We start from the raw sequence: 43,868 nt of genomic DNA, 5'->3' as shown, positions 1-43,868 counted from the left end.
GATGTGTATAAGAGACAGGGAATGAGCTAACTCATTGTTTTTAATAACACATTAAATTATCCCATTATCTAGCCAGACAGTTTTAGGGATAACAAGGCGAATTTATGCACCAATAGCTGGCTATTGGAAGTGAATTCAACGCAGTTAGCGCTAAAACTGGCTGCTAGAAAGGCATTAATTATCCGAAGCCCAGGTTATTTAATTGTGATTACGGTCTATGAACGTTAGCGGTGACAGATATTATTGTGTGCATGGTATCTCATGTTTTAATACCAAATAGCCTTAATACCCACTCGATGTGAGAGGAAAATCTGACGCTAGCTGCGTTAAAAACTTCTTTTTAGAACAACTAGGTGCCTTGCTGTTAGCTGGGTGCGGAGCAAGCGATAAGACTTTCTAACCTCAAAAATAGCTCACCTTATTAAAAAGGCTTTGATGTCAGGTGAGTAGATAACAGATATTCGCCTTCTAGGCATCATGATTAAGCAGTGGTATGAGAGTGACGTTAAACTAAAAAAGCCCCCGCAGCTTTAAACTTGCGGGGGCTCATTATTACGACTAAATCTTGCGGGCTTTAGACTACAGTCTAAATGTGAAACCAGCGAAGATATAGCGACCCAAAGAATCATAGAAACCAGGGTAAGTGTTACCATTTGCTGGGCCTGCAGGACCATTTGGTACTAGTGGAGCAGTATTATCAAAGATATTATTTACACCACCGCGGAATTGCAGGTTATCAGAAGCATTCCATGTTACCGCAATATCAACGTAGTCACGCGCAGTCATTGGAACTGGTCCATCGATTACTTGACCGTCGTCATTTCGTGCGAATTCCTTCACTTCACTTACATAACGATAGGTTGCTGTAACGTTTGCATCCCAAGGTGTTACCCAAGTTGTTGAGAAGTTTGACTTAAAGTCAGGAACTGGGTATTCACATACCGCTCTATCCCAACGACCAGCACAATCGTCAATATCACCACCTGGTAAGTTTTGCGTTGCAAACTTATCTAGCCATGTACCGATTAGCTTGAAGCGTAAAAGACCCATATCATCAGGTAGGTTATAACGGTAAGATGCATCAAAATCGATACCGCTTGTATCTACACTACCAATGTTTCTATCGATTGCAGTGATAGAATCTTGGCCTAGCCACAATGAACCAGTTGGACCACGGTTAATCAGTCCACAGAACTCGTCGTTACCGTTAATCGCACACTGATTGAAGATTGTCGCTTCAGGAATTGCTTGAATTGCGTCTTCAACAGTAATGTCGAAGTAGTCAATCGCAATGTCTAAACCTTCAATGGCTTCAGGAGATAATAGAATACCAAACGAGATAGTATCTGACTTCTCAGGCTCTAGGTCTGGGTTACCACCAGTGATACTGTTGTATTGACCTGCTGGGTTGATCAGTGCGTTTGAACCATATTTAGATGGATCAAGACCTGTTCTAGCACACTGTTCAACAGTTAGAGTTGGGTTGTCACCACCACATGGATCTTCCCAGTTAAACAAACCTTGTCCAGCAGATCTAAATAGGTCACGCACGTTACCTGCACGTACTGCACGTTGGAAGCTTGTTCTCAAACCAAGTTGGTCATTAACGCGGATATCAAACGCACCTTTATAAGTGTTGGTTGTCTTATCTGTTGAATAATCAGAATAGCGGTACGCTAACTCTAATGTTATATAATCAGCAAAAGCTGAGTCTTCAACTAAAGGCACGTTGAATTCAGTAAAGAATTCATTAACGTCAAACTCACCACTTACACCAAGAACTGGACCACCTTGGCCTGCACCGTCACCTGACTGGAAGCCTTGATCTGGATTGAAGTCTAGCGACTCTTTTCTGTGCTCAAGACCAAATACCACGCCCACACCAGTGGAAGTACCAGGTACTACAACACCGTACTCAGTAAGGTCACCAGTAACATAACCACTAATTTGTTTTGTTCTCGTGTCACCACGAGCAAATAGAGGCATAGTTAGGTAGTCGATTTGCTCTTGAGTGATTTTCGACGGATCGAAAATATTCCAAGGAATACAAGTTGGATCGCTACCATCTACAACTGACTTACATACCACGTTGCCGTCATCATCTGTTGTTGCTTGTAATGAACGAATGATTCTGGTGGTAGACATGTCGTTTTGGTAAGTCTGAGCATATGATACGTTACCAAAGTTCATATACGCATCATAAGTCCAGTTGTCATCGATTTCACCGCGAACACCTAGGACAAAACGAGTTGAGGTATGGCGAATGTCGTCTTGACGAGGGCCACCTTCAACATTACGTTTGCCGATGAAAGCACCTTCTACAACACCATCAACTGCAACACCACCAGGTCCACAAAGCGTATTTCTTTGTGAAGCTGAAAGTAGCGGGTTATCACAGCTAATATCAACTTGGTTGAAGAAAGAACCTGAAGGTGCGATCTGAGCTACTGTGCGGTTGTCCATGTAGTTAAACTCAGCATAAAACGTATGGCTGTCGTTAAAGTCATAGTGACCTAGCAAGCCAAATGTCTTACGTTTGTCTGGACGTTGGAAATAGTTAAGTGGGCCATAGTTATAAACAGTTCCAGCTGTAGGAACGAAATCGGTACCAGCTACTTTGTAGTCATAGGTATCGAAATCGGTAATACGGCCATCAGGAATTGTTCCTGAACCACCACAGACACGTTTACCTGTGGCATCGATATTCATAGCACAGGCACTGTAGTCACGGTTATCCTGTGTCACTTCTTCGATATCACGCCAAGTCGCGTAACCTGTGATGTTAGCACGGCCGTCTGCAGAGTTTGCACCAAAAGTCAGAGAGATATCATGGGTGTCACCATCCCATTGACTTCCGTCAGGTACCGGGAAGCCTCTATCTTTTAGTGCTCGTTGCATGTCTTTGTGGTCGTTATCATGTTGATAAACACTACCTTGATACTCAACTTGGAAGCCTTCAAAGTCGTCTTTCATGATAAAGTTTACAACACCAGCAACAGCGTCAGAGCCGTATGTTGCTGACGAACCACCGGTAAGAACATCTACACGTTCTACCAAGGCAGCTGGGATTTGGTTAAGGTCAGCACCGATACCACCAGCAACAGGAGAACCAGAAGGCAAGCGACGTCCATTAACGAGTACCAATGTACGTTCTGTGCCTAAGTTACGAAGGTTTACTGTTGCGGTACCTGTAGCTCCATTTGCTTGGCCTGAAGTTTGGTCAGCAAAGATTGCAGGCATATCGTTGAGTAGATCTTCTACCCTAGTAATACCTGCAACTTTAATGTCTTCGGCCGTAACACTTGTTACAGGGCTCGCACCGGTCATGGCTGCTCGCTTGATACGAGTACCAGTAACCTCAATTCGTTCTACGCTATTAGTAGCGTTGGCATCTGTTTCTTCAGCGTGGGCGATACCTGATACGCCTGCAGTCAGCGTTGAACAAGCCAGTAGAGATAGCCTGATCGTTGCTGATAGGTTAGAAAGTTTCATCTTATTTCCTTATTTATTTATTTATTAGCAGAGTAGGAAAATGTTCCTGCAACATAGAACTTACAACGCATCTACTGAAAGTTCAATGGTTCGTTTGTAAAACTGTCAAATGTAATGGAGATATGAGCTTTTTTATAACAAAATTATACGGATGAAAGTTGAAACAAAACATTTCTAGATAAAAGTAAAACAAAGGGATGAGTAATTTGTTGCTAAAAAAAGGACACCGCGATAGTGTCCTTGATGATTAATACCTTTGGCGTTGCTTACTCTTCAGTGATAAATGCTTCACCGGATTGAATCCACTCTGCTGCCGGTAATCCTTTCAGGTGGTAATCAAAGTATTCTTTCATACGAATTGAATAATCTAGCTGATTTGGCAGCTTTTTCAGATGGTGTGGTTCACCTTCGTATTGTAAGAAAATGGCGTCTTTATCATGTCTTCTTAAGGCTAAATAATATTGAATACCTTCTTGCCAAGGCACTGCTCCGTCGTTATCACCAAACATGATCAAAATCGGCGTGTTTACTTTATCTGCGTAAAACACTGGAGAGTTTTCTATATATAATTCAGGTGCTTCTGTTAGCGGTTTACCGATGCGGCTTTGGCCTGTTTCGTATTGGAACTGTCTTGCAAGACCTGATTCTAAACGGATCCCACTGAACGCAGAGGTCATATTGGATACTGGCGCGCCAGACACAACCGCTTTAAACATATCTGTCTGTGTGATCATAAATGCACTTTGGTAACCAGCCCAAGAGTGGCCTTGTAAGCCAATTTTATCCGGATCCGCAACACCTGTATCAATCAGCGCTTGTGCTGCATTGATCATGGTTTGTGTTGAAGAGCGCCCTGGGTGGCCGATTTCAAAACGAATATCAGGCAAGAATATCGCATAACCGTTTGAGGTATACATTGGCAGGTTTGGTCTGTGATTTAACTCCATTTTCGGGAAGTCATACATGCGCTGGCTCATATAGCGGTAAAAGTAAATCACCACTGGCACTTTATCACCGGCTTTATAATCAGCAGGTTTGATTAACACGCCTTGAAGATCTTCGCCATCGTAGCCTTTGTACTTCACAAGTTCAGGTTTTTGGCCCCAAGCAAATGTCTGCTGCTGCGGATTTAAATCTGTGAGTTTTGTCGGGTTATTAAAGCTGCTATCTGAGACCCAATAATCAGGAAATTCTTGATAAGACTGTCTTGTGAAAATATAAGTGTCCGCCTCTTTGGCTTTTCTCACTACACCATATTTAGCTTCGCCAGACAAAACAGTTTGCAACTTGTTATCTTGTAGGGAAAGCGTTGCAATATGCGTTTGTTTATTTTCGAGGTTGTGCGCACTTAACAGTAAGGTATCGTCCGGGTTAAAACCTAGTTTGTCCTTATCTTTATACTCAATACGGTATTGCGTTTGGGTCTTATAGCCGTCAGTTAGTCGAGTTGCTTTTGCCGTTTTGGTATCAAATGCCCAAATATCATATTTACTGTAGGCGTAGAGCGTCGAACCATCGAGCTGCCAACCAGCAAATCCAAACCCTTCGTTTGGTTCTGGTTTATCATGTTTATCATCAGCAAACAGTGCGTTTTTAACCGCTTTGCTTACCGGGGTAAGCTGTTGAGTGGATAACGATTTCAACCAGACTTGTTCACCGTCGAAATAGGCCGCATGTTTACCATCAGGTGCGACGGTAGGGCGATTTGAACTTTCTTTAACAATGAGTTGTTTATCACCACTGCTGATATCAACGCTGTAGTAGTCGCGATAAAAGCCCTTGGACATAATTTGCTTTAGGTAGGGAGTATCGTCGCTGCCCAGCACAAAATTTGCGTTTGTGTGCAGTGAAATAGCAGGCACCTGAAGGTTTTCAAGCTGTACTACACGCTCGCCATTAATATGATAAACCGCTTGATAATGTTGATCTCGACGGCTTTCATTCCATGTTTTTATTTCTCGAGTTTTGATTTCAGGATCGGCATTATGCCAAACCTTTAAGCCTTTTTGCTGGCGAATGGTATCGTAATCAAAAAGTGAGCTTTCATCTGTGTATTTAAGCACTTTGGCTTTTTCTTCAAGCTGTGGACGATTTTCAAAAAACAGTCGTGAGCCATCTTCAGACCATTTGATTGATGCTGTCTTGCCTGAAAACCAATCGCTTGGGTTGTGGATGTCGGTTATTTTATTGCTTGTTGGAGACCATAATTTGAGTTGGTAGTCGCGGCGGCGCTTGTCATCGTTGACATAATTACCTAAATAAAAAGCGACATGTTGAGAATTGGGTTGCCAAGCAATGTCTCCTAAAGTTACACCGGGCTCATCAATAAGACTTGTGATTTGATTGCTTGCTAAGTCAATAACGGCCACACGGTTTTTACTGCCATCTTCACTGCGCTGATTGACCAGTATCGCGTTACTATTTGGTGCTACTTTATATGCTGCGATGTCGTCATAGCGAGTACTTTCATTGTTAGAAAGATTCAGCACTACAAGCGTTAAGGTTTCGTCGCCTTTATCTGCACTGATTTTGAGTTCATCAGTTTGTTCATCTGTATTCGCTTTTGCGTCTGATTTGTTGTCGCCTTTTTTTGCATCCTCACGGTACACCAGCCATAGGCCATCATCTGAAAGTTGATAATCTTTAACCGAGCTAAAGGTTTGCTGGGCCTTAGTTGTGGTATTCACCAACACTAAATTGTTTTTTAGTGTTTTTTTCTTCTTTTTATCTGCCGTTTCTTTTTCAAGTAGGGTAGGGCGTTGGGTAAAGCCAACCCATTGACCGCCTTTATTGATAACTGGATTCGTGCCACGGGGAACCGATGCAATCAGTGCTTTATTATTGAGAGAATACACTTGGCCTTCGCTGTCACCACGGTAAGGCTTTGCACTTAGGCCGAGGAATGTGCCTTGTTCGGAGATCACCGTACCCTGAGGGTAACGAAAATCAAAAACATCTTTAAATTCAAGACTGGGTTTAGCTGCTAAGCTGCTTACACTAAAAAGTGCTGCGCTTAAGAGAGAGAGTTTTAGAGTCATATTTAGAGCATTTTAGTATGTATTTATGATGTTTTTATCACTTTTAACGGTGAAACTAAAATGCTCTGCGGTGTGCGGATGTATTTAAGCGGCTAGCCGCAGGTGCTTAAAGCCAGATTTTCTCAAGCTCAACCCACTGTTTATCGAATTGCGCGGTTGGTTTTGCTTTAAAGTCACTTCTGACAAACTGGTTCATCTTACCCTCAACAAAAGCTAAGAATAGGTTAGCCAGAACACTTTCTTCACTCGTGAACGCCTTACCTTCTCTCAATTTACGCTCTCTTAATACTTGTTTGAATTGTGTCTCAAGCTTTTCAAATAAGCTTTGTACTCGTTCACGTAAGCGTTCTTGCTCACCTTGTAGTGCATCACCCGTTAAAATACGCGTGATCCCAGGGTTTTTCTCTGCAAACGCTAGGAGTAGAGTAAGAATGTTGTAGATCCGGTTACGAGTTTCTTTTTCGTTTTCTAGGATTAAATTAATGCGTGACAGCAACGTATCTTCGATGAACTCAATAAGCCCCTCAAACATTCTCGCTTTACTTGGGAAGTGGCGATAAAGCGCAGCTTCTGAAACCCCGACCTCAGCAGCGAGTTTAGCTGTGGTGATACGCTGTCCCGGGCTGGTTTCCAGCATTTGTGCGAGTGATTGAAGAATTTGCTCTTTGCGATTACTACGTTTTGTCGCTGGCATGAAATTTCCCTTATTTTTCTAATTGTTATATTGTTTTTGCCGGGTTTATTAAGCACAGAGAGTGATGCGCAGAAGTGCAAACCCCGACTCGTTTACACGTTATCGGGGTATCATGTTAATGTTTTATTCAGTTTCTTTCCAGTCTTTTACATGAAGGTTATTTTATCTTTTCGGCAATAGCTTGCATGACAGTGAGTGCTAACTCTTTTTTGCTAGAATGAGGGAGTTCAAGTCGGTCTTTTTTCCAATATAGGGTCAATGTGTTGTTATCAGAATTAAAACCACCTGTGCTATCCGACACATCATTCGCACAGATCATATCCAACCCTTTATTTACCAATTTTCCTTGCGCATATTCGGCGACATTCTGCGTTTCAGCGGCAAAGCCAACGGTATAAGGACGAGACTGTTTTAGTGCTGCGACAGTGGCGATAATATCGGGGTTTTTGACCAGTGTAAGTGTGATTTCATCGCCTTGCTTTTTAATCTTTTGCTCGGCAACAGTGGCTGCACGGTAATCAGCGACCGCAGCGCAGCCGATAAAAATATCCGATTGTACGGCATACTCGAGTGCAGCTTGTTGCATCTGCTCAGCACTTTCTACATCAATTCGAGTAATTCCAGTGGGGGTATTCAGTGAAACTGGGCCTGCGATCAGATTTACGCTTGCACCCAAAGCCTTTGCCGCCTCAGCAAGGCTAAAGCCCATTTTTCCTGAACTGTGGTTAGTAATAAAACGCACCGGATCTAATGCTTCGCGCGTCGGTCCTGCGGTGATAGTTACCGTTTTTCCTGCTAATACTTGCTCAGTAGGGCGAAGTGCAGCTAAACATAGTTGCACCAACTCATGGGGTTCAAGCATGCGTCCTGCGCCTACATCTCCGCAGGCTTGCTCGCCTTTACCAGGTCCCCAAATTTGGATATGGCGTGAAGCTAATGTATTGAGGTTTGCTTGAGTCGATAGGTGCGCATACATCTGTTGATTCATTGCCGGCGCTACGGCGACAGGCGCGGGCGTTGCGAGCAGTAATGTGGTCAGTAAATCATCTGCAATACCCGCCGCCATTTTGGCGAGGATATTCGAGGTCGCTGGAGCAACCAGCACTAGGTCTGCCCATTTTGCAAATTCGATATGGCCCATTGATGCTTCTGCTTGTGGGTCAAGCAAAGAGTCAGAAACGATTTCACCAGAGACCGCCTGCATTGTCAGTGGCGTGATAAAGTGCTTAGCAGATTCAGTCATCACCACTTTGACATCTATTTGCTGTTCTTTTAGGCGGCGAACAAGTTCTGCGCATTTGTAAGCAGCGATACCACCGCTGATCCCAAGTAAGAGGCGTTTATTTCTTTGCATGTTTGTTTTATACGATCACAGTATCAATAAACTAAAGATATCACAGTCGGTGATAATTTTTGAATTCTCACTTTTTGGTAGCTACACTTTGGATGCCATGGAGGCAAACACATAAAAGGAAAAATTATGCAAATATCAGCCTTACCCAAATCCGCACGGCCGAGAGAAAAGTTAATTGAGCAAGGCCCTGAGGCGTTATCCAATGCCGAATTATTGGCTATCTTTTTACGCACTGGGATTAAAGGGTTCAATGCCATAGAGCTTGCAGAATCCTTGTTGCAAGAACAACAAACTTTACAGCGTTTATTCAATGCCTCGTTAGAAGAGTTTTCAGCGTTAAAAGGCTTAGGCGTTGCCAAATATACTCAGTTACAGGCCGTTTTGGAGCTAAGCCGGCGTTATCTAAAAGAAGAGTGCTTAAGAGAAACGGTATTTCAAAACCCGACAGCGGTACGTGACTATTTGAGTGCTCAACTACGGGGGCTTGGGCATGAAGTGTTTATGGTGCTATATCTAGACAACCAAAATCGTCTGATAAAAGATGAAGTGTTGTTTCACGGCACAATTAACGCAGCTTCGGTTTATCCAAGAGAAGTAGTAAAGGCGGCACTCAAATACCATAGTGCAGCTGTGATTTTTGCCCATAACCATCCATCGGGCGTGGCAGAGCCCAGCGAAGCGGATAAACTCATTACGAAAAAATTGCAGCAAGGCTTGGCACTAGTTGATATTAATGTACTTGACCATTTAATCGTTGCCGGAAGTCATTGTATTTCGTTTGCCGAACGAGGACTGATTTAAGCTGAGTTGCTGTTTTATCAGGTGGGTTTTGCTTTCTCAAGCTGTCCTTTCGAACTGAGCAAAGTGGAATGGAGCTTGAACACTCAACTTTTACTCGAAGTGTGAGGTAGCTGGTGGAGTGTTGCTGCCTAAATATACGCATAAGCACGAAAATTAGACAGTCAAAATCACCATCGACAAAGGGCCAAAAAAGAAATTTGCTCGTTAAATCAGCATATTTGTATAAATTTTATAAATTAGTTCAATTTAAATGCAGTTTTTACTTTCCTAGTGGGCTTCGGATCATTATAATTGGCCGCTATCAAATTTACCCATGAGCTGATTTCAGTAGGATCAGATCCTTGATCTCTGCCTGTAGATACTGTATAAAGAGCGCCCTTTGATTTTACCTAGGGCACGCAGTTAAAAGGCCTTTAAGGGAAAATTAAGCTCGAGCGAAGTTATTGGAGATACATAGACATGTCTAAAGTCTGTCAAGTTACAGGTAAGCGCCCAGTGGTTGGTAACCACCGTTCGCACGCGCGCAACGCTACTAAGCGTCGCTTCCTACCTAACCTACAAACACACCGTTTTTGGGTTGAAAGCGAAAAGCGTTTCGTTTCTCTACGCACTACTACTAAAGGTATGCGTATTATCGATAAAAAAGGCATCGACGCGGTATTAGTAGATATCCGTGCTCGCGGCGAAAAAGTTTAAGGAGCTGAATCATGCGTGATAAGATCCGTTTAGTTTCAACTGCTGGTACTGGTTATTTCTACACTACCGACAAGAACAAGCGTAACATGCCTGAAAAAATGGAGATCAAAAAGTTCGACCCTAAGGTTCGTAAACACGTGATCTTCAAAGAAGCGAAAATCAAGTAATTCGTTTCAAGAATCAATAAAAACCCAGCCTCGGCTGGGTTTTTTGTTTTTGTACTTTAATTTTTCACGGTTAATTGCCAAAGCTCACCACTTGGTTGCTTCAGCTCACTGAAAATCACATCGCCATTTTGCAATATATCAAACTGTCCAATAAATCGTTGTGGCGGGGTGAAATACAACTTTTCTTGTTTAGTCTTCAGGTCAAATCGCCAAATACTTTTGTCTCTTTCATAGTAAAGCGCATTATCTCTGAGTCGCCAATTCAACCAATTTCTCACTGGTACATCCGTCACAACTACAGACTCTAGCCCGTCTTCCAGTTGCCAAATTCCGGGTTGTGTAAACTTGGTAAAGTACAACACATTATTAAGCTTGTAGCCGCTGTAGCCACCTTGTGTTGTAAGTTGCTGATGTTGGTTTGTTATTAGATTTAGAGACCATAACTGCCAACTACCAGAGCGTTCACTGCTGTAAATGATTTCGTTGTTATCTTGGCTGTAATTGGCAACGTAAGGCTTAAGCTCAGAACCTATTAGTTGTGTTGTTTTTTGGCTGTTGATAGCAAACTGGTAAATAGCGTCTTGATATTCATACAGTATTGTTGAGGCATCGTGGTTAAGTTGAAAGCGCTGAAAATTAAATATGTGAGGCAAGTCAACTTGAGTGTGTTGTTGTGTTTCAGTGTCGATAGACCATAAAGCGGAATGCGCGCCGTGATCCGAAATATACCAAACTCGCGGCATTTGATTTGCGCGAGGTAAGCGATTCAATGCCTGATTATCAACGAGTGGTGAAAAGGTTTGCTCCGATACGTCGAAAAGGTGAATTAGGCTAGTTAACTTATATTGGTTAAAGAGCAGGGTCTCATTGCTATCTTGTAATACTAGGCTTTCGATTGGTGCTGTGAGCTTGTGAAGCAGTTCTACTTTGCTCGATTTTATATCAGCGCGATAAACGCTACTACCTGCGCTAAAGTAAATAGATTGCCCGCTAGCAGACCAAGTTAGTGCCGTGAGATTATAAGGTAACTTAACGGTGTTCTTTACTGACATGCTTGGGTAATCGTACACCGTCAGTTCGTGCTTATCTTCTCCAAGATAGCGTGCGGCGGCGAGTTGGTCTTTAGTTGTGGATAAACTAAATAGATGATCGCCTCTAAGGTTTCCTGAGATTGGAGGAAGCGTTAGCTGAATATGTTGCTTTGTATTCGAATCGAAACGGTAAAGGCCGTATCCACTATGTATATTTGTGCGTTTTCGATAAATGATTTCGTGCGGATTTGCGCCCCATATTAGTTTAATGTTTTCGATAGGCTGGCAATAAAATAGCGTAGTGTGCTGTGCCTGCGTGATATCAAACTGTTTCACGGTACAGCCATTATCATCGTCAATATAGGCGATGTGTTTGGCGTCTGAGCTTAAGGCTTGTGCGCTGATGTTGCCTGAAAACAGCTTTCTATGTTGCTCGTTGTGATTGAGCCACAGCTCCGACTGCTGAGTGTCGGTAGGATGCAGGTAACTAAAGCTTTTATATTTTGGCGCGCTACTTAACTGCAGCTCAATACCGCTCTGGCCCGTTAATTTTTGTGGTAGGAGTGGTTCGTTATTGTGCGCTGGCTGCATGAACTGATAGGCAATAAATGCACATACGCTGGTAATAAGTAGAGAAACACCTAAAAGTGGCGCGATCTGGGAGCTGGTCTTATTTATTGTTGCCGGAGTATGACTTGTGACCGCGGGAATCAGTCGGTATCCAAGGGTAGGGATAGTCTCTATATACTCAGTTTTACCATCTAATTTATTCATATACTGGCGCAACGTCGACACGGCTTTATTGATTGCGCTTTCTGTGACTACGCGACCTCGCCACACTTCTGCAATGAGCTTATCGCGCGAAACAACATTACCATTTGCTGCAATTAAGGTTTGTAGCAATAAGTATGGCTTAGGCTCAAGTCTGATGGAGTCTGTGCTACTCGTCAGCGTTCGATTAACCGTATCAAACCGAATGGCTGCAATCTCATAGCGCATTTATTATCCCTTTGATTATATTGTTTATATTTATTGGTAAGGAATTCCTCACAACGATTTCATGTGAATTCGTCGCGCCCTTTTTCAAAGTATTTAGAGTACATGAAAACAATAAAATAGGAATGGCCAACATGACAAGTCGAATGTTTTTAAAACAGGCGTTAGGTTTAACACTCGCAGCTTTAGCCGCGGGTTGTGGCAGCAGTAGCGACAGCAAAAAGGCGTCAGGCAATGACGATGGAGTGTTAAAGCCCGAAAATGGTTTTGAGGTCCATCAACTCAATGAGCGTTACTATTATATGAAGCCGATTGAAAAGCCACATAAAGCGTACAAGCTGATGTTGGCTTTTCATGGTTCTGGAGGGACTGCTTACGGTATGGCAGGTTTAACTAAGCTACATGAGCAAAACGATGATTATATCGTCGTTTATCCCAAATCAAAAAATGAAGAGTGGAATGAAGGCTGTGGTTGTAACAAGGCACATCGTTTAGGTGTAGATGACTTAGGCTTTGTTGATCAGATGATTGCAGAAATAAAAGCCAAATATGATGTCATTGACGGTGAAATTTACGCGACCGGCTTTTCTCAAGGCGGGTTATTTGTACAAAACCTATTATGTAACCGTTCGGAGACGTTTAATGCGATAGTAACGGTTGCAGCACCTATGTCCTACCAATTAGGTGATAGCTGTAATTTTTCGACACCTACAAACTACCGAATTATGCACGGTAAAGCAGACTCAGTATTGCCTTATAATGGCAAAAGTCACGCAAATTTTGGGCTACTCTCGTCACCTCAAGCGATTAAAATTATTGCTAATCTAAACTATGAGGCTGCTTTATCTGTTGATGAAGAAATAGCGGAAGGCGTGACGTTAACTCACTATCCTAATCGCAATATTCAAACCCAGCTAATTAGTGTAGGCGGGGCTCATCATAGCTGGAATTTACCACCTGTCCAAACCACCGAATCGATAATGACATTTTTTGAATCGACAAGTCGTTATGCGCTGCCCCAAGGTTCTGATCTTATCGCAGTAAATAACGATTATTACCATGTACGGCAATTAAAACAGCACGCTGATAAACCAACTGTGGTCATGCTCTCGGGCGCGAATATGCATTTTCATAGTGACAGTGCTTGGTTCGCGTTACTACAGCCTTACTTGGCAGAGAGTTTTAATGTTTACGTCATTGATAGGCTAGGGCAGGGATTAAGTAGTGTTGATGACGCGCCTTCCATGAATAAATTTGCACACGACCTCCCTATACTATTTGAAAAGCTTAATCTCAGTGATGTGCATTTGTTGAGTTACGCAAATAGTAATTCAGTGCCGCTAATTGCGATGCAAAAATCACAGGAATTTAAGCAAAAGATAGCCAGCATGTTGTGGTTAGACCCAGATATTTTACTGCCACATTCTATTGCTCAGTATCAAGGTTATCCAGTTGATGTTTATCGTCAATACGGACAAGACTTGATTGATCATGTTGCTGCAGGTAATTGGCAAGAAAAGATGAATGGCAAAATAGCTGAAGAGCAGGCGCATATTGAAACACTACTTGAAGGAAGCGAGTTTGCAGACTACATGGATTGGCAATATTTCAATCACATCATGCAAACCCGCCATAGTGTTGCAGCTCAACTTACTCGAGTACACGAGATGATGAACTACCATGACGACTTGGAGTTAGTAAGAAACTGGCAGCCAGACAGCAGCATTCCAATTTCAGTGATAGACAGTGAGTTTGAAAAACTAGATATTGCAAATGCAGACTCTGAAGAAGCGAAAGCCAATCTCATTAAATGGGAGGCAGAGGGGAGAAAATGGTCGCAAGATGTTGCTGAAGCCAGTGGTGGGCAATACTTACCAATAGCCTCAACTGAGCATCTGATCCCATTTACCCATCCTGAGCTTATTAAGCAGGCATTGACTGAGCTGTCTAACCGATAACATCTGACATAGCGCCCAGCGCTAATCCCTACTAGTTGACGTTTATCGTCACTTCCCCCAAAGCCCAAATATCCTTATTTGGACTTTTTCGTATCACTATATGATGTGTAATTAACTGTAATGCTTTGTAATTCTTAAAGGTTATAAAAGCTGTTAAATTAAAACGTCAGTAAGGTAATAAGGATAAAGGCCGTGGCTTCGCATTCTTTTGACGATCTTGTTCAAGCGATTGGTAATGCAGTTATTGCAGTACGAAATAAGCTTGAAACACAACATTTGAGTACGTTAGCGCGTTATTTTAGACAGACTGATAGCGGTGCACTCGAGGCTGTAACTAAGACGGTAAAAATTCCAAGTGCTGAAGAACCCAATTCATTTACAGAAATAAACGTCCCTCTACTTAATTTAGTCCCTACAAACTCTTTAAAGCTAAAGGAAGTAACCGTTGAATTTGATGCGTATATCTCATCACTCGAAAGTGATCCTAATGACAAGTCTGGTAAAAAAGAGACTAAGCAGCTGCAAATGACCACATTATCTGGTGGTGGCATAGGTTCCAAGAAGAATAACGCCAAAATTAAGATCACACTTGAAGGCCAAGATCCGCCTGAGGGACTTATCAAAATCAACGAACATATTCTTAAGCAAATCCCTTAACCCAATCATGATCATCATATAAGGAGACGAATATGTCAGTTAGTGATCAGTTTAGAGGCCTACCAATGGAAGACTTAATTGGTGGTCCACTTGCAGCGGCTTGTACCGCACAGTATAACCTTGCCCAAACAATGTTGAGCTTCATTGGTTCTATAGGCTTCAAAGATAATAAAACCAGAACACTAGATTTTGATCTTGAACGACCGGTTGATAATGGTTCAGGACAACTGACAAAAGAAACGGTCAAAGTGCAAGCGCCTTTATTGGGATTAGTACCTATTCCTGCGCTACTGATTGAATCAGTAAAGATTAACTTTAGTATGGAAGTCAAAGCGCATACAGAGAGTAAATCTTCGACGAAGACCGACACTAGCGTTGACTATAAGTCATTTTGGTCACCAGTCAATGTATCGGGTAAGGTATCTACAAACCGAGAAAATACGCGAAGTACAGACAATACTGCCAAGTATGACGTTACCGTAGTTGCGACCCAGCAGCAACCTCAAGAAGGTATGAGTAAATTAATGGACTTACTTGCAAGTGCTGTTGAGCCGATCAGCATCAGCGCTCAGTCTCAACCCTAACAGGTGGTTTCAAGTGCTCACTGTTAAAAACTGGTTATTAAAACTATTTGGAAAGGCCAAAGGTGGTGCAGCACTTGTCTCTGAGCCGGTCTCGTTTGAAGAGTCCATTAAACCCTATACCAAGTTGGGGATGAGCATAGAAATTAAGGCTAAAAGGCGATGAACTTTCATTTTTCAGAAGACGATAACAAGCGTATCTATGACCTGTTTGGTGATGATTATTGGCAACAGCAAATACGTGCACGCAAGAAAAAAGCAAAAATACGCCTTGCGATTGTGAGTTTGATTGTTAGTGCTTTGCTGGCTGTGTTGATACCGTTTGTTCTTGTAAGTTAGGTAAATTCATTGAACTTTGGATAATGAATGCCTTTCTAGCGCTAAAACGCTTTGGCTAGATAAGGGAGCAGTGTCATGTGTTTTTTAAAGCAATGAGCAAGCTCATTTATTATCCAAACCGTAGGTTATATTAAAGAGTTAATGGCGTTATAGTAAGGTAATTATATGTTAGATGTTCAAACATATTATGAGCAGGGGATAGCGGCTGATAAAGTTGCACCTGGGTGCGAAAAAGCATTTGACCTATTTTTTAAGGCTGCACGTAAGAAGCACGCTGATGCTCAGTACATGCTAGGCGTATTAATTGCTGAGTCAAACGAAGAAGATAAATATGAAGATGCTTATGATTGGTGGCATAAAGCCGCAAAACAAGGGCATAGCAAAGCACAATTCAACTTAGGTGTTTGTTTTAGCAATGGCGCAGGGGTAGAACAAGATGTACCGCTTGCTGCAAGATGGTTTGAAAAGGCCGCTGAGCAACAGCACAGTAATGCCGCTTTTTCGTTAGCGAGGCTTTATTATCAAGGGCAAAATATCGAACAAAGCTTTACTAAAGCATTTCAATGGATGAGTCGCGCAGCCATGCTTGGACATGTCAATGCAATGGCTGATGTATCTCTTATGTGCACAATGGGGCAAGGTATAGACAAGCCAAACAAAATAGAAGGTTATGCTTGGGCACAAACCGCAGAGTCATTTGGCTTTGACGATACGAAACGGATCATCCAAAGTATTGAAAAAGTGTTCACAATGTCATCAGCTGAAAAACAGCAAGCCAAGCAGCTGTCTGATAAGTTCATCTCAAGGGTAAAGGATAGCCTTTCCCAAAACGCGCAGTACTAATTTACGTGAGCTCAGCTTGTTACAAGTGATGGCTTGCATGTTAGCAGTGAAGCTTTATGAAAGGATAAAGCACGAGAGGTTGATACTCGCGCCCGCCGGTTATGTGTGGCTTTGGTTATGGGAATCGCAAAGTTACCTCATGGTAACAAATTCCTCGGAGCCGGTTGGGTGTATCGCGACTACCGAGTCAAAGTCTGCTTTGGTTGCGCCCATCTTCATTGCGACGGCGAATCCTTGGACCATCTCATCTACGGCAAAGCCGATACCGTGTAAGCCCACTACAGTTTCTTCTGGGCCTGCGCATACAAGCTTCATGCGACATGGTTGGCGGTGCTGAGTGACCGCGGTGTACATTGCAGCAAAGGTAGAGGTATAGACCTTGATGTTGTCTTTACCGTACTTTTCTTCCGCTTCCGGCTCTGCTAGACCAATGGTGCCAATTGGTGGGTGGCTAAAGACGACGGTAGGGACTAAGTCGTAATCCATTTTTGCGTTTGGCAATTCCGGATTGAATAGGCGCTCGGCTAGCATTCGACCTGCTTTCACGGCAACAGGAGTAAGCTCTATGCCACCATCCATAATATCACCGAGCGCGTAGATACCTTTGGCTGTGGTGTTTTGCCACGCGTCGACTTTAATATGGCCGCTAGGCGTGGTTTCTACATCTGTCGCAGCGAGGTTGATAAGATCTGTCATAGGTTCACGGCCAATTGCCCAGATCAGTTTGTCTACGGTGTAAGACTCACCATTCTCAAGATGTAAGGTGACTGAGCCATCCTCTTCTTTGGTCACTGACTGTGGTACTGCGTGAGTGTGTAGCGTTGGACCTTCTTTTTCCATTACCTCAGTTAAGGTTTCAACCAAGATAGGATCAAAATTACGAAGTGGAGCATGCTTACGAACAAATAGATGGGTTTCTGTGCCCAAGCTGTGCAATACGCCCGCAAGCTCTACCGCGATATAACCCGCGCCTACAACCGCTACGCGGCGAGGCTGCTCTTTAAGCTCAAAGAAACCGTTTGAATCGATACCATGCTCAGCGCCTGGAATATTAGGGATCGTTGGGCGGCCACCTACGGTAATATTGATATGATCGGCAGTGTAGTGCTCGCCGTTGACTTCAATGGTGTTGTTATCAACAAACTTAGCAAAGCCATTGATCACGGTGACGCCATTTTTTGCTAGGTAGCCGTTGTAACCTTGGTGAATACGGCCAATGTAGGCTTCGCGGCTTTCTACCAGCTTACCCCAATCGAAATTCTTTAGTTCAACATCAAAACCATAATCTGGTGCGTATAGTTTAATGGCTTCAGCAACTTGAGCACCGTGCCACATCGCTTTTTTTGGAACGCAGCCCACGTTTACACAAGTACCGCCTAAGTGCTTTGCTTCTATTAATGCCACCTTGGCACCTCGCATCGCCGCTCGGTTTGCAGATGCGATCCCGCCACTACCGCCACCGATTGCGATATAGTCAAAATGTTGAGCCATAAAAATTCCTCGCCAATTATTTGTTTTGCTTAAACCCTACAGCTTTAAACTCTACTACTTTATATTAAGTAAATAGCAAAAGTGCACAACCGAAGACCGATATTAAGCAAAAATCTGTTCAGATACTTGTAAATGCGGTCATTCACCCTTATTTCAACCTCAATATTAGATTAGAAAATAAAGAGCGTGCCCATGAGTAACCCATTAATCGGGCTAGAAGGATTGCCTCCTTTTTCGAAAATTAAGCCTGAACATATTGTTGAAGCATTAAAATCTGCCATTGCGCACTGTCGTGAAACTATCGACACTGTTTTAGCACAGTCGAATTATACCTGGGACAACTTTGTACTACCGCTAGAAGAAGCGGATGATAAATTTAATCGTATGTGGTCGCCGGTGTCGCATATGCATTCAGTAGTCAATTCAGAAGTGCTGCGCAAAGCGTATGATGAGTGTTTGCCATTAATCTCAGAATATTCGACTTACTGTGGCCAACATCAAGGGCTATATGAAGCCTATAAAGCAGTAAAAGAGTCAACTGAGTTTAGTAACTTAACGATTGCTCAGCAAACGTCGGTGGATAATGCACTGCGCGATTTTCAACTTTCTGGCATTGCGCTTCTGCCAGCTGAGCAAAAACGCTATGGTGAAATTAAAGCCCGACTGTCGGAGCTGTCATCAAAGTTTGGCAACAACGTAATGGATGCCACTCAGGCATGGCAAAAGCATATTACTAATGAGTCAGATTTAACTGGGCTACCGGAATCTGCCTTGGCACTTGCCGCTCATACTGCCGAAGCCAAAGGATTAGAGGGCTGGGTATTTACGCTAGATATTCCTTCTTACCTTCCTGTGATGACTTACGCAGATAGCCAAGCGCTCCGTGAAGAGGCTTATCGTGCGTTTGTAACCCGTGCTTCTGATCAAGGGCCTAATGCTGGCGAGTTTGATAACTCAGCGATTATGCATGAAGCGCTTACGCTAAGACACGAATTGGCTCAGTTACTTGGCTTTTCTAGTTTTGCAGAAAAATCACTGGCAACCAAAATGGCTGAGACGCCAGAGCAAGTATTTACGTTTTTGAATGACCTTGCTGCTAAGTCAAAACCACAAGCCGAGCAAGAAGTGGCTGAACTACGAGACTTTGCGAATAAAGAGCACGGTGTAGGTGAGCTAAAACCTTGGGATTACGCATATTATGGCGAAAAGTTAAAACAAGCTAAGTATGCGATTTCTGACGAAGCACTGCGTCCTTACTTCCCTGAGCATAAGGTACTTGCCGGTTTATTTGAAACTGTAAATCGCCTGTTTGGGATCCGTGTGAGTGAAGTCAAAGACATTGATACTTATCATCCAGACGTACGTTTTTTTGCTATTCACGATGATCAAGGTGAGTTGCGTGGTCATTTCTATCTCGACCTATATGCCCGTGAACATAAGCGTGGTGGTGCTTGGATGGATGACTGCATGGGCCGAAAAGTACGCGCAAATGGTGAGCTGCAGACTCCTGTCGCTTATTTAGTGTGTAACTTCAATAAAGCCGTTGGCAATAAACCTGCACTATTTACCCATAATGAAGTAACTACTTTATTCCATGAGTTTGGTCACGGTATTCATCACATGCTTACGCAAGTGGATGCCGCGCCAGTTGCTGGTATTAATGGTGTGGCATGGGATGCGGTTGAGCTGCCAAGTCAGTTTTTAGAGAACTGGTGCTATGAAGAAGAAGCGCTGAACTTCATTTCAGGGCACTATGAAACGGGTGAACCGTTACCAAAAGAAATGTTAGACAAGTTACTGGCGGCAAAGAACTTCCAATCAGCCATGCAAATGCTGCGTCAGTTGGAGTTTTCGTTATTTGATTTTCATATTCACGCTGACTTTGAGCCGAATACGGATTGCCAAATTCAAGCGACGCTCAATGCGGTGCGTGAGCGCACAGCAGTTGTTAAAGCGCCCGAATTTAATCGCTTCCAGCATAGTTTTAGTCACATTTTTGCTGGTGGCTATAGCGCGGGTTACTACTCTTATAAGTGGGCAGAAGTGTTGTCTGCGGATGCGTTTTCTAAGTTTGAAGAAGAAGGGATATTTAACCCGCAAACCGGGCGTGAATTTATGCATCACATTCTTGAAAAGGGTGGTTCAGAAGCGCCGATGGTACTGTTTACTCGCTTCCGTGGTCGAGAACCAAAAGTAGATGCGCTATTACGCCACAGCGGGATCGCCGCCTAGTACTTTTTCCATTCTATACGCCTTCTTCTGAAGGCGTTTTTTTTGTCTTAGAAAGTGTGACTTTTTGTTAGCAAATTCAATATCTCTGACTATTCTATAAAGATATGAATTAATAGGGAAAGCCACATGACGAAACTGGTTCTTGCCATTGATGATGACAAACTCGTCCATCACATTGTTGATGAGGCGCTATCGCGTACGTGCAAAATATTACATGCGAAAAATGGCGAGGAAGGCTTACGGTTGGCTAAAAAATATCGTCCGGATATTATTTTGCTTGATGTCGAGATGCCTGGACTGTCGGGCTTTGAGGTATGTGAGCAACTCAAAAAACTAGAGGACACCACTGAGATCCCAGTTATGTTTTTGTCTTCTCGTGCCGATATTTCAGAGCGGATGCGGGGCTACAACGCCGGCGCTGCAGACTACATAGTCAAACCCTTTAACGCCGAAGAATTGCTAGCGCGTATTAATGTCCTCGATGACTATAGAAAAACCTCGTCGCAGCTCAAACAAGACGTACAGCGCGCCCAAACCACAGCTGAAATCGCCATGACCGACTCTGGTGATATGGGCCGTATAATGCGCTACGTTGGGCAATCGTATCACGCGCATGACCTCAATACTTTGAGCACTCATTTTTTAGAGTTTTTTATGCCGATGGAGCTCGATGTTGCGGTGGCTTTTTGGTACCACCAAGACGCGATGTTTTATTCCAGTGAAGGTGCTATTCAACCGATAGAGCAAGAGCTATTTGAGAAACACAAAGATGGCAGTCGCTTTGTTGATTTTGGTCGCAGAACTATCATTAACTACCCTAAAGTCTCTTTACTGATTAAAAACATGCCTGTTGATGATGTTGCGGTTTATGGTCGCTATAAAGATTTGTTTCCGCACATACTGGAAGCCACTGATGCTAAAATCAGAGACATGGAAGTCAGTGAAGATGCGCTCAATAAAGTGGAACATATCGGGCAGGTATTTGCTGAGCTGAGCGATCATTTAAGCGGCGTTGGCGATCATTACAGTGGCAAAGTTGCTGAGTTTCAGACGGTGCTGGAAAGCGATAAGCTTGCAGTCTTAGAGCCAAGTGAAAGAGAACGGTTGCAAGAACTCTATGAGCACTTCACTTATTTAAGCGATGAGCTAACCATAATTAAATATAAGTTAGGAGAAGTGACTGAGGTACGCCAGCAGCTTATAGAGAGTTTAAACAAAATAGCGAAACCTTGGGGTGAGGATGAAGTGGCGTCGCAGGCTGATATTGAACTGTTTTAAGCCACTGGATAATCAAAGACACTAGAAAGGGAAAGGGGTATACTGCCACGGTTGGTAACCCTTGGGAGCTTAGCTTGTATATTCACACCCCTTTTGAAGAAAACAGATCCTACCTAGATACGCTAACTAAGCTGTTTAATTTATCCGCGCTTAATATTAACGAGGCGGAGTTTCAATTGGTTTATGATGAGCTAGGCTTACAATTATTCAAAAAAGATGAGCCAAAACTCGGTGCTATCCGAGTCGACTTTGTGACTGGCGCAGTAGCTCATCGACGCAAATTTGGTGGTGGTAAAGGGCAAGCAATTGCAAAAGCAGTGGGTTTAAATAAAGGTGCTGTGCCTACGGTATTGGATGCAACTGCGGGACTTGGACGCGATGCCTTTGTGCTTGCGTCTATGGGTTGCAAAGTTGTGCTACACGAGCGTAACCCGGTAGTCGCAGCGCTGCTATATGACGGCTTGCAACGCGCCTATCAAGATGCTGAAATTGGCGAGTGGGTGCAGTCAACTATGCGACTGGAGTTTGGCTCCAGCCATGACTTGCTAGAGCAAGCGGGTTGGCGTCCAGATGTAGTGTTTCTTGATCCTATGTTTCCGCATCGTGAAAAGTCAGCGCAAGTGAAAAAAGAAATGCGTGTATTCCAAGACTTAGTTGGCAATGACTTGGATGCGGATGCACTTTTGCCTTTTGCTTTGCAGTTAGCCGCTAAAAGGGTTGTGGTAAAACGTCCAGACTACGCTGGCTTCTTAAATGATAAAACGCCAAGTATGCAAATAAAAACCAAGAAAAACCGCTTTGACGTTTATGTTAATGCCGCAATGAAATAGCACACCACTACCTGATTTAATTTTGTGCAGTAGATATCTAGATGGATATACGCAAAAAGTATGGTTTTGTACTATTGTACAGAAAAGGTAACCAGATTTAATCAAGTTGTCATAAATCCTTAATACTCTTGCGGAGCATTTTGATAAAGGGGTTGTGATTCTATGCGCGTGTCTACATTTACTCGGCTATTGGCAATATTATTGACCACTGCGAGTATTCTACTTGGGGCGAGTCTGTTTTGGGCGAGCCAAGTATTAACCGAGCTTGATGTGCAAGACGCCGCTTACAATCAAGTTAAAAATGCGGTGATCATCGAGCTTGAGGGTACAGTAGAAGATTACTTGAGTGCGGGCGACAGTCAGTATTTAAGTAAGGCTGATGAACAAATCAAAGCATTACAGCAAAGTGTAGAGCAGTTGCCACCAGCGCTTGCTGAGCAACTTAAAACTAAACTCACACAACTACAACAAGATATTGCAGGCAAATACCGTGCACTTGGCAAGCTTTCTGGTAATGAACTTGCGTTGTTGGATAATGCGCTCAGACAAATGTCAGGTTCAGCATCGAGTCTCGTTAAGTACGCAATTAAAGCACAAGATAGTGCTGCCAAAGAATCCTACTTTAATCTCGCTTCAGACTACTTTAGCGAAGTCTCGAATTTGAGCTTATATACCTACCAATTAGTTATGGCTTACGAACAGCAAACCGAGCAGAGTTTGATGTCGAGCTTAAGCCGTTTGCAGGATATTGCCGCGCGAATAGACCGACTCGAAAACTTAGGGGTAATGAGTGAGGTAGACGAAGACGAGCTATTTTTAGGTGCCGAAGCCGAAGACTTAGCGTTAGAAATAAAAGCAGAGCTTGTGAGCTGGCCTAAACGTTATGCCCGCGACTTAGAAAACACCTTGCAGCAGTCCAAACAACGCCAAGCTGGCATGCTGGCACTGCGAGGTGATATTAAAGCAATCTCAGAGAATATCCTGCAAGCAGAAACCAACTTAAAAACAGAGCAGGCTGACGTAAAAACCAATGTATTTATGCTGTTTGGTGTGGCTATTGGGTTACTCGTACTGCTTGCAGGTGGTGTCTATTTTGTGCAGTTCAATCAAGTATTAACTCCGCTAAGACAACTACGCGATGGCTTCGCTCAGCTTATCGAAAGCAATGAATTACGTAATATTGAAAGTAAAAACCAAGACACTGAAATTGGCGAAATTGCGAGTTACTTTAATCAGTTAATCGATAGGCAGCGAGCAGAAGCGGACGAACGCTCAGAAATGCTGAGTGTGATCAATACCTTTATGGAGGAGATGAACACTAACTTGGCGCAGATCTCTGCACAAGCTGGAGGCACGTTTGAGCAGGTGGAGCAAAACCAAGCACAGCTTGACTCGCTTAGAGCGCTTGGGGCGGATGCCAATCAAATCAACGCGCAAGTTGCCGACAATGCAAATAACACCTTTGAAGCAATGACACAAAGTGTGTCCTATGCGGATGCTATGTTGAGTGCTTCATCTACCACGCAAAAGCGGGTAGAGCAGGGATTAGAGAGCTTAAATGAATTACTTAATGGTGTTTCAGATGTGAGTAAAGTGATTGATATGATCAGCTCCATCGCAGAACAAACGAACCTACTCGCGCTCAACGCGGCGATTGAGTCGGCTCGCGCAGGTGAACATGGTCGCGGGTTTGCGGTCGTTGCGGACGAAGTACGAAAGCTTGCACAGCAAACACAAGCCTCACTGACAGATATCCACCAGCAATTAAATGTTTTGAGTGATAATTCAAACAAAGTATCGACACAAATCTCGGCTTTGGCAGATGAGGCACAGCAGCAAACAGGCCATGCACAAGAGTTGAAACGCAATTCAGAAGGTGTGGCAGAGAGCGCACAAAGCGCCAACCAAGTTGCCGCCCATGCAATGGATCTTGCCAATCAGCAATCAGATCTACTAGATACCTTTGGCCACGCCATGGACAGCATGAAAGGTCAGGTTAATAGCTCACATGAGCAAGTTCAGCAAATTCAACAAAGCCTTAAAGAGAAAATGCGAGAGATCAGGGGCACTTTAGGTTTGCAGTAATCAGGATTGTGCCGTAGGTCGAGATTTATCTCGACAGCATAAGCTGAAACGTCGGAGCCGCTTCACGCGGCGAGCAGTTAAAAGATCGCGAGGTAAACTCGTTCCTACCAGCGCGTTTTGTAGGTCGAGATTTATCTCGACAACAAAATAATTAAAAAAGGCCGCAAATGCGGCCTCTCGTTGGGGAAAGAAGACTCAATCTGAGCCTACTAATTTTTGCTTATGGCTTGTACTGCGCGTCTAACGTTAGACCTGAAAACGTACGGTAAGCATTAATGCTTAGGTGCCATGTACCCGCTTGCGGATTAGTGATTACGCAAGTCTCTGTATTACCACCTTCATATGGACGACAGTCATAGCTGTTTGTTGTAGGTTGTGAGCCAAACTTAACGAATAAGTCAGCGTCACCTGAGCCACCAAATGTTTTCACGGTGAAGTCGCTCATACCCTCTGGTACTTCGATTGTGTAATGAACCCACTGGCCGCTTGAAGCTGAAATATCTTCAATTGTACCGCCACCTGCTTGTGGACCACCTGTGCTAGAACCCGAAGTCGCCGCAACTAAACTTACGCCTGAATAAGCTTTATAGCCGTTAATCATTATATGGTATGTACCAGCTTGAGGTGCGTCAAAGCTACAAACTTCGGCATTACCATCTTCATATGGACGACAGTCATAGCTGCTTGAAGATGGTTGACTACCAAGTTTTACATAAAGGTCAGCATCACCAGTACCACCGCTCATGGTGAAGGTAACATTGGTTTTACCTGCAGGTACGTCGAAAGTGAAGAACTGATCACTACCAGCTGCACCACTTAAGCCTGTTTTCGCTACACCATCTTCAAGTGTATTACCTGTAGGCGGCGTGACAACATCGCCTAAAGCTTCATTTACCGCAGCGGCTGCATCAACAACACCTGTACCACAGTTTGAACAGCTACCAGCGAAGCTACGTGTAGTGTTTTTCAAGATAGTTTCTACTTCGTCAGGCGTAGCAGATGGTTTTGCTTGCTTGATTAGCGCAGCAACACCCGCAACGTGAGGTGCCGCCATAGACGTACCTTGTGAGTAATGGTAGCTATCATTTGAAGGTGCACCAGAGCCTGAGTTATGGGTAGATAGGATACCTTCAGGATCATCAGCAAAACTTTGCGCGCCACCCGGAGCGGCAACGTCGATGTTTGCACCATAGTTTGAGTAGTAAGCACGGCTACCATCACGACCTACAGATGCTACGTTTACTACGCCATTACAGTTACCTGGATTGTAGTTTGCTGAGTTATCGTTGTCGTTACCTGCCGCAATAACAATGACTGTACCGTTGTTACGTGCTTGGTTGATTGCATTTTGTGTGGTTGCGCTACATGCACCGCCACCACCTAAACTCATGTTGATAACATCAGCAGGGTTAGCATTTGCAGGCACACCAGATACCGAGCCGCCAGATGCCCAAATGATGCCGTCAGCGATATCAGACGTTAAACCACCACATTTACCAAGAACACGTACAGGCACTACTTTAGCGTCGTATGCAACACCAGCTACACCTTCACCATTATTTGTAACCGCAGCAACTGTACCCGCTACGTGTGTACCATGCCAGCTTGAGTCTTGATCCGCGCGTGGAACAGGTTGACCTGAAGAGTCTGTTCCACATTCACCGCGAGTGACTGCATCACCAGGGTCACGAGCATCGTTGTCACGTGCGCCACCATCGTTAGCAACAAAGGTATTAGAGATCATGTCATAGCCAGGCAGAATGTTGGCATCTAAGTCTAAATGTGGACGATAACCTGTATCGAGTACCGCAACTACCACACCTTGACCTGTTGCTTTATCCCACGCTGCAGGGGCATTAATACCAGCAGCAGCTTCGTAGTAATGCCATTGATCGTTATAACGAGGATCGTTAGGCGTTGCGAATGGCTTTAGCATTTGGTCAATTTCGATGTATTCAACATTACCAGAAGCCATCACTTCGTTCATGAATGCTTGTGCTTCTTTTGCTGATAGCTTTTTGTCAGCACGCATAACGTGGTGATTGCTAAGAGCCATTGGTCGTACGTACTGAGCGCGAGCACTCGCTTTGCTGCTCTTAAAGCCTTGTACAAAGCTTTCTGCACGTTGTTGCATTTTAGCAGGAGCAAGATCCGCAGCTGAAAGGCCCATCATTTGCGAACCAGCATCTTTGTACTTGATGATGAACTGTGTACCAAGCGTGCTTTGTGATGATAGTTTTTGTGCCGTTGCTGCAAGCGCTGCATCTTGGCCAATTGATTGTGCTGGTGCGGCTGTAACTGCTGTTGCAGTGAATAATGCGCTCACTGCGACGCTTAGTGCAGCGCGCTTAAAGTTTTTATTGATTGTCATAATGTTTCCCTAGTTTCTAACTTGTTGTTCAGCTGTTAATAAAAAGCTGATGGTCAGTGAAAGTAAACTCCTAGTTAAAAAAAAGAAAGCGCTGTTTTGTTATTTGCACTAATTTTTTAGTTATATGTGGATGGATAAATGGCTATAAAAAATTCTTACTGTATTGTTTTTAATCGATATTTTTCATTTTTGTGAGAGAGTGAATAAATTTCAGTTACATTGTAAATGACTGTAAACAAAATAGTGTTTTTAACTTTGTGAAGCATTTGTAGCCAATAGAGTGGAGACTTTCTTAGTATTAAAGATTGGTTTTTTTTGTTGTCCTAGTTGCATTTTCTTATTTTTGAGGGTTTAAGAAATGGTAGCGCTGACATAATGTTTACAAGTGTTTAAAAGGTATGCGAGTGGCTATTGATATTCGCAGCTGTGATTAGATAAAGAATCTAGGTATAATTTTCGCTTGGTCGCGATTTTGCCGCTTAAAGCTAAACTGTTGGCAAAACGGTAAGTGTAGAAATCTTAGATAAAAAGTTGAGTGAGTTTATGCAACAAATAGAGGTAGTCGTTATCGGCGCAGGTGCTGCAGGGTTGATGTGTGCTGCACAGGCTGGATACCGGGGGCGACAAGTTGCAGTGGTTGATATGGGAAAAAAGCCTGGTCGTAAAATTTTGATCAGTGGCGGTGGCCGCTGTAATTTTACCAACGAAAATGCTTCACCTGCTAACTATCTATGTAAAAATCCACACTTTGTAAAGTCGTGTTTGAGCCGCTATACCCAACATGATTTTATTGAACTGGTAGACTGCCACGGTCTTGCATACCACCACAAAACACTTGGGCAGTTGTTTTGTGACAATAGCGCGCAAGACATTGTAGATATTCTTCTTACCGAATGTGACTGGGCGGGCGTGTCACTTCACTTACGTCAAGAAGTCCTTGCGGTTGAGCATCAAGCTGATGGTCGCTACTTAGTCAAAACCACAACTCAAACCTTTAACTGCGAGTCAGTGGTGATCGCCGCTGGTGGCCTAACCATGCCAAAACTTGGCGCAACGCCAATCGGCTACAAAATAGCGGAGCAATTTGGCTTAACGGTATTACCAACCACGGCAGCGCTTGTACCATTTACACTCCATGATCACGACAAAGCACGCTTTGATGGTTTGTCTGGTATTAGCGTAGATAGCCTAGTGACCAGCGAAAGCGGTATCCAATTTAGAGAAAATATTCTCTTTACCCACAGAGGCTTATCTGGCCCCGCAATTTTGCAGATCAGCTCATTTTGGAAAGCAGGAGAGTTTGTTAGCATCAATTTACTACCTGACTTAGATGTGCAAGCACAACTTCATGACTGGCGTAGTGAGCAAGGGCAAAAGAGCCTGAAGAACTTGCTTTCGACCATCTTACCAAAGCGCTTTATTGAGGCCTTAATAAGCGACGGCAGCATCCCAGATAAAAACGCCAACCAACTCAGCCACACAGAGATTGAAAAACTGACAGAAACCCTCACTAGCTGGAAAATAAAACCAAATGGCACAGAGGGTTATCGCACCGCAGAGGTTACGTTAGGTGGTGTAGATACCGACGAATTAAGCTCAAAAACTTTCGAAGCTAAAAAACAAAAAGGCCTGTACTTTATCGGCGAAGTAACCGATGTCACCGGATGGCTCGGGGGCTATAACTTCCAATATGCATGGAGCTCCGGCTGGGCATGCGGACAGGCTTGTTAGCTAGTGTGAAAAGACAATAAAGTTTGCCCGTTAGCAATAAAGTTTGCCCGTAAATATTAAAAAGATAATAAAGTTTGCCCGTAGTGAGAGCTAGAGCTATATTTGATAATGAAAACTAGAGCAGTAGGCAGAGTTAATGGCGAGAGGCAGACGGCTAGCGAGTATTGAAGATTTTAATCGCTCGCTCAAGAAAAAGTATGGTATTGGCACGCAAGAAGCCTATAAGCCATGGCTACGAATACAAGACGTTAATTCTAAAGGAAAAAAATCAACAGCTTTTGGAAGAAAAATAAAGCGATATCATCATTTTTTATCAGGAAGAGAATCTGAATTTTTTTATATTGCTGAATTTAGTGATTCAGTCATTGATATCCGAGAGCAGTTCCCCCTACTTCCGCTTACGTTATCACAGAAAGTTGCGTCTGCAATTGGCGTTCCTCACCCAATAGTAACGGGAACGGATGTGCCTAACATAATGACGACAGACTTTTTGTTGACCCGTCAATGTGCTGGCGATACATCTTTTCACGCTATATCAGTTAAACCAGACGAAAAACTAACCCAAAGAATATCAGAAAAATTGGATATTGAGAGAGTCATATGGGAGCTTTTGGGGATAAAATTTTCTTTCTTCACTGGTAATGAGATTACTAAAGCTCAGGCTGCTAATATCAAGTGGGCAACAAGTCCTTTTCGCTCTGGTGCGGTAGATATTACACAAGCAGATATTGAAATAGCACTAGGAGCTCTATCCAAAGGAAAGTACTTGCTTTCTCAATTATGCAGCGAATTGAACTTGAGCTTGAAAGGAAGAGGTGTTGATGGATTATATGTATTGCGATACCTCATTGCTGAAAAGTATATTAATGTTGATTTGGATTACTCTATTGTTACATCTAACACTATAGAAATATTATCATTGGCTCAGAGTCAAAGTGGGTCTTTATATGGTGCTTGAAATAAATAGTACATGGAAAATAGAAACCTCTGAGAGTGACTTAAATGGAGTATTTCGCATCATAGAGGTGAGAGCTGATTTAGACTGTCTCATTCTTTTTGAGTTAAACGAAACTGTTGGTACGTGTAGACCTATAACGGTTCACCTGCCTACCTTTATTACATGGAACAAAGAAGGTAGAGCAATTCAAATTGACATTACTCCACCTGCATTTTTGCTCGTTTCAGACGAAGAAATCGAACCTAAAAACCTTGAAAGGCGAAATTCGAACTATGAAAAGATAAGAAGCTTAGTGTCTGACAAGCAGTTCATATTAGACTATGCATGTTCAAAAAGAACATCGAAACTGGCACAACATTCAAAGCAAATTGGCTATGACAGAAAAAGCTTGTCCCGTTTGTTAAGTCGTTACTGGCATTTCGGGCAAAGTAAAAATGCGCTGTTGCCTGCGTATGCAAACAGTGGTGGCTATGGCAAGCCAAGAATAGCTAAAGAAACCCCACTTGGTGCACCACGCACTTCTAGAACATTGATGTTTGAACGAGCACCAAAATACATTATTCGAGAAGCAGATAAAAAGAACATTCTAAAGACTTTAAAGAAATACTATTTAAAGCCAAATGGAAAGTATCTTACTGAATGCTACAGGGATTATCTACGGCAATTTCATGCCGATGAAGTTAAAATCGCAGATGCATGTGATAGAGCTCCTCATATACCTTCTTATAAGCAATTTAAATATTGGAAAGGTAAGTTGGTCGAGAAAAATATGGAAGTTCGGCTACGCAATACCGATCACAATTATAATCTTAAAAAAAGAGCATTGTTAGAGAGCCCGTTACAGGATGGTCTCGTGCCGGGTAGCTGCTTTGAAGTAGATGCTACGGTGGCTGATATAAATGTTATATCTGAATTCAGTCCAAGGTACGTCTTAGGGCGGCCTACAGTGTATTATATTATTGATTGCGCAACTCGAATGATAACGGGAATGCACGTTTCTCTTTATCATGCTTCTTGGCGTGCTGCGCGACAAGCTTTTGTTAATTGTTTTACTCCTAAAGCTGAGTTTTGTGCTCAATACGGTGTCAACATTTATGAATCCGAGTGGCCATGCTCGCATGTACCTGCTTACTTTACATGTGACAATGGCGAAATGATTGGGCTAGAGCCAGGGGAAAAGATCACGCCGTTCGCTGAGTTAAGTTTCGCTCCTGCATATAGGCCCGATTACAAGAGCTTTGTGGAGCGACGGTTTAAAACCATCAATGATAAGCTACTTCATCAATTAATTGGTACAACACGCGGAGGAAAGGTCGTACGCGGTGATGTCGACCCTCGTAAAGAGTCAATATATACCTTATATGAAGTGACGAGCATGTTGATAGAAGCTGTGCTAGAACATAACCGTGATATTTTGAGTAAACTTGTTTTTGACAACCCAATCCTTGTCGAAAAAAATATAAAACCCACACCAATCAATACATGGAAAGTATATTTAGCCAATCATCGACATAGCCTTCACCAAGTCTCATTTAGTGAGGCAATAGCTAAGTTGTTACCTCCGGAAACTGCCAGTATGACTCGAAGCGGGATTCAGTTCAAAGAAATGTACTATACGTGCAAAAAAATAGAAGATGAAAACCTAGCTGCTATAGCCCGAGAAGGCGGCCGTTGGTCGCTCGATGCACGAATAGATGACAACACTCTAAATTATATTTATGTGAGAATGAATAATAATGAGGGTTTTACTAAATGTACTTTATTGAAGCGCAACTCCATATTCAAAGATATGCCAATGGCTGAAGTAGATTTTGTGCAAGATTGGATAACAAAGTTTGAAGAGCTTTCTCCCGTAACCGTCGAATCGATTGATATGAAAACCAGACATGAGGCGTTAGAAACTCAAGCTAAGAAAAGGGCTAAACAAAGCACGTTAACGCGCTCCGAAAGAATTCGTAATATCCGTGAAAATCGCCGTGAAGAATTGCATAAAACGACTCACAGTGAAATAGATGCAGAGATTAGCAATACCAGCGACGATGTAGATACAAAGAGTATGCAGCAGAATGTTGTTATGTTACCAAGGCGGAATAGGAAATAGGGGGCAATGCGTGAGAAAAGTTGATGCTGAATATCATGAAGCTATTTTACCAGAGTACCGAGGCAACCCTTTTATTGAAGCGCTACCTCCAAAGCTTGGGGCTGAAGATTTGTTGGAAAAGTTCTCCAACTATGTTGATCTTGATGAACATATTAGAGACAACCCTGATCCTTTGATACGTGAAGAATATACGATCCGATTAAAGCAATTAAGACAACCATTTTTTATATATTATGAATGCTTCAGAGCAATCGAAACTGCAATAAAAGATGGCTACTCAAGGAAAAATCCATTCAGCCCTACCACTTCACAGTTTTTACATTACCCCGTTGATAAGCCTCCTGAAGTTGCCCCATCTTCAGGCTTTTTTGTGCCAAAGGCTGAGACTATAACTATCATTGGAGAAAGTGGGGTAGGTAAAACCTGTATGCTTGAGCAAATTTTAAATTATCTTCCACATGTGATTAAACATGATGTTTATCATGGACAAAAGCTAGAGTATACAAAACAAGTCGTATGGGTGAAGGTAGAATGCTCTCGAAACTCAAGTGTTAGAGAGCTATGTGAAGATATAATTTTTAGCCTTGATCTAGCAATGAACCAACCAAAAGAACCTCTAGCAGCAACGATATCTGGTCTTTTGTGGCAAATTGAACAAAGGATTAAATCAAGTTTTCTCGGGGTACTTGTTATAGATGAAATGCAGCGGCTGGAGCTTAAGAAAACTGGTGGTGAAAATAACTTGTTGAATTTCCTTCATAAGTTGGTGAATAAATTGGGTGTTCCACTCGTTTTTTGTGCTAATCCGCCTTTTGATAAAACTTTATCGAAACAACTCAAAGCGGCGCGTCGAGCTGAAAGTGCTGGATACTTTGAGTTTGAGCCGTTAACAAGAGAAAGCGGTGAATGGGACGTTTTTATTGGAGAGCTGTGGGAAATACAGTGGACCAAGGTATACAACGAACTTACTCCTGAGTTGAGTGACAAGATGTATAAGCTTTCTTTGGGCAATTTGGATATTGCTCATCGCATATATCGAGAAGCCCAAAGAATGGTTATTTTAGATCCCTTAGCGGATGAGAGAATAACGCCAGCCGTGTTAGATATTGCCTATGCAAGAGCTTGTAAGTTATCTCGCAATACACCTGAAATTCAGACTCTTAGAGAGTCTGTATCATTGCCAACTGGGAATCGCAACCAGAACTCCCCCAAAGAGCTGGAGTTATCTGCACCAACCAGAACGCCAATTGCTGACGTTACTCGACCCCAACATCCAGAGTTTGAATCAAGTATAGTTGAACTTTTGGGGGCTGTAGACCTCCCAGATCGGATAGCCAACCCTTGTTTGTTCCAAGACATTGCAGAGCAAGATGAAGGGTTTTCTCTATTAAAAGGCACAAATACGGTACTTGATGACCCTTTAGGTGAGCTAAAGTGATAAATAGGCTTATCAATGAGCTTCAGACATTGCTCTTTTGTAGAGAAAGGCAATTGGAATAAATATAATCTATCTTATTACTCTGATCTTACAACTATTTTGAACTTGATAACCAAAAAATTGCACTTTGAGCGTAGCAATGGTGCCAAAGCTAACCACGCAAACATCACAAAATGACTAGTCTCAAATTGAACTCATTGATTGGCGGCGTTTATGTCACCTTATGGGAAACATTGAGAATAATTGAAAATATCACTGACAAGGGACTCTATCGCTGTTTTGTAGATCAAGGTTAACGAAGGCACTTTGCTGTGCGCTATGATGTGGCAAAAGAGCGGAGTGGAACCTAGCATTAAGAAGAATCTTAAGCCATGTAATGCAATAGAGACAATCCTCGCCCGACACCAACTTTTTATGTATGAAGTTTGGAGAAATGTGATTATTAATTTCACCGCCTTTAGTACAGGGATTAATAGTAGGTAGAATATAAGTGGGTGAGCCTAAGGCTTTGCTCTTCAACCAAAGAATATTGTTCTTCCAAACAACAAGGCATCATTAACGCCTGTGGAACACCACTCAGCCCCTACCGCATACCCTGTTACGTCCAGCTGTTTTGGCGTCATAGAGAGCTGAATCGGCGGTATCGATTAAATCTTTTAACTCGTGTATTTTAGTGTTACTTTCGTAGGTGGCTACTCCAGCACTTACTGTAACATATTCAAACGGTGAGTGCTTATGCTCTATTTTTTCATCCAAAAAGCATTGAGTGATACGCCGAGCAATCTCCATTGCAGCACCGTTAGGTGTATTTGGTAAAAGAATAGCGAACTCTTCTCCACCATAGCGATACAATGCATCCATTGGCCTCCTTATATGCCTTTGCGTCACTAAAGCAAAGGTCTTTAACACGTCATCGCCTTGTAAATGGCCATATTCGTCGTTGTATCGTTTAAAGTAATCTACGTCTATCATCACTAAACTAAGGTGGCTACTAGCTCGCTTTGCACCTCGAAAATGTTTCTCTAAGTCCGAGTCAAATAACCTCCGATTAAAAGCGCCGGTTAAACCATCTACATAAGAGTATTCACGAAGTTGATCTGCCTGCTTCTTGTATTTTAAGTGAGTTATCGCTCTATTAAATAACGTCCGCGCTACTATGGGTTTACTAATAAAGTCGACAGCGCCTGCATCCCAGCACATTTCCTGTTGGTTTTCTTTTATATTTGAGGTGACGAACATTACGGGAATTTGTGCAGTGATAGGATCTTTTTGTAGCTCTTTACATGCATCGATACCGGTTATACCATCTAGCATCCAATCCATTAGGATTAGGTCTGGTAGGGCTAATCTAATATAGTCTAGTGCTTTTTCGGCACTTTCAAATGCCACTATTTTGCAAATATCTTCCAAGCAGGCACATAGAACTTTTTGTGTTAATGGAGAGTCTTCGACGACGACGATCGTACAGTCACTAAGCTCTGCTACTTCCTCAAACATAGGTATTTCAATTCCGTGTTGTTAGGTATAACGCAATCGTGTATGCCGTGTAACCCAATAAAGTTGGGATATTATCCGCGGTTACTGTAATCATAAACTATATTTAATAACACGCTATGTAAACACAGTAATTCTATATGAAAGAGATTGGAAGAAGGGAATTTTTAAGCAAAGTTGGTCTTGGGGTAGCTTTATCGGCGGCTGCAATAAAAGCCCCCTATGTATTCGCAAAGAATAGAACAACTCTTCGTGTAATGGGAACACACGTTACGTTACAGGAACCTTTACGCAAGCGCGCCATGAAAGAGCTAGGAATAGATATCCAATTCTACCCCATGGGTAGCGCGGCGGTTCTTCAAAGGGCGGCGGCAAATCCTGCTACATTTGACCTTTATGAGCAATGGTCAGATTCCATCAATATACTTTGGCAAGCCGGTGCCATACAGCCTATTGATATTGAAAGGCTTATTTACTGGCCTGAAATAAATGCACTAACCAAGACTGGTAGGCTTATACCATCAGCTAAAGTTGGTGCAGGTGACGCTCCAAATAAATTACTGTATGTTCAAGAGGATGGAACTCTAGCTAACAATCCCACGAAAAAAATAAGCTTTCTTCCCTATGTGCACAATGTTGACTCCTTTGGTTACAACACTGACTTTATTCCACAAGGTAGCGCTTATGAAACTGAGTCATGGGGTTGGTTATTAGATGAATCAAATGCAGGAAAAACAGCTGTGGTTAATGCGCCAACTATCGGTATTTTTGATTTAGCGTTAGCAGCACAAGCTAAAGGCTTGGCTACTTTCAAAAATATAGGAAACATGACTATTGACGAAATAGATAAGCTTTTTGAGATTCTGCTGATAAGAAAGCGAAAAGGGCATTTTTCTGGTTTTTGGACTTCAGTTCCGCAGTCGGTGCAGTTCATGTTAGATAAAAGAGTGCATATTCAGAGTATGTTCTCGCCTGGAGTTAGCGCTTGTAGGGGCCAAGGGTTACCGATCACTTATGCGTCACCAAAAGAAGGATATAGGGCATGGCATGGTGTTATGTGTCTCTCATCTCATGTACACGGTCAGGTCAAAGACGCAGCGTATGACTACATGAACTGGTGGCTCTCAGGGTACCCTGGAGCATTTATCGCGAGACAAGGGTATTACATCTCAAATCCAGAGCGTAGCAGGCCCATGATGTCTGAACCTGAATGGAGTTATTGGTATGACGGCAAACCTGCAACAACACCTCTAAAAGGAACGGATGGAAAAGTCATCGTCAAGACAGGTGAATTGCGTGATGGTGGAAGTTACACTAAACGATTTTCGAACATTGCAGTATGGAATACAGTCATGGAAAACTACGATTACAGTCTAGATCGTTGGTATGAATTATTAAACGCATAAGGCGCTAATATGCCAGAACTTTCAATTAGATCGCTTTCTAGCAAGATACTGATGGTCTTACTCGCATTCACTGCAAGTCTAACCGCTGTGTACATAGTGTTAAGCTCGCGTGTAGAAGTTATTGATAATACTCTAATTAATACTTTGAATGTCTCAAAAAGCTCTGTATCGGTACTTAAGATTAACAAAGAAATCGTGGAGTTGCAGCGTGATATCTCAGTGTTTAGCAGCTCTGGCAGTCCTGCTATCTATGAAAAAGTGCAGGCCAACCAGAAGCTAATCAACACAAGACTTTTAGAAATAAAGTCAAAGGCACAAAGCGAAGTAGAAAAGCAGCTTATAGATTCATTGTTGGAAATTGTTAGCAGGTACGGTAGTAACTTAAGTGTGCTCATGCAGCGATATCAAGAAAGAAAATATTTGCTTCAAATCCAGCTACCAGAGGTGTTTAAAGAAGCGGAAGTTTACTTACGATTATTTCTCAATGACAGCGATTCTAGTCAGGATAAAATCACTATATATCAACTGCTAGATTTATGGTTGACGCTTTATCGAGATGCAAACCTGTATCTAACACAAAAAGACTACAAGAAGAAAAAAGCGGTTTTAGACGGGCTAGAAAAAATAGAAAGTAAGTTGCTTTTTAGCAATAAGGTGAGTGGTGACATTACTTCTAATTTGCAAGCCCAAGTTCATAAGTTTCGAGACGCATTTAATAAAAGTATTCAAGCAAATCGAAATTATTTAACTTTAGTCAATGTGGTAATGGCCGGTGATGCTGTGGAGTTCTCAAACTTAGTGGATAAGCTGAGAACAGACTCATTATCAAGGCTAGACTATATACGAAATACTGCTGAGGAAAAAGTTCTCGATTTTGAGAGAATAATCAAAATATCAATGGCTGTCGGTTTACTCTTTTTAGTGTTTTTCGTTTTATTTTTTCACTTCCATATAATCCGTTCAATTAAGCGGCTTACCGAGAATTTTCAGCACTGTATTGAAGGAAATTTATCTGACGAGATAAAAGGCCTTGAACGAAAAGATGAAATAGGCACGCTAGCCAACGCCGCAAATCAATTTAAATTGCTAAGCGAGGCACTTATTGAGGCAAAACAGGTCGCTGAGCATACATCAAAAATAAAATCTGACTTTTTAGCCAACATGAGTCATGAAATCCGAACACCTATGAATGGGATTTTAGGGATGGTAAGACAGTTGAGGCAAACTGACTTAAACAAAGAGCAAATAAATATGCTTGAGCTTGTTGATTCATCTGGAAAAAGTTTGCTAGTTATTTTAAATGATATTCTCGATTTGAGTAAAATTGAAGCTGGAAAAATCGAGCTAGAATCGCAACCATTTGCACTTAATAAGCTATTGTATGAACTCGAACATACAGGAAAAACGCTTAATAAATCATCTTCAGCAAAGTTAATTATCGAGAATAATATACCTATAAAGTTAAACGTTCTTGCAGGAGATGTTGTTCGACTCAAGCAGGTTTTACTGAATTTACTTAGCAACGCAATAAAATTCACAGAGCAAGGCACAGTAAAATTACTAGTGGAAGTACAAGAGGAAAATGTAGATAAAGCACAGCTGAAGTTTAGTGTCATTGACACGGGAATTGGTATTCCACAAGACAGGATAGAAATGCTTTTTGAGGCTTTTTCCCAAGCCGATACCTCTATAACTCGCCGGTTTGGCGGTACAGGTCTGGGCTTAACTATCTCAAACAAATTATTAGACCTGATGAGCTCTCGACTCGAAGTTGAGAGTCGCTTAGGGGAAGGCTCGACTTTCAGCTTTACTGTTACGTTTCCTATTTCCGAACTAGTCAATGAAGACATAGACTCACAATTCCAAGAAATTAAACTCACTATTAATCGTGACATTGAAATTCTGCTTGTAGAAGACAACAAAATCAATCAAATAGTCACGAAGTCAATGCTAAAGGATATGGGACTAGAAAATATTATTATTGCTGAAAATGGCCTAGAAGCCGTAGAGTTTTGTAAAGCTGAGAAGTTTGGATTGATCTTAATGGATATGCAAATGCCTGAAATGGATGGCCCTACGGCAGCACAACATATCCGTAAATATAGAGACTACCGTGATATACCGATTATTGCATTAACAGCTAACGTTCTTGAGCAGGATAAAAAGCGGTGTCTTGAAGTTGGAATGAGCGCTTTTATATCCAAACCAATAGATCACCATGAATTTGTACAGGTTGTATATAAAGCTTTAAAACAGCCTGATTCAAAGGCTTCTTCGAGCCAAATTAACTTAGCTTAAACTCAAGTAGTTTCCTTGCATTGTCTACACCAGAGTCTATAAAGATAAAATGCCCTTTTATAAGTAATAAGAAAATAAAGGAGATTGGCATGGATGAAAAAGCAGAGCAATTTGTTGGTGACGACTCATTGTCAGACCTCATTTTTGACAATATTCCAGACTATGCATTCATTAAGGACGATAAACTTAGGATCGTAAAAGCGAATAGCGCATTTCGCTCTATGTACCCCTCAGAAGCAAGGGAAAAGATAATAGGATTCACTACACTTGAGTCCTACAACCCTGAAGAGGTTCAAGAATTTATCAAAGATGATAAGAAAGCATTGGAATTGGGATATGCTGAATGCTTGGAAACAATTACGTTTCCTGATGGAGGTGTAAGAACTTTATACACTCGAAAAAAGAGATTCTTTAACTCAAAAGGGGCTGTATTTATTCTCGGGCTCTCAAGTGATGTGACTGAAAGAGAGCATTTGGTGGCACAATTAAAAAGGTCCAATGATGCACTAGACGAGTTTGCTTATATTGCATCACATGATTTAAAAGCGCCGTTAAATGCGATTTCGAAGTTGGTTACTTGGATTGATGAGGATTTCGGCGATGAGCTTCCTGAAGGTGCTAAGGAAAACTTTGACTTAATTCAACAGCGAGTTGCTCGTATGAGCAAGTTACTACACGACTTGCTAATCTATTCCCGAGTAAATCGAAAGCACAGCGAAATAGAAACATTTGAGTTCGGTGAGTTTACCAAAGAGATATATGACTCTATTGATATTGAGTTGGTGTTGAAACTGGAGTGTACACCAATAAAAGTAACCCTTCCGAAGACAGCACTAGAAGTGATCACCCGCAATTTAATTAGCAATGCACTCAAGCATCATGACCGAAAAAGTGGATCACTAATTATTCAAGTAAAAGAAAGCTCTAATGAATATGAAATGCACTTTATTGATGATGGTCCAGGGATCCCTACTGAATATCGACAAAAAGTATTTGAAATGTTCCAAACGCTGAAGCCACGAGATCAGCAAGAAGGTAGTGGGATGGGCTTGGCGATAATAAAGAAAGTACTCAACCATTATGGCGGTTCAATAAATATTGTAGATAGTAATATTGGAACAGAGTTTGTCGTTAGGTGGCCAAAAGTAGACACCATAGTTAACCCCAATTAGGTATAATTTCAATGCAAGATAATGATATTACGGTATTAGTTGTTGAAGATGATGACATTGATTATATGACAGTAAAGCGAAGCTTTTCTAAACGAAAAATCATGAACCCAATGGTTAGAGCTATTGATGGTGTGGAGGCACTAGAGCTTCTGAAAGGTAAAAAAATTGGATATCCCTATATTATTTTACTAGACCTGAAAATGCCTCGAATGGGGGGGCTTGAATTCCTAGAAAAGCTGAGAGCCGACAGCGAGTTAAAAGACACGGTTGTGTTTGTGTTAACCACCTCAAAAGATGAAGATGATATTCACTATAGCTACGAAAAAAATGTGGCTGGATATTTCCTAAAAGAAGAAGCAAGCGACTCTATGATGAGCCTTGTTGATATGTTAGATGGATATTGGCGTATTGTACAATTCCCAACGAAGTAGCGAGGTGATGTATGAATATACTGCTTGTTGACGATGATATTGTTGATCGCAAGATGATCCGTCGCTCTCTAATAAAAGGAGGAATTGAACACCAATTGACAGAGGTTAGCACCGTAGAAGAGGGAATATTTGCACTAGAAGAGCTTTGCTTTGACTTGCTACTTCTTGACTACAATATGCCCTCAAAAAATGGCCTGGATTTGCTAATTGAACTAAAGCGTATCAATCATATAAAAGAGCTTACAATAGTGATGATTAGTAATTCACATTCAGAAGAGTTGATACTAAAATGCCTAGATCTAGGCGTGCAAGACTTTCTCCTCAAAGAAGAGGTTACAGCGTCACTTTTAACGCGCTCTATTCTGCAAGCAAAAAAGCGTTTTGAGTTAGAAAAGCAACTACATACAAGTTACCTTCAAGTAAAACAATTAGCTGAACTTGACTCGTTAACAGGTTTGTATAACCGCTATTATTTTGAGGAAACTTGTCAAAGGTTGATGCAGGCAGATAAAAAGCGCTATAAATGTGCAGGTGTTCTTGTAGCCGATATTGTTAACTTTAAAAAGATTAATGACCGTTTTGGTCATGAAGTGGCAGATCAGCTTCTTATTGAGCTTGGAGCAAGCTTCAAGAGACATACTAGACAAGAGGATATAGTAAGTCGCTTCGGTGGAGATGAATTTGCCTGTTTGATGGTCTCATGTGATAACCCTTTACAGATAAAAATTGAAGCTGAAAAACTCATTAGGGTACTAAGTCGAGTTTATTCAATCCAGTCTCAGGACGTTTACTGCCAAATTAGGATGGGAATGTCACTGTATCCTCTAAATGGTAGTAATTCCAATGACTTAATACGGTTTGCTGATATCGCGCTATTTAGAGCAAAATCAGCGCAAAGCTCTTCTGCTTGTATATTTGAAGATAACATGCAGACAGAGTTTCAAATGAAATACAATGTAGAACAAGATTTAAGAGGAGCAATTGAAAGGCAAGAATTGGAACTTGCATTTCAACCTATTGTAGATATTCAGTTACCCAAAGTTGTTTCACTCGAAGCTTTAATTAGGTGGCCTACTGCCAAATTCACTAGCAATCCTCAAGAGTTTATTACGATAGCAGAAGAATCCAAGCTGATAGAGCCGTTAGGCAAATGGATTATCGAACGTGCAATTACTACGCTAAAGGAAGTAAATACTAAGCTTGGGTATCCCGTTCGCTTAGCAATAAACCTCTCTCCACTGCAACTTGAAGATATTTCCCTACCTGCATATATAAATGATTGCCTTAAGCGTATAGACATCGACGGCAGTTTGTTTACTTTTGAGCTAACTGAAACGGCGCTATTAACTGAAAGTAAGCGAGTAAGCTCGAGCCTTCAACGTATTAAAGAGCTTGGATGTAAGATTGCATTAGATGACTTTGGTACAGGCTACTCTTCAATTTCGCACTTACTTAATTATCCTATTGATATTGTTAAAGTAGATAAATCTTTGACAGATAGAATTGGAGTTGAGGAGCGCGGAAAGCGAATTTTTTTGGGTTTAGTGAACATGCTTAAGAGTTTGCAATTAAGCATTATTGTAGAGGGGGTAGAGAATTACCAGCAATATTATATCTGTAAAGAAGTAAAAGTTGATAAAATTCAAGGTTACTACTTTTCAAGCCCTATATCCGAAAAGAACATTCTAAGGACAATTAAGTCATTGAATAAAGAGCTTGTAAGGTAAAGTTAAGATTTATTCAGCTTAAGCCTCCTGATTTAGCATAATCGGCTAAAATACCATATAGAACTGGGAGTTCAATTGGTTTTGCAATATGAGCATTAAAGCCTATTTCCAGATAGTGTTTAACATCTTCAACCATAACGTTTGCAGTTAGAGCAACAGCAGGAATCAGGTTACCCTCCTTTCGTATTGCTTTTATTGCGCCGACCCCATCCATGAAAGGCATATGTATATCCATAAGTATTAAATCAAATGTTTTTTCTTTGAGTGCTTCTAGAGCCAATACACCATTCTCAACGATCACATATGTAGCGTTTGTCTCTTTAAGCATGGTTTTGATTAAAATTTGGTTAATTTTATTATCCTCCGCAATCAAGATATGAGTGTTCTCTAGATTGGGCGGTGTGAACGATTTTTTGTGGGTAGGTTTTGATAAATTCTTTGCTCTTTCTAACGGTAAAATGATATCAACATTTGTGCCTTTACCTGCCTCACTAATTAAATTTATATTGCCATTCATTAACTTAATGAGACTCACAGTTATTGACATACCTAAACCAGTACCACCATACTTCCTAGTTGTTGATGTATCTGCTTGGGAAAAACGCTCAAAAATACGTTTTTGCGCATCTTCATTCATTCCAATACCTGAGTCTTGGACACTTAAATAAACAGCTTTTTTGTCATTATAAGTGCGACAGCTAACAACTATTTTGACCTCTCCATTGTTGGTAAACTTAACAGCGTTAGATGCCAAATTAAGTACAATCTGCTTTACTCGAACTAGGTCACCCAGCCACCCATCTTCGAAGCTATCATCTACTATTACGGCGAAATCTATACCTTTGTTACTGACCAAAGCATCTAAGTCATACTTAACCGATTCCAAAATTTCTAAAATTGAGATTTCAGTGCTTTCCAGCTCAATTTTATTTGATTCAATTTTTGAATAATCCAAAATATCGTTAATGATGGTAAGTAAGCTTTTGGCAGAATATACAGCATTAGCTAATATTTTCTCTAAGTCGGGTTCTAAATTAGCATTTTCGAGTAGTTGTAGGCCGCCTAGGATGGCGTTCATTGGCGTTCGGATTTCATGGCTCATATTAGCCAGAAAATCACTTTTTGCCTTAGATGAATGTTCAGCTGCTTGTCTAGCCGTTTCAGAGATTTCCATTGCTTCTATTTTTTCAGTAACGTCATAATTTACGCCAACAACTTTTATTGCTTTTCCATTCTCTCTAATAACTTCCGCACTTGCTTTGATTGTTCTGACCGCACCATTTGGGTGTATAACTCTGAATTCTGGCTCATAAACTCCGGTACCAGCTATTGCTGCTTGTAACTGTGCGCTTGCAAACTCTATATCATCAGGATGTACAGCATTAGCCCAAGCATCATAAACTTTTGTAAACTGCACTTCTGATATTCCATAGAGCTTGAACATTAGCTCATCCCAGATCAGTTCATTTGTGACTAAGTCCCACTCCCATACACCTATTTGAGCTGAATTGTTGGCTAATTGCATTCTAAGTGCCATAGAATCAGCTTTATTTCTTGCAATTCTAAGCTGTTCTTCAGCTTTTTTTTGCGGAGATATATCTTGAATGACTGACCAAATAGAGTTCTCGCCATTCTCATCAGTCACTCTTATACCAGATAATAGAACGGGAAAAGTGCGACCACTTTTATGAATATACTCCTTTTTATATGGTCCGTATCTCCCTTGTTCTTTCAAGTTAATTAGTTGCTTTTGCTCTTCCTCTTGGTATTTCGGAGGGGTAATTTGCCAATAGTCAGTATTATTCAACTCATCTACAGAGTATCCAGTCATTCGACTAAACTCATTGTTTACATAGTGAAATGTACCGTCTTTTAGTGTATTAACAGCAATACCAATCGGTGCTAAGTTGACAAAGCGTTCAAACTTCATCTTTTCCTTTTGGTAAGCTGTTTTATAACGTTTGATATTGGTGTTTGCTTTTTTTAGCTGTTCTTTAGCATCAATTAATTCAGATATATCCCTTCCGATTGCAAGAACTAACTGTTCGCCTTGGATCTGGACAGCTGTAAGTGATATCAAGCAGGGGAATGTTGAGCCATTTAAATTAGAGTGGCTCCACTGAAAAAGCTGAGGCCCTTCGGTCAGAGAGTTTCTTATGTACTCCATCGCAAGTTCTT

The 43,868-nt window shown here is 41.9% G+C and carries 30 protein-coding genes (1 of these 30 only partly in view); 21 read left to right on the top strand and 9 right to left on the bottom strand.

Annotated features, from left to right (window positions below; translation table 11 throughout):
* Nucleotides 1-579: 579 nt before the first annotated feature.
* The 4 genes from BB427_RS10230 to coaBC all read right to left on the bottom strand — a co-directional run bounded on the left by BB427_RS10230 (nucleotide 580) and on the right by coaBC (nucleotide 8,578).
* Nucleotides 580-3,492, bottom strand: coding sequence for a TonB-dependent receptor plug domain-containing protein (locus BB427_RS10230; RefSeq protein ID WP_069020610.1), 2,913 nt, complete (start codon nucleotides 3,490-3,492; stop codon nucleotides 580-582).
* Between the two features lie 266 nt (nucleotides 3,493-3,758).
* The gene (locus tag BB427_RS10225; protein ID WP_069020609.1) at nucleotides 3,759-6,530 is read right to left on the bottom strand and encodes a S9 family peptidase; all 2,772 of its coding nucleotides are present in this window, start codon (nucleotides 6,528-6,530) and stop codon (nucleotides 3,759-3,761) included.
* Nucleotides 6,531-6,636: 106 nt separating this feature from the next.
* Entirely contained in the window at nucleotides 6,637-7,224 is a 588-nt protein-coding gene (gene slmA / locus BB427_RS10220) for a nucleoid occlusion factor SlmA (protein ID WP_010376740.1), read from the bottom strand.
* Nucleotides 7,225-7,381: 157 nt separating this feature from the next.
* Nucleotides 7,382-8,578, bottom strand: a complete 1,197-nt coding sequence (coaBC, locus tag BB427_RS10215; protein WP_069020608.1) for a bifunctional phosphopantothenoylcysteine decarboxylase/phosphopantothenate--cysteine ligase CoaBC — start codon at nucleotides 8,576-8,578, stop codon at nucleotides 7,382-7,384.
* Between the two features lie 126 nt (nucleotides 8,579-8,704).
* Between coaBC and radC the strand changes: the two genes are divergently transcribed.
* The 3 genes from radC to rpmG all read left to right on the top strand — a co-directional run bounded on the left by radC (nucleotide 8,705) and on the right by rpmG (nucleotide 10,242).
* Entirely contained in the window at nucleotides 8,705-9,379 is a 675-nt protein-coding gene (gene radC, locus BB427_RS10210; protein ID WP_069020607.1) for a RadC family protein, read from the top strand.
* A 459-nt stretch (nucleotides 9,380-9,838) separates the two neighbouring features.
* Nucleotides 9,839-10,075, top strand: coding sequence for a 50S ribosomal protein L28 (gene rpmB / locus BB427_RS10205; RefSeq protein ID WP_010376746.1), 237 nt, complete (start codon nucleotides 9,839-9,841; stop codon nucleotides 10,073-10,075).
* 11 nt (nucleotides 10,076-10,086) lie between these two features.
* Nucleotides 10,087-10,242: a 50S ribosomal protein L33 gene (gene rpmG, locus BB427_RS10200; protein WP_010364212.1), complete on the top strand. Its 156-nt coding sequence runs from the start codon at nucleotides 10,087-10,089 to the stop codon at nucleotides 10,240-10,242.
* A 56-nt stretch (nucleotides 10,243-10,298) separates the two neighbouring features.
* Here the strand turns inward: rpmG and BB427_RS10195 are convergent, their stop codons facing one another.
* Nucleotides 10,299-12,272: a winged helix-turn-helix domain-containing protein gene (locus tag BB427_RS10195; protein WP_069020606.1), complete on the bottom strand. Its 1,974-nt coding sequence runs from the start codon at nucleotides 12,270-12,272 to the stop codon at nucleotides 10,299-10,301.
* Between the two features lie 131 nt (nucleotides 12,273-12,403).
* On the opposite strand from BB427_RS10195, the gene BB427_RS10190 reads away from it, so the two are divergent.
* From BB427_RS10190 to BB427_RS10175, 5 genes are all read left to right on the top strand, one after another.
* Nucleotides 12,404-14,227 carry an alpha/beta hydrolase gene (locus BB427_RS10190; protein WP_069020605.1) on the top strand — a complete coding sequence of 608 codons (1,824 nt, stop codon included), beginning with the start codon at nucleotides 12,404-12,406 and terminating at the stop codon, nucleotides 14,225-14,227.
* Nucleotides 14,228-14,419: 192 nt separating this feature from the next.
* Entirely contained in the window at nucleotides 14,420-14,884 is a 465-nt protein-coding gene (locus BB427_RS10185) for a DUF2589 domain-containing protein (RefSeq protein WP_045988016.1), read from the top strand.
* A 32-nt stretch (nucleotides 14,885-14,916) separates the two neighbouring features.
* A complete protein-coding gene (locus tag BB427_RS10180; protein ID WP_069020604.1) occupies nucleotides 14,917-15,468 on the top strand; it encodes a DUF2589 domain-containing protein in 552 nt (183 codons plus the stop codon).
* 159 nt (nucleotides 15,469-15,627) lie between these two features.
* Nucleotides 15,628-15,804: a hypothetical protein gene (locus tag BB427_RS24460; RefSeq protein ID WP_175401268.1), complete on the top strand. Its 177-nt coding sequence runs from the start codon at nucleotides 15,628-15,630 to the stop codon at nucleotides 15,802-15,804.
* Nucleotides 15,805-15,969: 165 nt separating this feature from the next.
* Nucleotides 15,970-16,647, top strand: coding sequence for a tetratricopeptide repeat protein (locus BB427_RS10175; protein WP_069020603.1), 678 nt, complete (start codon nucleotides 15,970-15,972; stop codon nucleotides 16,645-16,647).
* A 132-nt stretch (nucleotides 16,648-16,779) separates the two neighbouring features.
* Here the strand turns inward: BB427_RS10175 and gorA are convergent, their stop codons facing one another.
* Nucleotides 16,780-18,138, bottom strand: a complete 1,359-nt coding sequence (gorA, locus tag BB427_RS10170; protein WP_069020602.1) for a glutathione-disulfide reductase — start codon at nucleotides 18,136-18,138, stop codon at nucleotides 16,780-16,782.
* Between the two features lie 192 nt (nucleotides 18,139-18,330).
* Between gorA and prlC the strand changes: the two genes are divergently transcribed.
* From prlC to BB427_RS10150, 4 genes are all read left to right on the top strand, one after another.
* Nucleotides 18,331-20,370 (top strand): oligopeptidase A, encoded by a 2,040-nt coding sequence (prlC, locus tag BB427_RS10165; protein ID WP_069020601.1) that lies wholly within the window; start codon nucleotides 18,331-18,333, stop codon nucleotides 20,368-20,370.
* A gap of 126 nt (nucleotides 20,371-20,496) precedes the next feature.
* Nucleotides 20,497-21,648: a response regulator gene (locus BB427_RS10160; RefSeq protein WP_010376770.1), complete on the top strand. Its 1,152-nt coding sequence runs from the start codon at nucleotides 20,497-20,499 to the stop codon at nucleotides 21,646-21,648.
* Nucleotides 21,649-21,722: 74 nt separating this feature from the next.
* The gene (locus tag BB427_RS10155; protein ID WP_069020600.1) at nucleotides 21,723-22,478 is read left to right on the top strand and encodes a class I SAM-dependent methyltransferase; all 756 of its coding nucleotides are present in this window, start codon (nucleotides 21,723-21,725) and stop codon (nucleotides 22,476-22,478) included.
* 162 nt (nucleotides 22,479-22,640) lie between these two features.
* Nucleotides 22,641-24,563, top strand: coding sequence for a methyl-accepting chemotaxis protein (locus BB427_RS10150; protein WP_069020599.1), 1,923 nt, complete (start codon nucleotides 22,641-22,643; stop codon nucleotides 24,561-24,563).
* Between the two features lie 220 nt (nucleotides 24,564-24,783).
* On the opposite strand, the gene BB427_RS10145 is transcribed toward BB427_RS10150, so the two are convergent.
* Nucleotides 24,784-26,934 (bottom strand): S8 family peptidase, encoded by a 2,151-nt coding sequence (locus BB427_RS10145; protein WP_069020598.1) that lies wholly within the window; start codon nucleotides 26,932-26,934, stop codon nucleotides 24,784-24,786.
* A gap of 543 nt (nucleotides 26,935-27,477) precedes the next feature.
* Here BB427_RS10145 and BB427_RS10140 point away from each other — a divergent pair.
* The 4 genes from BB427_RS10140 to BB427_RS10125 all read left to right on the top strand — a co-directional run bounded on the left by BB427_RS10140 (nucleotide 27,478) and on the right by BB427_RS10125 (nucleotide 33,162).
* A complete protein-coding gene (locus tag BB427_RS10140) occupies nucleotides 27,478-28,665 on the top strand; it encodes an NAD(P)/FAD-dependent oxidoreductase (protein WP_069020597.1) in 1,188 nt (395 codons plus the stop codon).
* A gap of 136 nt (nucleotides 28,666-28,801) precedes the next feature.
* The gene (locus BB427_RS10135; protein WP_069020596.1) at nucleotides 28,802-29,623 is read left to right on the top strand and encodes a heteromeric transposase endonuclease subunit TnsA; all 822 of its coding nucleotides are present in this window, start codon (nucleotides 28,802-28,804) and stop codon (nucleotides 29,621-29,623) included.
* Nucleotides 29,613-31,724, top strand: coding sequence for a DDE-type integrase/transposase/recombinase (locus BB427_RS10130; protein WP_069020595.1), 2,112 nt, complete (start codon nucleotides 29,613-29,615; stop codon nucleotides 31,722-31,724). The genes BB427_RS10135 and BB427_RS10130 overlap by 11 nt, the downstream gene beginning before the upstream one ends.
* Before the next feature lie 10 nt (nucleotides 31,725-31,734).
* On the top strand, nucleotides 31,735-33,162 hold the full coding sequence (locus tag BB427_RS10125; RefSeq protein WP_069020594.1) for an ATP-binding protein: 1,428 nt from the start codon (nucleotides 31,735-31,737) through the stop codon (nucleotides 33,160-33,162).
* Between the two features lie 576 nt (nucleotides 33,163-33,738).
* Here the strand turns inward: BB427_RS10125 and BB427_RS10120 are convergent.
* Nucleotides 33,739-34,659 (bottom strand): GGDEF domain-containing response regulator, encoded by a 921-nt coding sequence (locus tag BB427_RS10120; RefSeq protein WP_039492845.1) that lies wholly within the window; start codon nucleotides 34,657-34,659, stop codon nucleotides 33,739-33,741.
* 137 nt (nucleotides 34,660-34,796) lie between these two features.
* Between BB427_RS10120 and BB427_RS10115 the strand changes: the two genes are divergently transcribed.
* The 5 genes from BB427_RS10115 (at nucleotide 34,797) to BB427_RS10095 (ending at nucleotide 41,690) form a co-directional block, all read left to right on the top strand.
* Nucleotides 34,797-36,062 (top strand): ABC transporter substrate-binding protein, encoded by a 1,266-nt coding sequence (locus BB427_RS10115; RefSeq protein ID WP_039492844.1) that lies wholly within the window; start codon nucleotides 34,797-34,799, stop codon nucleotides 36,060-36,062.
* Between the two features lie 9 nt (nucleotides 36,063-36,071).
* Nucleotides 36,072-38,360: a hybrid sensor histidine kinase/response regulator gene (locus BB427_RS10110; RefSeq protein WP_069020593.1), complete on the top strand. Its 2,289-nt coding sequence runs from the start codon at nucleotides 36,072-36,074 to the stop codon at nucleotides 38,358-38,360.
* 89 nt (nucleotides 38,361-38,449) lie between these two features.
* Entirely contained in the window at nucleotides 38,450-39,532 is a 1,083-nt protein-coding gene (locus BB427_RS10105) for a PAS domain-containing sensor histidine kinase (RefSeq protein ID WP_139119063.1), read from the top strand.
* 11 nt (nucleotides 39,533-39,543) lie between these two features.
* Nucleotides 39,544-39,963, top strand: coding sequence for a response regulator (locus tag BB427_RS10100; RefSeq protein WP_039492843.1), 420 nt, complete (start codon nucleotides 39,544-39,546; stop codon nucleotides 39,961-39,963).
* An 11-nt stretch (nucleotides 39,964-39,974) separates the two neighbouring features.
* Nucleotides 39,975-41,690, top strand: coding sequence for a two-component system response regulator (locus BB427_RS10095; protein WP_069020592.1), 1,716 nt, complete (start codon nucleotides 39,975-39,977; stop codon nucleotides 41,688-41,690).
* Between the two features lie 13 nt (nucleotides 41,691-41,703).
* On the opposite strand, the gene BB427_RS10090 is transcribed toward BB427_RS10095, so the two are convergent.
* Nucleotides 41,704-43,868 carry the 3' portion of a PAS domain-containing hybrid sensor histidine kinase/response regulator gene (locus tag BB427_RS10090; protein ID WP_069020591.1) on the bottom strand. 268 nt of this gene lie beyond the right edge of the window, so only the last 2,165 of its 2,433 coding nucleotides appear in the window; the start codon falls outside the window, past its right edge; its stop codon occupies nucleotides 41,704-41,706.

Source organism: Pseudoalteromonas sp. BMB (genome assembly GCF_001709235.1).
Classification (GTDB): domain Bacteria; phylum Pseudomonadota; class Gammaproteobacteria; order Enterobacterales; family Alteromonadaceae; genus Pseudoalteromonas; species Pseudoalteromonas maricaloris.
Note: the sequence above shows the minus strand (reverse complement) of the source record. Positions and strands in the feature narration are given on the sequence as shown.

What these genes read in the sequence shown, in the direction of transcription:
- BB427_RS10230 (WP_069020610.1), bottom strand. Translation starts at nt 3,492, where the DNA reads ATGAAACTTTCTAACCTATCAGCAACGATCAGGCTATCTCTACTGGCT.
- BB427_RS10225 (WP_069020609.1), bottom strand. Translation starts at nt 6,530, where the DNA reads ATGACTCTAAAACTCTCTCTCTTAAGCGCAGCACTTTTTAGTGTAAGC.
- slmA (WP_010376740.1), bottom strand. Translation starts at nt 7,224, where the DNA reads ATGCCAGCGACAAAACGTAGTAATCGCAAAGAGCAAATTCTTCAATCA.
- coaBC (WP_069020608.1), bottom strand. Translation starts at nt 8,578, where the DNA reads ATGCAAAGAAATAAACGCCTCTTACTTGGGATCAGCGGTGGTATCGCT.
- radC (WP_069020607.1), top strand. Translation starts at nt 8,705, where the DNA reads ATGCAAATATCAGCCTTACCCAAATCCGCACGGCCGAGAGAAAAGTTA.
- rpmB (WP_010376746.1), top strand. Translation starts at nt 9,839, where the DNA reads ATGTCTAAAGTCTGTCAAGTTACAGGTAAGCGCCCAGTGGTTGGTAAC.
- rpmG (WP_010364212.1), top strand. Translation starts at nt 10,087, where the DNA reads ATGCGTGATAAGATCCGTTTAGTTTCAACTGCTGGTACTGGTTATTTC.
- BB427_RS10195 (WP_069020606.1), bottom strand. Translation starts at nt 12,272, where the DNA reads ATGCGCTATGAGATTGCAGCCATTCGGTTTGATACGGTTAATCGAACG.
- BB427_RS10190 (WP_069020605.1), top strand. Translation starts at nt 12,404, where the DNA reads ATGACAAGTCGAATGTTTTTAAAACAGGCGTTAGGTTTAACACTCGCA.
- BB427_RS10180 (WP_069020604.1), top strand. Translation starts at nt 14,917, where the DNA reads ATGTCAGTTAGTGATCAGTTTAGAGGCCTACCAATGGAAGACTTAATT.
- BB427_RS24460 (WP_175401268.1), top strand. Translation starts at nt 15,628, where the DNA reads ATGAACTTTCATTTTTCAGAAGACGATAACAAGCGTATCTATGACCTG.
- BB427_RS10175 (WP_069020603.1), top strand. Translation starts at nt 15,970, where the DNA reads ATGTTAGATGTTCAAACATATTATGAGCAGGGGATAGCGGCTGATAAA.
- gorA (WP_069020602.1), bottom strand. Translation starts at nt 18,138, where the DNA reads ATGGCTCAACATTTTGACTATATCGCAATCGGTGGCGGTAGTGGCGGG.
- prlC (WP_069020601.1), top strand. Translation starts at nt 18,331, where the DNA reads ATGAGTAACCCATTAATCGGGCTAGAAGGATTGCCTCCTTTTTCGAAA.
- BB427_RS10160 (WP_010376770.1), top strand. Translation starts at nt 20,497, where the DNA reads ATGACGAAACTGGTTCTTGCCATTGATGATGACAAACTCGTCCATCAC.
- BB427_RS10150 (WP_069020599.1), top strand. Translation starts at nt 22,641, where the DNA reads ATGCGCGTGTCTACATTTACTCGGCTATTGGCAATATTATTGACCACT.
- BB427_RS10145 (WP_069020598.1), bottom strand. Translation starts at nt 26,934, where the DNA reads ATGACAATCAATAAAAACTTTAAGCGCGCTGCACTAAGCGTCGCAGTG.
- BB427_RS10140 (WP_069020597.1), top strand. Translation starts at nt 27,478, where the DNA reads ATGCAACAAATAGAGGTAGTCGTTATCGGCGCAGGTGCTGCAGGGTTG.
- BB427_RS10135 (WP_069020596.1), top strand. Translation starts at nt 28,802, where the DNA reads ATGGCGAGAGGCAGACGGCTAGCGAGTATTGAAGATTTTAATCGCTCG.
- BB427_RS10130 (WP_069020595.1), top strand. Translation starts at nt 29,613, where the DNA reads ATGGTGCTTGAAATAAATAGTACATGGAAAATAGAAACCTCTGAGAGT.
- BB427_RS10120 (WP_039492845.1), bottom strand. Translation starts at nt 34,659, where the DNA reads ATGTTTGAGGAAGTAGCAGAGCTTAGTGACTGTACGATCGTCGTCGTC.
- BB427_RS10115 (WP_039492844.1), top strand. Translation starts at nt 34,797, where the DNA reads ATGAAAGAGATTGGAAGAAGGGAATTTTTAAGCAAAGTTGGTCTTGGG.
- BB427_RS10110 (WP_069020593.1), top strand. Translation starts at nt 36,072, where the DNA reads ATGCCAGAACTTTCAATTAGATCGCTTTCTAGCAAGATACTGATGGTC.
- BB427_RS10105 (WP_139119063.1), top strand. Translation starts at nt 38,450, where the DNA reads ATGGATGAAAAAGCAGAGCAATTTGTTGGTGACGACTCATTGTCAGAC.
- BB427_RS10100 (WP_039492843.1), top strand. Translation starts at nt 39,544, where the DNA reads ATGCAAGATAATGATATTACGGTATTAGTTGTTGAAGATGATGACATT.
- BB427_RS10095 (WP_069020592.1), top strand. Translation starts at nt 39,975, where the DNA reads ATGAATATACTGCTTGTTGACGATGATATTGTTGATCGCAAGATGATC.